General features: G+C 50.9%; 54 protein-coding genes, 1 tRNA gene and 2 pseudogenes (1 of these 57 running past the window's edge). 43 read left to right on the top strand and 14 right to left on the bottom strand.

Features of this window, described 5'->3' with window-relative positions; all coding sequences use genetic code 11:
- The 8 genes from OXH16_22215 to OXH16_22180 form a co-directional block, all read left to right on the top strand.
- A protein-coding gene (locus OXH16_22215; protein MCY3684120.1) for a hypothetical protein crosses the window boundary here: on the top strand, window positions 1-503 show its 3' portion. 376 nt of this gene lie to the left of the window's left edge; 503 of the gene's 879 nt are visible here — the last part of the coding sequence; the start codon falls outside the window, past its left edge; the stop codon is at window positions 501-503.
- A 46-nt stretch (window positions 504-549) separates the two neighbouring features.
- Window positions 550-1425, top strand: a complete 876-nt coding sequence (locus tag OXH16_22210) for a hypothetical protein (GenBank protein ID MCY3684119.1) — start codon at window positions 550-552, stop codon at window positions 1423-1425.
- Window positions 1426-1467: 42 nt separating this feature from the next.
- A complete protein-coding gene (locus OXH16_22205) occupies window positions 1468-2349 on the top strand; it encodes a hypothetical protein (GenBank protein MCY3684118.1) in 882 nt (293 codons plus the stop codon).
- A complete protein-coding gene (locus OXH16_22200; GenBank protein ID MCY3684117.1) occupies window positions 2346-3272 on the top strand; it encodes an HNH endonuclease in 927 nt (308 codons plus the stop codon). The genes OXH16_22205 and OXH16_22200 overlap by 4 nt, the downstream gene beginning before the upstream one ends.
- Window positions 3273-3435: 163 nt before the next feature.
- Window positions 3436-4482, top strand: a complete 1047-nt coding sequence (locus OXH16_22195) for an AAA family ATPase (protein ID MCY3684116.1) — start codon at window positions 3436-3438, stop codon at window positions 4480-4482.
- Between the two features lie 2 nt (window positions 4483-4484).
- Complete coding sequence (locus OXH16_22190; protein ID MCY3684115.1) at window positions 4485-5099, top strand: hypothetical protein; 615 nt, start codon at window positions 4485-4487, stop codon at window positions 5097-5099.
- Window positions 5100-5206: 107 nt separating this feature from the next.
- A complete protein-coding gene (locus OXH16_22185) occupies window positions 5207-5473 on the top strand; it encodes a DUF2442 domain-containing protein (protein MCY3684114.1) in 267 nt (88 codons plus the stop codon).
- A gap of 20 nt (window positions 5474-5493) precedes the next feature.
- Window positions 5494-5904, top strand: a complete 411-nt coding sequence (locus OXH16_22180) for a hypothetical protein (protein ID MCY3684113.1) — start codon at window positions 5494-5496, stop codon at window positions 5902-5904.
- Between the two features lie 69 nt (window positions 5905-5973).
- On the opposite strand, the pseudogene OXH16_22175 reads toward OXH16_22180, so the two are convergent.
- Window positions 5974-6219: pseudogene (locus OXH16_22175) on the bottom strand (HigA family addiction module antitoxin).
- 177 nt (window positions 6220-6396) lie between these two features.
- Here OXH16_22175 and OXH16_22170 point away from each other — a divergent pair.
- Window positions 6397-7152 (top strand): phage Gp37/Gp68 family protein, encoded by a 756-nt coding sequence (locus OXH16_22170; protein ID MCY3684112.1) that lies wholly within the window; start codon window positions 6397-6399, stop codon window positions 7150-7152.
- On the opposite strand, the pseudogene OXH16_22165 reads toward OXH16_22170, so the two are convergent.
- Window positions 7125-7415 (bottom strand): annotated as a pseudogene (locus tag OXH16_22165) (HigA family addiction module antitoxin). The gene OXH16_22170 and the pseudogene OXH16_22165 sit on opposite strands and share 28 nt — an antisense overlap.
- 237 nt (window positions 7416-7652) lie before the next feature.
- Here OXH16_22165 and OXH16_22160 point away from each other — a divergent pair.
- Window positions 7653-8537 carry a Fic family protein gene (locus tag OXH16_22160; GenBank protein MCY3684111.1) on the top strand — a complete coding sequence of 295 codons (885 nt, stop codon included), beginning with the start codon at window positions 7653-7655 and terminating at the stop codon, window positions 8535-8537.
- A gap of 8 nt (window positions 8538-8545) precedes the next feature.
- On the opposite strand, the gene OXH16_22155 is transcribed toward OXH16_22160, so the two are convergent.
- The gene (locus OXH16_22155; GenBank protein MCY3684110.1) at window positions 8546-10252 is read right to left on the bottom strand and encodes a thiamine pyrophosphate-requiring protein; all 1707 of its coding nucleotides are present in this window, start codon (window positions 10250-10252) and stop codon (window positions 8546-8548) included.
- A gap of 145 nt (window positions 10253-10397) precedes the next feature.
- On the opposite strand from OXH16_22155, the gene OXH16_22150 reads away from it, so the two are divergent.
- From OXH16_22150 to OXH16_22120, 7 genes are read left to right on the top strand one after another with little or no spacing between them, the layout of a single operon-like run.
- Window positions 10398-10970: a class I SAM-dependent methyltransferase gene (locus OXH16_22150; protein ID MCY3684109.1), complete on the top strand. Its 573-nt coding sequence runs from the start codon at window positions 10398-10400 to the stop codon at window positions 10968-10970.
- Window positions 10967-11959, top strand: coding sequence for a hypothetical protein (locus tag OXH16_22145; protein ID MCY3684108.1), 993 nt, complete (start codon window positions 10967-10969; stop codon window positions 11957-11959). The genes OXH16_22150 and OXH16_22145 overlap by 4 nt, the downstream gene beginning before the upstream one ends.
- Window positions 11960-11976: 17 nt before the next feature.
- Window positions 11977-12945: a hypothetical protein gene (locus OXH16_22140; protein MCY3684107.1), complete on the top strand. Its 969-nt coding sequence runs from the start codon at window positions 11977-11979 to the stop codon at window positions 12943-12945.
- Window positions 12946-12975: 30 nt separating this feature from the next.
- Complete coding sequence (locus OXH16_22135) at window positions 12976-14091, top strand: aminotransferase class V-fold PLP-dependent enzyme (GenBank protein ID MCY3684106.1); 1116 nt, start codon at window positions 12976-12978, stop codon at window positions 14089-14091.
- Window positions 14092-14103: 12 nt separating this feature from the next.
- A complete protein-coding gene (locus OXH16_22130) occupies window positions 14104-15084 on the top strand; it encodes a mannonate dehydratase (protein ID MCY3684105.1) in 981 nt (326 codons plus the stop codon).
- Window positions 15085-15098: 14 nt separating this feature from the next.
- On the top strand, window positions 15099-15836 hold the full coding sequence (locus OXH16_22125; GenBank protein MCY3684104.1) for a hypothetical protein: 738 nt from the start codon (window positions 15099-15101) through the stop codon (window positions 15834-15836).
- Entirely contained in the window at window positions 15833-16291 is a 459-nt protein-coding gene (locus tag OXH16_22120; protein ID MCY3684103.1) for a GNAT family N-acetyltransferase, read from the top strand. Before OXH16_22125 ends, OXH16_22120 begins: the two co-directional genes overlap by 4 nt.
- A gap of 18 nt (window positions 16292-16309) precedes the next feature.
- Here the strand turns inward: OXH16_22120 and OXH16_22115 are convergent, their stop codons facing one another.
- The 4 genes from OXH16_22115 to OXH16_22100 form a co-directional block, all read right to left on the bottom strand.
- Window positions 16310-17026: a hypothetical protein gene (locus tag OXH16_22115; protein MCY3684102.1), complete on the bottom strand. Its 717-nt coding sequence runs from the start codon at window positions 17024-17026 to the stop codon at window positions 16310-16312.
- A 111-nt stretch (window positions 17027-17137) separates the two neighbouring features.
- Window positions 17138-17581 (bottom strand): tRNA (adenosine(37)-N6)-threonylcarbamoyltransferase complex ATPase subunit type 1 TsaE, encoded by a 444-nt coding sequence (gene tsaE, locus OXH16_22110; GenBank protein MCY3684101.1) that lies wholly within the window; start codon window positions 17579-17581, stop codon window positions 17138-17140.
- 9 nt (window positions 17582-17590) lie between these two features.
- A complete protein-coding gene (locus OXH16_22105; GenBank protein MCY3684100.1) occupies window positions 17591-19159 on the bottom strand; it encodes a bifunctional response regulator/alkaline phosphatase family protein in 1569 nt (522 codons plus the stop codon).
- Window positions 19160-19194: 35 nt separating this feature from the next.
- Window positions 19195-20469 carry a HAMP domain-containing sensor histidine kinase gene (locus OXH16_22100; GenBank protein ID MCY3684099.1) on the bottom strand — a complete coding sequence of 425 codons (1275 nt, stop codon included), beginning with the start codon at window positions 20467-20469 and terminating at the stop codon, window positions 19195-19197.
- A 277-nt stretch (window positions 20470-20746) separates the two neighbouring features.
- Here OXH16_22100 and rpsU point away from each other — a divergent pair, with 277 nt between their 5' ends.
- The 6 genes from rpsU to OXH16_22070 all read left to right on the top strand — a co-directional run bounded on the left by rpsU (window position 20747) and on the right by OXH16_22070 (window position 26177).
- Complete coding sequence (gene rpsU, locus OXH16_22095; GenBank protein ID MCY3684098.1) at window positions 20747-20944, top strand: 30S ribosomal protein S21; 198 nt, start codon at window positions 20747-20749, stop codon at window positions 20942-20944.
- A gap of 83 nt (window positions 20945-21027) precedes the next feature.
- Complete coding sequence (locus tag OXH16_22090; GenBank protein ID MCY3684097.1) at window positions 21028-21636, top strand: CvpA family protein; 609 nt, start codon at window positions 21028-21030, stop codon at window positions 21634-21636.
- Window positions 21637-21680: 44 nt separating this feature from the next.
- Window positions 21681-23651, top strand: coding sequence for a (E)-4-hydroxy-3-methylbut-2-enyl-diphosphate synthase (gene ispG, locus OXH16_22085; GenBank protein ID MCY3684096.1), 1971 nt, complete (start codon window positions 21681-21683; stop codon window positions 23649-23651).
- A gap of 152 nt (window positions 23652-23803) precedes the next feature.
- Window positions 23804-25576: a DNA primase gene (gene dnaG / locus OXH16_22080; protein ID MCY3684095.1), complete on the top strand. Its 1773-nt coding sequence runs from the start codon at window positions 23804-23806 to the stop codon at window positions 25574-25576.
- 87 nt (window positions 25577-25663) lie between these two features.
- Window positions 25664-25740, top strand: a tRNA-Ile gene (locus OXH16_22075).
- A 131-nt stretch (window positions 25741-25871) separates the two neighbouring features.
- Window positions 25872-26177 carry an HU family DNA-binding protein gene (locus OXH16_22070; protein MCY3684094.1) on the top strand — a complete coding sequence of 102 codons (306 nt, stop codon included), beginning with the start codon at window positions 25872-25874 and terminating at the stop codon, window positions 26175-26177.
- Window positions 26178-26249: 72 nt separating this feature from the next.
- On the opposite strand, the gene OXH16_22065 is transcribed toward OXH16_22070, so the two are convergent.
- The 6 genes from OXH16_22065 to OXH16_22040 form a co-directional block, all read right to left on the bottom strand.
- Complete coding sequence (locus OXH16_22065; protein ID MCY3684093.1) at window positions 26250-28043, bottom strand: ABC-F family ATP-binding cassette domain-containing protein; 1794 nt, start codon at window positions 28041-28043, stop codon at window positions 26250-26252.
- 6 nt (window positions 28044-28049) lie between these two features.
- A complete protein-coding gene (lpdA, locus tag OXH16_22060) occupies window positions 28050-29435 on the bottom strand; it encodes a dihydrolipoyl dehydrogenase (protein ID MCY3684092.1) in 1386 nt (461 codons plus the stop codon).
- 97 nt (window positions 29436-29532) lie between these two features.
- Window positions 29533-30705 carry a 2-oxoglutarate dehydrogenase complex dihydrolipoyllysine-residue succinyltransferase gene (gene odhB, locus OXH16_22055; GenBank protein MCY3684091.1) on the bottom strand — a complete coding sequence of 391 codons (1173 nt, stop codon included), beginning with the start codon at window positions 30703-30705 and terminating at the stop codon, window positions 29533-29535.
- 12 nt (window positions 30706-30717) lie between these two features.
- A complete protein-coding gene (locus OXH16_22050) occupies window positions 30718-33510 on the bottom strand; it encodes a 2-oxoglutarate dehydrogenase E1 component (GenBank protein MCY3684090.1) in 2793 nt (930 codons plus the stop codon).
- Window positions 33511-33624: 114 nt separating this feature from the next.
- Window positions 33625-34374 carry a glycosyltransferase family 2 protein gene (locus OXH16_22045; GenBank protein MCY3684089.1) on the bottom strand — a complete coding sequence of 250 codons (750 nt, stop codon included), beginning with the start codon at window positions 34372-34374 and terminating at the stop codon, window positions 33625-33627.
- Window positions 34371-35348, bottom strand: a complete 978-nt coding sequence (locus tag OXH16_22040) for a Gfo/Idh/MocA family oxidoreductase (GenBank protein ID MCY3684088.1) — start codon at window positions 35346-35348, stop codon at window positions 34371-34373. The genes OXH16_22045 and OXH16_22040 overlap by 4 nt, the downstream gene beginning before the upstream one ends.
- A gap of 289 nt (window positions 35349-35637) precedes the next feature.
- Between OXH16_22040 and OXH16_22035 the strand changes: the two genes are divergently transcribed.
- From OXH16_22035 to OXH16_21945, 19 genes are all read left to right on the top strand, one after another.
- Window positions 35638-36207, top strand: a complete 570-nt coding sequence (locus tag OXH16_22035; GenBank protein ID MCY3684087.1) for a nitroreductase — start codon at window positions 35638-35640, stop codon at window positions 36205-36207.
- Between the two features lie 139 nt (window positions 36208-36346).
- On the top strand, window positions 36347-37048 hold the full coding sequence (locus tag OXH16_22030; GenBank protein ID MCY3684086.1) for a hypothetical protein: 702 nt from the start codon (window positions 36347-36349) through the stop codon (window positions 37046-37048).
- 38 nt (window positions 37049-37086) lie between these two features.
- The gene (locus tag OXH16_22025; protein ID MCY3684085.1) at window positions 37087-37701 is read left to right on the top strand and encodes a GNAT family N-acetyltransferase; all 615 of its coding nucleotides are present in this window, start codon (window positions 37087-37089) and stop codon (window positions 37699-37701) included.
- Between the two features lie 26 nt (window positions 37702-37727).
- The gene (locus OXH16_22020; GenBank protein ID MCY3684084.1) at window positions 37728-37949 is read left to right on the top strand and encodes a sterol carrier protein domain-containing protein; all 222 of its coding nucleotides are present in this window, start codon (window positions 37728-37730) and stop codon (window positions 37947-37949) included.
- Window positions 37950-38219: 270 nt separating this feature from the next.
- Complete coding sequence (locus OXH16_22015) at window positions 38220-39338, top strand: hypothetical protein (protein MCY3684083.1); 1119 nt, start codon at window positions 38220-38222, stop codon at window positions 39336-39338.
- Between the two features lie 21 nt (window positions 39339-39359).
- Window positions 39360-39935, top strand: coding sequence for an FMN-binding protein (locus tag OXH16_22010; protein MCY3684082.1), 576 nt, complete (start codon window positions 39360-39362; stop codon window positions 39933-39935).
- Entirely contained in the window at window positions 39932-40693 is a 762-nt protein-coding gene (locus OXH16_22005) for a PepSY-associated TM helix domain-containing protein (protein MCY3684081.1), read from the top strand. The genes OXH16_22010 and OXH16_22005 overlap by 4 nt, the downstream gene beginning before the upstream one ends.
- Window positions 40694-40830: 137 nt before the next feature.
- Window positions 40831-42072 carry an outer membrane beta-barrel protein gene (locus tag OXH16_22000; protein MCY3684080.1) on the top strand — a complete coding sequence of 414 codons (1242 nt, stop codon included), beginning with the start codon at window positions 40831-40833 and terminating at the stop codon, window positions 42070-42072.
- A 20-nt stretch (window positions 42073-42092) separates the two neighbouring features.
- Complete coding sequence (locus tag OXH16_21995; GenBank protein ID MCY3684079.1) at window positions 42093-43163, top strand: peptidase M75; 1071 nt, start codon at window positions 42093-42095, stop codon at window positions 43161-43163.
- Window positions 43164-43262: 99 nt separating this feature from the next.
- Window positions 43263-44654: a c-type cytochrome gene (locus OXH16_21990; protein ID MCY3684078.1), complete on the top strand. Its 1392-nt coding sequence runs from the start codon at window positions 43263-43265 to the stop codon at window positions 44652-44654.
- Window positions 44655-44851: 197 nt separating this feature from the next.
- Window positions 44852-47242 carry a TonB-dependent receptor gene (locus OXH16_21985; protein ID MCY3684077.1) on the top strand — a complete coding sequence of 797 codons (2391 nt, stop codon included), beginning with the start codon at window positions 44852-44854 and terminating at the stop codon, window positions 47240-47242.
- A gap of 48 nt (window positions 47243-47290) precedes the next feature.
- Window positions 47291-48952, top strand: coding sequence for a PepSY-associated TM helix domain-containing protein (locus OXH16_21980; GenBank protein ID MCY3684076.1), 1662 nt, complete (start codon window positions 47291-47293; stop codon window positions 48950-48952).
- Complete coding sequence (locus OXH16_21975) at window positions 48949-49578, top strand: hypothetical protein (protein MCY3684075.1); 630 nt, start codon at window positions 48949-48951, stop codon at window positions 49576-49578. Before OXH16_21980 ends, OXH16_21975 begins: the two co-directional genes overlap by 4 nt.
- A 43-nt stretch (window positions 49579-49621) precedes the next feature.
- Entirely contained in the window at window positions 49622-51952 is a 2331-nt protein-coding gene (locus OXH16_21970; GenBank protein ID MCY3684074.1) for a TonB-dependent receptor, read from the top strand.
- A 30-nt stretch (window positions 51953-51982) separates the two neighbouring features.
- The gene (locus tag OXH16_21965; GenBank protein ID MCY3684073.1) at window positions 51983-52747 is read left to right on the top strand and encodes a hypothetical protein; all 765 of its coding nucleotides are present in this window, start codon (window positions 51983-51985) and stop codon (window positions 52745-52747) included.
- Window positions 52748-52773: 26 nt separating this feature from the next.
- The gene (locus OXH16_21960) at window positions 52774-53097 is read left to right on the top strand and encodes an antibiotic biosynthesis monooxygenase (GenBank protein ID MCY3684072.1); all 324 of its coding nucleotides are present in this window, start codon (window positions 52774-52776) and stop codon (window positions 53095-53097) included.
- Complete coding sequence (locus tag OXH16_21955; GenBank protein ID MCY3684071.1) at window positions 53097-53954, top strand: hemin ABC transporter substrate-binding protein; 858 nt, start codon at window positions 53097-53099, stop codon at window positions 53952-53954. The genes OXH16_21960 and OXH16_21955 overlap by 1 nt, the downstream gene beginning before the upstream one ends.
- Window positions 53951-55051: an iron ABC transporter permease gene (locus OXH16_21950; GenBank protein ID MCY3684070.1), complete on the top strand. Its 1101-nt coding sequence runs from the start codon at window positions 53951-53953 to the stop codon at window positions 55049-55051. The genes OXH16_21955 and OXH16_21950 overlap by 4 nt, the downstream gene beginning before the upstream one ends.
- Window positions 55051-55830 carry a heme ABC transporter ATP-binding protein gene (locus OXH16_21945; protein ID MCY3684069.1) on the top strand — a complete coding sequence of 260 codons (780 nt, stop codon included), beginning with the start codon at window positions 55051-55053 and terminating at the stop codon, window positions 55828-55830. Before OXH16_21950 ends, OXH16_21945 begins: the two co-directional genes overlap by 1 nt.
- A 70-nt stretch (window positions 55831-55900) precedes the next feature.
- Here the strand turns inward: OXH16_21945 and OXH16_21940 are convergent, their stop codons facing one another.
- Window positions 55901-56383: a ferritin gene (locus tag OXH16_21940; protein ID MCY3684068.1), complete on the bottom strand. Its 483-nt coding sequence runs from the start codon at window positions 56381-56383 to the stop codon at window positions 55901-55903.
- Window positions 56384-56645: 262 nt separating this feature from the next.
- Between OXH16_21940 and OXH16_21935 the strand changes: the two genes are divergently transcribed.
- Complete coding sequence (locus OXH16_21935) at window positions 56646-57164, top strand: ferritin (protein MCY3684067.1); 519 nt, start codon at window positions 56646-56648, stop codon at window positions 57162-57164.
- Window positions 57165-57671 lie beyond the last annotated feature (507 nt).

The following is a 57671-nucleotide window of genomic DNA, read 5'->3' as shown; positions in this document are numbered from 1 at the left end:
TAGATTATCGGGTAGATCGCGTCATCCGAGAGGTAAAAGAAGCCCCAACGCCAGAACTGGCAACAAATGTGAGAGTTTGGTGGGAGGACCAGCCCGGCAAGCTGGATCGGTATTCGTACAGGGATACGCTTTCGTCGCCAAAATTGAGATTAACCAATTACCAGGTGATATCCTATCGGTTGCTGGATTTTGGAAATTGGATTGTCTATGATGAGTTCGACGGCGTTACAGCGCGCCCAACATCCGGCGTACTGGGTTTTCTTTTTCGGTTTATCGGCGAAAGCCACATTTTACAGACTCGCATAGCAATTTCAAAAGACGGCCTCCAGATCTTGCGAGCCACAGCAAAAAAGGGATTCATAGAAAAGACGACCACCGTGACGGTGTATCCCGATGGAACAATGGAGAAAGATATCCCACCCGACCGACCCGATCTCATAGAACTGGAAAAGCGGATCATGCAGCCACTGGAAATTGATTATGTGAAAGTTACCTGGCGATAGATGATGGCTATCTCGGCTGTGACAAACTGATGGATTAAGGGATAACATGACGGGCTTTCACTATATTGGAGGGTTGAGAATCGCAACCCTCCTTTGTTTTTTCTTTACACTGGATCGGCCAGAATGTGCAGACGATGTGCGTCCGGGGTATCAGGTGGTGAGTCGGGCAGAGATCGTAGAAGCGATGCGGCAATATGATAATTACGATCCGACAGCGACGACCAATGGTGCGCGGTTTCAGGGAGAAATGGTACTTTATCTCGCACAGAAAGCAAGCGCGCGCAATCCTCAAGGACTGCCGCTATTTATCGGGTATGAGGACTGGTTTCAGGCATTTATGGAAGTGACCGCACGCGCGGAAGACGCGATGCCTCAGTACGCGCAACTACTCTATCAATATGAACAGAATATAGAAATAGAATATCGAATAGATCGCGTCATTCGAGAGGTAAAAGAAGCCCCAGCGCCAGAACTGGCAGTGACTGTACGAATCTGGTGGAAGGACCAGCCCGGCAAGCCGGATCGGTATTCGTACATGGATACGCTCTCGACGCCGAATCTCAAAGTAACCAATCAGCGGGTGATGGCCTGTCGATTGCTGGATTTTGGAAATTGGGTTGCTTTTGACGAAATGGAAGGGTTTACAGGCCGTCCAACATCCGGCATCCTGGGTTTTCTTTTTCACATTATCGGCGAGGCACGCGTTTTACAGACTCGCATGGCAATTTCAAAAGATGGCCTCCAGATCTCTCGAGTAACAGCCAGAAAGGGATTCCTGGAAAGGATAGTCACAGTGACCGTGTATCCCGATGGAAAGATGGAGATAGATGTCCCACCCGACCGGCCCGATCTCATAGAATTAGAAAAACGAATCACCCAGCCACTGGAAATTGAGTATGCGGAGTTATCGGGCGATAGATGATGGCTATCTCGGCTGTGACAAACTGATGGATTAAGGGATAATATGACGGGCTTTCACTACATTGGAGGGCTGAGAATCGCAACCCTCCTTTGTTTTTTCTTTACGCTGGATCAACCAGCGTATATCGAAGCAGACGGCGTGCGTCCAGAATATCAGGTCGTAAGCCGAACAGAGATCGTAGAGGCGATGCGGCAATGTGACAATTACGACCCGACAGCGACGACCAATGGTGCGCGATTTCAGGGAGAGATGATACTTTATCTCGCACAGAAGGCAAGGGCGCGCGATCCGCAGGGGCTGCCGCTATTTATTGGGTACGAAAACTGGTTTCAGGCATTTATGGAAGTGACCGCACGCGCAGAAGACGCGATGCCTCAGTACGCGCAGTTATCCTATCAATACAAACAGAATACGGAAGTAGATTATCGGGTAGATCGGGTCATCCGCGAGATCGTAGAAGCCCCAACGCCAGAACTGGCAGTAAATGTGCGAATCTGGTGGGAATACCAGCCCGGCAAGCCGGACCGGTATTCGTACATGGATACGCTCTCGACCCCACATCTCAAAGTAACCAATCGGCGGGTGATGACCTATCGCCTGCTGGATTTTGGAAATTGGGTTGCCTATGACGAGATCAAAGGGCTTACAGGCCGCCCAACATCCGGCATCCTGGGCTTTCTTTTTCGCATTATCGGCGAAGGACACATTTTACAGACTCGCATGGCAATTTCAAAAGACGGCCTCCAGTTCAATCGCGCGACAGCCAAAAAGGGATTCATCAAAAGGATAGACACAGTAACCGTGTATCCCGATGGAAAGATGGAAAAAGATATCCCACCCGACCGACCCGACCTCCTGGAAATTGCTAAACGAATCACCCAGCCACTGGAAATTGAGTATGCGAAGTTATCGGGTGAGAGATGACCGATCCAGATAAACATATTCGTGCTGCAGCATTCGTCGCCATTGAAAAAATTTCGCGGCAGTGGGGCGGACAAGTTCCCTGGGACGCAATCAGGACAGGTTTCCAGGTGGGCGGCGAAGGTGTGCTGTTCGCCAACAAGGTGACAGGTATCTTCAAGCCGAAGCAGATGAGTGCCGCTCTCAGCATCAAGACGACAGTCCCTCGCACCGGAAGGTCGCGATGGTACCGCGATCAGGATCTCGATTCGAACCTGGACCACGATACCGGCCTGATTCGTTATGACCTCGCACGCGGCGGATCGAATAACCTGACCAACCAAGCACTGTTAGCCGCAAGGCGGCGAGGCGCACCGCTTATCTACTTTATGGGGCTTGCGCCAGCCACGTATCTACCAATATTTCCGATCTGGATCAAAGAGTTCAAGCAGGAAGAAGGATACGTGCTATTGACGACAGACGACTTTGAGATTCCCGGAGTCAGATCATCTAACATAATCCGAGATAGTATTGTAGCTTCCTATTCCCCGACAACAACACGCACCAGAATCCACCAGGCTAAGTTTAGCTTTCGCACCAAAACGGCATACGAATGGAGATGCGCTTTCAGCGGATTACCGGTACGCGAACTGCTGGTCGGTGCCCATATTGTACCCGATGCCGAAGGTGGTCCTCCTTCGATTCAGAATGGGATCTGCATGTCTGCACTGCACCATATCGCCTTCGATTCTCATTTGATCAGTGTTGATCCCGATTTTCGGGTCCATGTGTCGTCGCAGTTGCACAATCAAGAAGATGGCGATCTGTTGGTAGCTCTCAAAGACCTCGATGGAACTGAACTCCGGCTTCCGAGAGAACGGGAAGACTGGCCAAATCGCGATTTTCTGGAGCGTCGATTCGAGTCCTTTCGAAATTCATCCCCATAACCCTACACAGTCTTAGCGATAAGTAGGTGATACTGCATAAGAGATGAATAATTTGATCTTTACACCGAATTTGGATATTATATTTTGAACCGCCCTGCTGGAACAACCGCAAATTAGTACGAAGGAAATCTGGAAAATCAGATATAAGCGAGGAGTGAAAGCGATGTTGAAACGCTTGCAGATACGAAATTTTCGCGGCTTCAACGCACTCAAAATTGACCAATTGAGCGGCATTAACCTCATTGCCGGAAAAAATAATTCCGGCAAGACCAGTTTACTCGAAGCAATCTTTCTGCTGGCTGGAGCCGGAAACGCACAAATGGCAATAAATAACAATATTATTAGAGGCCTAAAACCAAGCGAAATTTCGACTGGTAATCCTTTCTGGAAACAACTCTTTTCCAATCTGGACATGGGACGTGCTATTGAGATCAAAGGAGCTCGACCATCACGCGCTCAATTAACATTGAAGATCTCCTCAGAACCACAGCCTACTGCTGAAATTCCAGTTGATAGTACGAATGGAACTTCAGCCACAAACCTTTTTGATGAACGTTCACTCGTATTTCGATATCGCGGTTCTGCTGCAAGTAAACAGGTTGAAAGCCATATACGTATGAATGAACAAGGGTTTGAGGTCAATCAGCCTGTTATAGATGTCCCCTTTATTGCAATAATTCTCTTGTCTCGAATCAGGAATATCCAAGAAGATGCCATAAGGCTGGGAAAATTGAGACAGCAGAAAAAGGGAGATATGCTCTTAAAAGCACTACAAGTTGTCGAGCCGAGGCTGCAAAGCATCGAGGACAATTCCTCCAGCGGTATACCCTTAATCTGGGGAGACATCGGATTGTCCGAACTGGTACCGCTATCCGTAATGGGCGAAGGCATGACCCAAATTGCCCGCCTTGTTTTGGCCATAGCTTCTGCACCGGATGGTGCCGTTCTGGTAGATGAAGTGGAGAATGGGATTCACCACTCCGTATTACCCGATGTCTGGCGGGTCATTGATGAAGCGGCTAAACAGTCCAGCACACAGATATTTGCGACTACGCATAGTTTTGAATGTATAGAAGCGGCGCATCAAGCCCTTGGCTCTAACGGCTTTCTCCTACACCGCCTCGAAGTCAGTGATGCGGAGAGTAGCTGTGTCACCGTTAAGCCAAATGGAATCAGTGCTGCGATTCGACACGGGCTTGAGGTACGCTAAATATGCCAAAACCAACAGGAATCAAATCGGCAATCCAACTTCTCGTTGAGGGTAATGACCAGCGCAATTTCTTTGAAGCATTTATCGACCATCTATCTCTTGAGAATATCCAGATCCAAAACTTCGGCGGCGTCAGCGAACTACGCGATTTTCTGGAGGGACTTGTAAGCGCGACTGGATTTCGTCAGATCGTCCAGAGTATCGGTATTGTTAGGGATGCAGAAAATTCCGCTGGAAGCGCGTTCCAAAGCGTACAGTCCTCACTGAAGAATGCCGAACTACCTATGCCGGATAGCCCTGCAAAACGTACAGGTATCAGCCCAGCGGTGACGGTGCTAATACTGCCTGGTGATAATCGCTCGGGTATGCTCGAGACGCTACTTTGTGAGAGCTTTTCGGACACTCCAGTGAATCACTGCATTGATGATTTTTTTGTGTGTGTCGAAAATTTGCTAGATGTGTCCATCAAAAACCCACACAAAGCCCGTGCCCATGCTTATTTGACAACGAAACCCGATCCGCATTTTTCTGTAGGCGTAGCAGCAAAGAATGACTATTGGGATTTAGATCACGACGTTTTCGGAAATGTTCGTGATTTTTTACAAAAAATACTATAACGCAGCCCACCTACCCGATCTCCTAAAACTGAAAAAACAAATCACCAGTTACTGGAAATTGATTACGCGAAGTTATCGGGTGATAGATGATGGCTTGAGAGATTGAAATGAATCCCTATGTCAAGCAAGTACGCCCACTCGAAGATTATCAACTGGAATTAATATTTGAGAATGGCGAACAGCGTATATTCGATGTGAAGCCCTATCTAAAACGCGGCGTCTTTGTGCGCCTTCAGAATCGCGCCACCTTCCAGGCGGTTCGTGTAGTAGCAGGTTCCGTGGAGTGGTCAGGCGAGTTAGACCTGAGTTATGACACACTCTATCTGGAGAGCCAGCCAACTGCTATTGCGCCCGAAGTTCTCCAAAGACAATAAGATCAAAGATAAGGAACAGGTTGAGAATTTATCATACAGATACGACCGGCGAATATCCGAATGAGGAGCGCACATCACTCAAGCGCGAAGTTCACAGTCTGCTTGAAGATGCTGGAACCGAAGACTGGGATGGCGAAGGTGCTCTTGCCCTTGCTCTGGAGACAGCAGATCTTGCCCAGAAACTGATTGACGAATTTCCGCCTCATGTCAGTAGGCCGGATGTGAACGCCACACCACACGGCGAAGTGGATTTCGATTGGGTCATTGACCGGGATGTGATGCTTACTGTCAGCGTTGATCCCGCAAAGAAAATTGCATTCGCCGGGTTGTTTCATGGCGCACGCATGAACGGTTGCGAACCGTGGGAAGGCATGCTGCCGCAAGTTGTGAATTACTGCTTTGAGCGGCTGCGCGAGGCTCAGGATTTATGACAGCAAAGAGATTAATCAGTCGGATGGTGCAGTAATTACGACGCGCTCAACTTGAATCTCATCGGCCTTCTACAGGGCTTGGGCCAAGTCGTAGGCCGCCTGCATTCGATACCAGGTGATCGCGCTTCCACCAAAGGCTTTGTCCAAGCGAATCGCCATTTCGGGCGATATGCCAGCCTAGCCATTCACTATATTCGATAGTTCCTCGTAGTCAACGCCGAGTTTTCGCGCGGCTTCAGCCACACTCAGCCTGAGTGGCTCCAGGCAATCGTAACGTACTGACAGTCCTGGATGGGGCGGATTCTTCATCGGCATTCTTCTCTTCCTTAGTAGTAGTCAATCATATCCCACTTACAAGTATTCTCTCCTCAAAATATACTCTATCTTCTTCCAGAATCAAAATACCACATACTTGATCGTTGGCCCAAAATATACTATACTTATGTTCAGTGTTTATTTTTTGTTATTCCAAATGGCACACAGGAGAATTGCATGTCGCGCAAAAGCACCATTGAGTGGACCAATAGCACCTGGAACCCGGTCACTGGCTGCACAAAAGTGAGTGCAGGTTGTGATCATTGTTATGCCGAGCGATTATCGGAGCGTTTCCGCGGCGTCAAGGAAAACCCTTTTGAAACGGGTTTTGACCTCACGCTTCGTCCCGAACGCCTTGAGCAACCCAAGCACTGGCGGCGTCCACAACTCATCTTTGTCAATTCGATGAGCGATCTATTCCATAAGGACATACCAACTCAGTACATCCATCGCGTATTTGATACGATGGAGTATGCGGATTGGCACATCTATCAAGTGCTGACCAAACGCAGTTCGCTGATGCGCGATTTTGTCCATCAACGCTATGAGAGCCTATCCGCCCCACCACATATCTGGCTCGGTGTCTCTATCGAAGACGCTGCGGCCATGACACGCCTGCGGCACTTAAAACAAACCAACGCCTCAACGCGCTTTGTTTCATTCGAACCGTTGCTCGGTGCACTTGGTTCGTTGGACCTTACAGATATTCATTGGGTAATCGCTGGAGGTGAGAGCGGACCAGGAGCGCGTCCGGTTAAAGTAGAGTGGCTACGTGAATTACGCGATAAATGTCAGGCGCAACACGTCGCTTTCTTCTTCAAGCAGTGGGGAGGGCGCACGCCCAAGGCTGGTGGCAACACGCTGGACGGGCGACAATGGCAGGAATATCCCGATATAGAGTACGATCAATCCGATGAGACGCGCTCAACCTGAATCTCGTCGGCTTTCTGCATGACTTGGGCTAAGTCATAAGCTGCTTGCATTCGGTACCATGTGATAGCGCTTCCACCAAAGGCTTTATCCAGGCGAATCGCCATCTCGGGCGAAATGCCAGTCCGGCCATTCACGATATCTGATAGTTCTTCATAGTCAACGCCGAGTTTTTGAGCGGCTTCGGCCACACTCAGCCCGAGTGGCTCCAGGCAATCGCAGCGTACTGACAGCCCCGGATGGGGCGGATTCTTCATCGGCATTCTTCTCTTCCTTAGTAGTGGTCAATCAGGTCCACGTTACAAGCATTCTCTCCTTAAAATATACCCTATCTTCTTCTAAAATAAAATACTCCCCCTGCTCGATCTGAAAAAACCGTGAATACTACCCATTTTAACCTATTTATTCACTAAAATTTAGCAATTTATCGTGAATAGATCCCATTTTTACCCATCTATTCACTAAAATTTGACAATTTATCGTGAATAGGGTATTCTAATGATATGGCAAGCACACAACCGATAAAAAACCGCATCCAGGCTCTGAAACGAGAGTACGATATCTTGCGTCAGGGTAAAGAATCGCTACTGTCGATGATTGACGAAGTAGAGGTACCTGAGAGCGTGTACAACTCAAACGCCATTGAAAACTCCACCCTCACCCTCAATGAAACAGAAAAAATCCTGTTGGAGCAGATGTTATCTCGGAATGTATCTGTGCGGGAAGTCTTTGAAGCGAAAAACCTGGCTCGTGTCACAGAATATAAGCGCAACAGAGCGAAAGATAGCGAACTGAATAAAGACCTGATGCTACTTTTGCATCAGATGCTTATCGGCGGCATCAACGATGACATTGCAGGACGCTTTCGACAGCAGGGAGAGTACGTACGAGTGGGCACCCATATTGCGCCAGCACCCGAGCAGGCGGAACGCATGATAGACAACATCCTCGTCGAGTATTCCAGTGATCTCGACACCTATTTCCTGGATAAAATTGCCCGATTTCATCTGGATTTCGAGACCACCCATCCCTTTTGCGACGGCAATGGCCGCATGGGGCGGGTCATTATCAATTTTCAACTCCTTCAACTCGGTCTGCCGCGCCTTATCATCCGCAACTCGGAAAAAGAGACGTACTATAGGGCATTCAGAGACTACGGAGATAGCAGAATGACCAGGACGATGGAAGGGATTCTATCACTGGCCCTCACAGAGTCATTGCACAAACGACTGAGCTATTTGAAGGGAGAGGCAATCATCAAGCTATCGGATTACATCAGACAGAATGGGCTTTCGGCACCCGCTGTCACCAACGCCGCCCGCCGCCAGACCATTCCCGCTTTTCGCGAGAAGGGAGTATGGAAAATCGGCCAAGAATTCATCTACTGAATGCACACTTACGTCGGAACATTTGGCTCTGCCTTGGTCATAACCTCCAGCACAGCGGTTTTGCCCTCTCTATTCGCGGCGAGTGCGCGGTGGATCGCGGGGGCGAGTTCGTCGGGCGTATCCACGCGCTCTGCCTGTGCGCCCAACCCCGCGCTTACCTGCGTGTAATTCCCGCTCAACTCATTGCTCCCAAAACGATCTGAAGCATAGGGCATATGCGAATCGTACTTCGTCATCACCCCATTATTGAGCACAACCGTAAAAATCGGAATCTCTGCTCGAACAGCCGTCTCCAGATCCAGCCCCGCCATCCCAAACGCGGCATCACCCATCAAATTGATCACCTGCTTCTCTGGCGCAGCCAACTTCGCGCCCACTGCCAGGCCCAGACCATATCCGAGTTGCGTTGACTTGCCCCAGCCCAGGTACCCGCGCGGCGACACGGGTTTCCACGTCGGAACGAGTTGATCCCGCGGATAACCTGAATCGTGGGTAATAATCGTATTGCCCACATCCACCGCATTCTCCAACTCTCGAATCACGCGATACGGACTGATCGGAATCTCATCCGACGTAAAATGCGGCTCCCACTGAGCGGCAAACTCCCGGGTCACAGCGGCAACCCGATCCTCGGCATCGTTCTCGCGCCCATTCTCCCCAACCTGTCGCTTAACCTCCTCAATCATCTGCCGCAACACCAGCTTCGCATCCCCCAATGCACCCACAGCAACCTCGAAATCCTTACCCATATCCTCGGCGCAATTCGTCACCTGCCCCAGAGGAACCCCCTCTGGCATCGGCGTGGTAAATGTATTGCGCGTAAAACTCGTACCGATCCCCAGCCCAAAATCCATCGACGCCAAAAACCGCTTAACCATCAACGTATATGTATGTCCCCCAGTACCCAGCGACAGTGGATGCGTCTCTGGAAAAACACTCTTGCCCGCAAGCGTCGTCATCACCGGGACACTGGCCAACTCGGCAAACTCGATCAACTCCTCCGTCGCCTCGGCATACAACACCCCCTGCCCCGCAATAATAACCGGACGAGAAGCTCTGAGAAGATCTGTAATCATATCGCGCACATCTTCAGACGCAGCGGCAGAACGGCGCACCTGAACCGGCGTATAAGCGACATCCTCACCGGGATATTCGGCAGCCATAGCCTCCCTGTGCATCTCCAACAACACGGGACCCAAACGCCCGCTCTTCAACTGCACAACCGCGCGACGCACCATAAGCGGAATATCCTCCACCGCGTATATTTGCGCCGTCCACTTCGTAATATGACGGTAGTTCCGCGCCGCTTCAAACGTGGGATGAATCCCCTGACGCGACAGCGCTTCCCCGCCGGGCAAATGCAACACAGGCACCGAATCTGCAAACGCCTGTGCCACGCCCGCAAATGCATTCTCCGCGCCGGGACCTTGTTGCATCGTAAAAACGCCAAACCTCTTTCCATTGGACACGCGACTAAAACCATCGGCCATATTGACACCCGCGCGCTCCTGACGACAAATAATAGGGGTAATCCCCGCCTTCGCCGACGCTTCAATCAGTGTCTGATGGGGAAATGCCACCAGAAATTCAACACCTTCTGCCTTGAGCACACGCGCCATAGCATCGTAACCAGTCATGGACTTCTCCGTTTTGTGTATTGTGAAAAATAGATAAATTGTTACCTTATGCAGGGTCGGAGCCAAAGATATTCTCATTACGCGAATAATACAATGGGATTTTGAGACGCCACATCATTTAATCTACACCATGCACAACTCTTCAGCGGACATCTGCCCGCTTTGCAAAAGCCAGAACACAACCCACTATCTCCGCGACGCATTCAGAGAATATCTGATCTGTATGAATTGCTCCCTCGTCTTTGTACCCAAAATTTTTCACCTATCGGAAAAAGAGGAAAAACAACGCTACGACCTGCACAGAAATAATCCAGAAGACCCAAAATACAGGGCATTTTTATCGCGAATTTGCAACCCCCTGAAAGCGCGCCTACCCAAACGCGCGCACGGCCTGGATTTTGGATGCGGTCCCGGACCGACATTATCCCTCATGCTTCAAGCAGGCGGACATACCGTCGATATATACGACAAATTTTACGCGCACAACCCCGAAGTCTTACAGCGCGAATACGACTTTGTAACCGCAACAGAAGTCGTCGAACACCTGAGAAATCCCCAACGTGAATTGCAAAGACTATATCGCCTTATCAAACCTGGCGGCATACTCGGCATCATGACCAAACTCGCAATCGACAAACCCGCATTTGAAAACTGGCATTACAAAAGAGACCCAACACACATCTGTTTCTTTTCAAAAACGACATTTGAATGGTTGGGAAACACCTATAAAACAGAAATCGAATTCATCGGAGCCGATGTAATTTTAATTCACAAAACAGGAAAAGGACACAAATGAAAAAATCATTAGACACAAAACTCGCCGACATACGCAGCAACCCCAACAGCGATGCATTCATCATCGCGTATGCCGCTGATCCCGACATGTCAAAAGGGATTGCAACACTCACAGATGCCACACCATCTATACAAGCCTATTACGATGACCTTGTGGATATCACTGAACAGGCAAAAATCGATGTTCTGCTAACCTCTGTCTCCACTATGGACGTCCTGGCACATGAGAAACGGCTCTTTGACACATCACCCGTAACACCTGCCGTGCGCGCCAATGACACAACCGACCTGTGGGATGCAACAGGTGCAGGATACACCTCCCTGCCATCTCGTCCCTTTGCCTCGCCCACAATAGAAGAAGCGCAATACGGCACACTATTGCCCAAACCCGACCAGAAACCAGACATCGACCTCGGCCTGTACTCCATCACATTCAACAACAATCTGGATACAGACTGGCTTTCACTGATGCAGTTCAAAGCCTTCAGAACCGAAGCCACACGCAAAGGCTTCCGGTATTTCCTCGAAGTCTTTAATCCCAATGTAGCGGACTGCGGGCTGAGCGCAGAAGACATCCCCAAATACGTCAATGATCAGATCGCCCGAATGCTCGCTGGCATACCCCGGGCATCGCGACCCGAATTTTTGAAAATCGCCTACAATGGCCCAGAAGCCATGGAAGCCCTCGTCAACTACGATTCCACAGTCGTCGTCGGCATCCTCGGCGGACCAACGAGCACCACTTACGACTCATTCAAACTCATATCCGAAGCCAAAAAACACGGCGCGCGCGTCGCCCTCTTTGGCCGCCGCATCAAAGGTGCCGAAAATCCCAGAGCATTTGTCGAAGTCCTGCGCGACATCGCAGACGGCCTTATCAGCCCGGAAGAAGGGGTCAAAATCTATCACAACGCACTCAACAAACTCGGCATAGCGCCATTGAGAAATTTCGAAGAAGACATGGTACTCTTCACATCAGGACTGGTATAATCACAAGGAAAAATAACATGCGCGTCACGCGGCTACTCGATGCCCCCATCATCACCCCGGATCTGCACCCGAGCATCGGACACAACATCCAGGGACCCTCGCTAATCCGCGTACCCGACTGGGTACCCAAACCACTCGGATCGTACTACCTCTATTTTGCCGACCACAAAGGCAGGTACATCCGCCTCGCATACGCAGATAACCTGCGCGGACCATGGAAAATACATCCACCGGGAACCCTGCAACTCGCCGACTCTCATTTTCCCACGCAACCACTCGCCGCATCAGAAAAAGACATAGCACAAATCAAAGCCCTCTGGCACGAAGAAAAAGGGCCTCAAAAATTGTCTCACGACCTGTTGACAGAAGCCACCACACCGCATATCGCATCGCCAGATGTACACGTCAACCACGCCGACCAAACCATTGTCATGTACTATCACGGCCTTGAAAAACTCGCACATCAAATCAGCCGCGTCGCCACATCCCCCGACGGAATCAACTTCACAGCGCGCCCAGAAACCTTTGCCAAAAGCTATCTCAGAATCTTTCGACACGCGGGTTATGTCTATGGCATGGCAATGCCGGGCCAATTTTATCGCTCAGCTAACGGACTCGCGCACTTTGAAGAAGGCCCATTGCTATTCAACAAAAACATGCGCCACGCAGCGCTATTAAAACGCGAAAATACCCTGTACATATTCTGGACACAGGTAGGAGACGTACCCGAAAGCATATTACTCAGCACCATTGACATATCGGTTGACTGGCAAAACTGGTGTGAAACAGAAAGCGTAGAAATCCTGCGCCCGGAACACCCCTATGAAGGCGCAGACGCACCACTGGAACCCTCTATTCGCAGCGTGGCCTATGGACACGTCAACCAGTTGCGCGACCCGGCAATCTTTGAAGAAAATGGCCACATCTATTTATTATATGCCATCGCAGGAGAAAGCGGCATAGCCATCGCCGAAGTTTCACTATAAATCAAATTATTCATTCACGAGAGGACAATAATGTCAGATTTACGCCCCGATAAACTCCTGGAATACTCCGTCGTCTATACAGACCGCGCACTCAACCACATGTCGCAATCCTTCCAGAGCGTCATGAGAGATATCTCCACCACACTCAAAAAAGTGTATCGCGCCAGCGCGGTCATCGTCGTACCCGGCAGTGGCACATTCGGCATGGAAGCCGTAGCGCGACAATTTGCCACAGACAAAAAATGCCTGGTCATTCGCAATGGATGGTTCAGCTATCGCTGGAGCCAAATCTTCGAAATGGGCGACATCCCATCCCAATCCACAGTCCTCAAAGCGCGGCGCACAGGCGAAGACAAACACGCCCCATTTGCACCGCCACCTATTGAAGAAGTCACAGAAACAATCGCATCGGAAAAACCGGACTTTGTCTTCGCGCCACACGTCGAAACCGCATCCGGGATCATTTTGCCCGACGAATACATCCGTTCCGTAGCAGATGCCATACACGCTGTTGGCGGCCTGCTAATATTGGACTGCATCGCCTCGGGAACAATCTGGGTCGATATGAAAACCTGCGGTGTCGATATCCTGATCAGCGCCCCGCAAAAAGGCTGGAGTGCCGCTGCGTGTTGTGGCCTCGTCATGCTGTCTTCCCCTGCACTGGAAAGAATCGAATCCACAACCAGCACCAGTTTTGCCTGCGACCTGCACAAATGGCTTCAAATTATGGAAGCCTATGAAGGTGGTGGCCATGCGTATCACGCAACCATGCCCACAGACGCCCTCACAGTCTTTCGCAACACAATGAAAGAAACCGAAAATTACGGCTTTGAAAAAATTTGCGCGCAACAACGTGAACTCGGCGACAAAGTGCGGGCACTCCTGACCAGCAAAGGCATAAAAAGCGTAGCCGCAGAGGGATTCCAGGCGCCGGGAGTAGTAGTCAGCTACACCGAAGACCCCGACATACACACCGGCAAAAAATTCATGGACGCGGGCCTTCAAATCGCCGCTGGCGTACCCTTGCAATGCGACGAACCAGAAGATTTTCAAACCTTCCGCCTGGGCCTATTCGGCCTGGACAAACTCCAGAACATCAACCGCACCGTCCAGAAACTCGACGACGCCCTATCCCAAATTCTTTGAAAGGACACCATCATGTACGTAGGCACACAGTACTTCGGCACATCAAAAATAGAAATGGAATTTCTATCCCGCCATGGCGTCACCCATTTTGACGCCACAGTTGATGGCATGGATACCGACACCCTCACGCGGCACAGAGAAGAAGCCGCCGCTTACGGAGTCGAACTCGAAATGATTCACGTCCCCCCAATGGACAGCATCCCCATGGCAAAAGACCCGCAACGCGACCAGGACATCGACCTGTTCTGTCAATACATCGAAAACGCGCACAAAGCCGGACTGCGCGGTCTGAACTACAACTTCTGCGTCTTGCGCGCACCTTCCGGCGGCCTTGTACAGCGCACCGGACGCAGGCCGGGTCGCGGCGGCACAACGTACAGCTCCTTTGTCCTATCCGAATACGACAACGACACCCTCACCGAAGTAGGACGCGTAAGCCGAGAAGAAGCTTTTGAACGAGCCGCGTACTTCCTCGAACGCATCATGCCCGTAGCCGAAGAATACAAAATCCAACTGGCGTGCCACCTCAACGATCCGCCGGCACCTGTCCTAAACGGCGTGGAAAAGTGGAATTATCCCGTATTTGAAGGCCTGAAGCGATTCAGCGAACTGGTTGACAGCTCCTATCACGGATTCAATTTCTGCTGTGGCGTAGCCGCCGAAGGACTGGAAAACCCGGCCGAAGAACTCCCGCCCATCATCAAATATTTCGCAGAAAGAAAAAAAATCTTCAACGTACACTTCAGAAACATCCGCGGAGGCCTGCACGACTTTTGCGAAACCTGGCCAGATGAAGGCGACGTCAACATGTACGAAATCGTAAAAGCTTTACACCAGGCAGGCTATCCCTACATGCTCATGCCCGACCACGCCCCCCGCCACCCCGACGACACAGCTCCCGAAGGCGTCTCGAGCCGCGTAACCCAGGCGTGGGCATTCCAATTTGGGTACATCATCGCATTGATACAGGCAGTCGAAAACGAGAGTAAATAAAAACAGGAGAATACATGGCAATTGTACAACCCACCCCCGATCACGTATTGGACAACGCAACGCGAGAAGCACTCAAGCGCGTGAACACAACCGCTGTAGTCGATGTACTCGCTCGCAATGGGTATGACGCGCGATACACCTACATGCCCAATCTGCAAACCATGAACCCCGGGGAACGACTGGTCGCCAGAGCCATCACCGTGCGCTTTGTGCCCTCGCGTCCCGATGCAGACGAAGAAAAACCAGACGGCGAAGAATCCCCTGAATACGCCGCCTTTGAACTCGCCGGTCCGGGCGACGTCATCGTCATGGAATCCATGCGCACCAAACTGATGTCCATTGGCGGAGACATCAAATTTCTTCGCTTAAAACAGCGGGGCGTAGATGGACTGATATGCGATGGCGGCATCCGCGACATGCACACCGTCAAAGACTACGGCGTCATGTTGTGGGGATATGGCAAAACATCAAACCTCGGCACCCGCGTTGGAACGCCATATTCGACCAATGACTGGGTACAGGTCGATGGCGTCCTCGTCAGACCGGGAGACTACATCGTAGCCGACGACGACGGCGTAGTCGTCATCCCGCGCAAAGTCGCGCCAGAAATGGCTCAAAAAGCGATAGAATACGACGACCTCGAAGAATGGATCAGAAGACGTCTGGACACGGAAAACCTCTCCCCTGGCAAATACTATCCGCCAGATGAAGAAACATTCGAACTATATCGCAAATGGAAGCAGGGATTATGATCGAGATTCGTCGGGGGCGACGACAGGATGCCCCCTACATCGTGGATTTTCAAATCCGAATGGCAAAAGAAGCGGAAGATCTTACACTGGATCAACCAACCGTTGAAAAAGGCGTACAGGCCATCTTTGACGACCCGCACAAAGGGGCGTATTGGATTGCAGAATTAGACGGAGAAGTAGCTGGCTGCCTGCTCACCGTCCCCGAATGGAGTGACTGGCGCAACGGAACCGTATTGTGGATCCATTCGGTCTATGTAATCCCCAGCGCACGGCGGCGCGGCGTTTTCAGGATGATGTATGAAAACTTAAAAACCAGAGTCGAACAATCCGCCGACCTGCGTGGACTCCGGCTTTATGTCGAACGGGAAAACGAAAGGGCGCAAAAAACTTATAACGCAATGGGGATGGACGGCAACCACTACAAAATGTTTGAGTGGATGAAAGAGGGATGGTAAAACTCACGCTTAAAAAAATCAAAACTTTCCAAAATACGCAATGCGAAGCTCCCGATCGGGGTGTGGATTTTGCATGCCATTGCGGAAAATATTCTTCAAATCAAATTCCAGAGCAAATGTCTCAGACAGCGTCCATCTGATACCGGCGTTAAAAAATCCCTTTCCAGAACCCAGGCTATTGTCCGAATTATCGTTCAATCCAAAATCGTATTCCGCCAGCACCATCACATATTTCCCAAGCCCTGTATCTACCCCGACATAACCCGTAAAATCATCATCGCCATCGCCATCTTCAAAACTTCGGTTCGCCCCAGCGTGAAGACCCGTATGCCCCAAAGGCAACTTGAAATTTTTGCTGGCAACGGCATAAATCCCCTTGGACTTGCGGGTATAGCGCTTCAACTCATCATCGAACATCCCGTATCCCTGCGATGTATAACCCACTGCCAGAGCCGGAATTGTATATCCCTCTTCAATCACCCGCACGCGGCCTGAAAATTCGATCCTCGGATTTAAATTCACCGCCTCATTGCCCAAAAGATCACTACCGCCAAAAGACACCCCAACCATACCCCGACTGAACAAACCGACCCATACGCCGCCCAAAATCCCATCGCCTCCATAAAACCGAAGATCCAGGCCCAAACTGCGGCCGGGCAACAAACCTGCCGTAGGGGCTTCGACCAATTGCCGAGGCTGTAAGTCTTGCTGTCCCCAGACCGGTACAAATACCATAACGCAAACACACATAGCAAGCGTACAGTGCGTAAACCAACACACCCAAATGGGCCTGCGATTATATTTTTTTTGGAACACGTCACTCCCTCCCGGTCTGACCGAATGACGCTACGATTCAATCGTCAGATTCCGAACCATCTCCCCCGCATGGGCAAAATGCACATCAATGGCATGGTCGGGAATCAAATCACCCCCCAAATCTGCCCACTCAATCAAACACACACCCTCGCCGTAAAACAAATCGTCACACCCAATCTCATAGAGTTCATCGGGACTGCCCAACCGATAGAGATCAAAGTGATACACCGGCATCGGCTTTCCATCGGGCGAAAACCCCGCGTATTCATTGACGATGACAAAAGTCGGACTCGTCACATAATCGGTCACATTCAAGCCCGCGCAAACACCCTGTACAAAACAGGTCTTCCCGCTACCCAAATCTCCTGTAAGCGCAACGCAGTCGCCTGGCTCGAGCCTCGCTGCGAGATCGCGTCCAAACCCATGTGTTTGATCGGGTGACGAAGATACCTGTGTAATCGTCCTATCTGACATAGTACCCAATCATTTCCCGCGCATAATGGCAACCGGCAAAATACACTCTTCGAGAGAAATCCCCCCGTGTTGAAAACTATTCGCGTATTTGGCCTGATACTCGTTGAAATTGGTGGGATACACAAAAAAGTAATCTTCTCGACACATAATGTAATTAGTCCCCTGTCCTATACTTGGCAAACCAAAAGCCTCGGGATCTCGAATATGCATCGCGTGGCGGTTATCGCATCGCAAATTTTTGCCGTATTTAAAGCGAATCCCAGTCGAAGTATCCCGATTGCCATAAGCCAGAGAAGCCCGCGTACTCAGCATACAGCCGTGGTCTGTCGTCAGCACCACTGTCGAGTCGGTCTCGGACAGCTTGCGCAACATCTCAAAAAGAGAAGAATGCGAGAACCACGACCGCGTCAAAGACCGATAAGCAGACTCATTGGGCGCCATTTCCTGTAACAATTCGGATTCGGAACGGCCGTGCGTGAGCATATCCAGAAAATTGACCACAACTGCCATAAGCGGAAAAGACCGATAAGAATGCACCTTCTTCGCCAGCCGGTTGCCCTCTGTAATATCCAGTATTTTGACGTAGCGCGTATCCAGATCCAATTCGGGGTCAATTTCTGCGAGTTGTTGATCGAGCAATTGGTGCTCGTGTCGGTTGCGACTCATGTCGTCGTCACGCGCGACTTGCCACTCATCGGGATACATCCCCGCGAGATCAATGGGAAAAAGGCCGCTGAAAATAGCATTGCGGGAATACGGCGTCGCAGTGGGCAAAATAGAATAGTGGTAGTGTTGCTCAATATCAAAAATATCGGACAACAACGGCAAAATGGCAAACCAGTGATCCAATCGCATACAATCGACCACCACAAAAAACACCTGTTGCCCATCTTGCATACAGGGCGCGACAAATTCGGATACAATATCTACAGAAAGCGTGGGCGAATCCTCTTCGTCTTGCACCCACTGGCTATAATTATCCTCGACAAACTTGCCAAACGCCAAATTGCAGGCGCGGCGCAAATCGTCGTGCATCGTGCGCAAGCCCGGATCGTAAAAGCGATCCAATTCCAAATCCCACTCAGACAGGCGAACGTGAAGATTGATCCAATCTCGCCATGAATCGGCCAGTACGAGGGCTTCGCGCAATCTGTTGGATGCAGCGGCATAGTCCAGCCCCATGCGGTCTTTTTGAATTTGACGTGCATCGAGCAATTTTTTACACGCCAGCAAAATCTGACTCGGATTCACGGGCTTGGTCAAATAGTCGTCAATCCGCTGTCCAATAGCCTGTTCCATCAACCGTTCTTCTTCGTTTTTCGTAATCATAATAACCGGAATATGCGGATTGATATCCTTAATCGCCGCCAGGGTTGACAACCCATCTCGTCCAGCCATCATCTCATCGAGCAATACCGCATCAAATCCGCGTCTCTGTACCATGGCAATAGCATCGTCGCCATTGGTCACAGGGGTTATATCATACCCTCGATCCTTGAGAAAAATTTGATGGGGTCGCAACAAATCAATCTCGTCATCTGCCCACAAAATCTGCTTGGCTTCTTGCGTTTGATTCACATGCACCTCTACTTTTGATGATTGATAAAGGATTATTAGTCATCTATATCCGCCGGAGGCAAAGGCAGCAAAATGACAAATGTCGTGCCCTGATCTGGCACACTTTCTTTGATATACACTTTTCCACTGTGATAGTCTTCCACAATGCGTTTCACAAATGCAAGACCGAGTCCCCACCCGCGTTTCTTGGTACTGGTACCCGGCAAAAAAACCTGCTTAAACATATGCGAAGGCATGCCTTTTCCCGTATCGCGCACTTCAATAACCACCCGGCGTTCCTCCACGCGCGACGACACTTCAATGCGACCTCCTCGGCCTTCCATCGCATCGGCGGCATTTCTGAAAAGATTTTCAAACGCCCATCCCAAAAGCTCCCGATTGATCGGAACAACCGGCACATCGTTCAGTTCCTCTAAAATTTGCACATTCTCTGGCAAGCGCGCGCGCAAATAACCCGCAGTTTCAGCCACCACATCGCGCACCTGACCCAATCGCAATTCGGGTGTAGAACCAATCAAACTAAAGCGAGAAGCGATCTTATCCAATCGGCTCGTATCCCGATCCATCTCTCCCAGGATATCTTTCAGCCTCTGGCTACTCTCTTTATCACCCTCTGCATCCAACTCGTCCTTCAACAGCGCCAACCAACCGTACAGCGAAGACAGCGGCGTACCCAACTGATGGGCTGTTTCCCGGGCCATCCCCACCCATAAAGACCGCTGTTCTCTATTCTTAATATACCGAAAACCGAGATATCCACCTCCAGTAAATAAGATCGTCACCCCAAAAGCGACCCAAGGCAACCAGTTCAAACGCTTCTCCAGCGCGGACGCACCCCAGTGCAATTCCCAGATTTCCGGTTCCTTCTTAATGGGCCATTCAAACCGCAATGGATCTTTTTCTCGATCGAGCGCGTAAGCCTTATCCATCACCTTGCCCAGAGTTTCCGGACTGTGGTCGTCAAAGGGAATGCCAACCGCTTTCCAGTGTCTGGGAACACCCTGTTCGTCTGTGATTACGACCGGAAAATTGGGATTCAAAATGGTATCAAAAATGACATCCTTATAAAATCCCTCGACCTTAATTGTATCCAGGGTAACCACACTGTGCATAAAAGCGTAGAACTCTCCCATACGCCTCGCTTCTTGCCGCATGGGTTGCACCACATAAAGCTGAGTATAAATGAGGAACGCGATGACAATAATAACCGCCAAAAGAAAAAAATAAGCCGTCAAAAAACTTTGACTGGACAGGCGTAAGTGTAAATCCTTGAGCTTGTCCTCGATCTTATTTGCATTTGTGAACTGCATGCGTCCCTCCATTCAGTGGTCCTTTCTCCCAACCAAAAACGCCCGACACTTTTTTGAGTTCCCAATCAAAACCAAAGTCCGAAAATTTCCGCATTAAAAATAAAAAACGCCTTCAAATGAACAAAGACGTTTTTTAGGGCGGACCAATTCAAGGCGTATAGACAAGGGAGGACGAAGGGGAAAAACGAGTTGCAAAAGTGCGGGACATTTTATATGTTATATTGAAATTCGTTTTGATTATTCATCACATTCACAAAAGAAAGGGGTGAGTCCAGGCATGCCTGGTGTCCTCGTACGCGACGACGAACCGTTCGAAAGAGCACTCAAGCGGTTCAAAAAAGCCTGCGAAAAAGCCGGTGTTATTTCCGACATGAAAAAAAATCAACACTTTGAAAAACCGAGTGAACGTCGGAAACGAAAAATTGCCGCTGCAAAACGCAAGCGGATCAAATTGGACCAGCAATACACCCGCTAAGTCTTTCGCAATTATTTGAATTAAGCGATAATCACTCAGGGTGGCTATCGCTTTTTTTTATCCAATCCCATCTTGCTCATCAAATGAACATCGTCGATCTCATTCTTGCCCTCGGCCTCTTCTGGTTCGCTCGAAAAGGATGGCAAATTGGGCTGGTACAAAGCCTCATCATGCTACTCAGCGTGATACTGGCTTATGGTTTTGCCCTCACTTATGGCGAAACAACAGCGCGCGCTTTGTTCGATACAACGGAAGACCTCGGCACAGGCACCGCGCTATTCGGGTTCTTCGTGGTATTTGTAGCCGTCCTGGCCGCCTGCTATTTTCTCGGGCGCGCCCTTCACGGAATGCTGCGTGCCTCACCTCTCGGCGCGATTGACGCATTTGGCGGCATTGCTCTGGGGCTGGTTCAAGGCGCATTGATTTTAGGCCTGATCGCCATATTTTTTCGCGCCCATCCCATCCATAGCCGCGCGCCCGAATTCATCGACAATTCCACCTTAGGCGCACCACTTCAAAAATCCGCCCGGATGATTGCCGAGGGTGTACAGGCCATGTTTCCCAACGTAAAAACCCTGCTCGAAGCACTGGGCATTCAAATCGAAAAAACGCCTCCTCTAATTGAAAAGCTGAACAAAGAAGCCGGTGAAGCGCGAAAAAAAATCAACGAAATACTTGAGGAATCCAAATAGGGACGGGTTTTAAACCCGTCCCTACTGTCACACAGAGACGACCAATGTCCATAACCAGTGACCTGCTCATCTCTCCGGGCAAATACTGCAATTCGCTCACGGAATATGCCCGCTTCAAAACCCGTGAAGTCGATATCGGGGGTGTACCACTCGGCGGCGACAATCCCATTCGCGTGCAGTCAATGACCACAACCGATACCATGGATACCGAAGGCACGGTCGCCCAATCCATCCGCATGATCCGCGCTGGATGTGAATACGTGCGTATAACAGCACCCAGCCAGAACGAAGCCCGCAACCTCGAAAACATCCAAAAAAAAATCAGAGCCGCGGGCTATAACACCCCACTGATAGCCGACATTCACTACACCCCCAACGCCGCTGAAATCGCCGCCCGAATCGTGGAAAAAGTGCGCGTGAACCCCGGCAATTACGCCGACAAAAAAAAATTCCAGATCATCGAATACACCGATGAACAATACGCCGAAGAACTGCACCGCATCCGCGACAGATTTTCACCACTGGTCAAAATCTGCAAAGAATACGGCACAGCCATGCGGATTGGTACCAACCACGGATCGCTCTCAGACCGCATTATGAGCCGGTTTGGCGACACCCCACTCGGCATGGTCGAATCCGCCCTCGAATTTGCGCGAATATGCATTGACCTCGACTATCACGACATCGTATTTTCCATGAAAGCCAGCAATCCGCAAATCATGGTTCAAGCCTACCGCCTGCTGGTACACAAAATGATGGCCGAAGGCATGAACTATCCGCTCCATCTGGGCGTCACGGAAGCTGGTGATGGCGAAGACGGACGCATCAAATCGGCCGTGGGCATAGGCGCACTACTCGAAGACGGCCTGGGCGATACCATTCGCGTCTCCCTCACCGAAGAACCCGAAGCCGAAATCCCCGTAGCGCAAACACTGGTCGCCCGCTATCGCAACCGAAGCGATCACGCGCCAATACCGGACATTCAAACATCTCATATCGATCCGTTTTCTTACACCCGCCGCGCAACGCGACAGATCGAAAAAATCGGCAAACCGAGTGCCCCAATCGTCATTGCCACCCCACAGGGCACCATCACCCCCAAAACCCTGCAACCCTTTGGCTATTTGTACGACGCGGCACTCGACAAATGGCATATCGCCGACATGGCCGTTGACTTTATCGACATCGGCGACCGCACCCTGGACTTTGAACTGCCAGGCACGCTGGGCGTCATCCAAAATGCCCGGACCTGGTCGCCCGCATCCACGGCATATCCAATTTTTTCTGCGGCTGCATACTTGCAAACCAATCACACATCCGAGCGCATCACCTTTGTTTGTGCCGAACTCGAAGAACTCGACGCACCGCTTATCCATGCGCTCAAGACCGATCCCTGTACAGTGCTCGTCCTGCAAACGCACAACACCCACGCCATGCCCGAACTGCGCCGCGCATTCTGCATGCTTGCGGATTGGCATTGCGACATACCCGTAGTCATCCGCCGAACGTATAGCGCAACAATGTACTCAGACAATGACGCCTTCATGCTCCACGCTGCCACAGACTGCGGAGGACTACTCGTCGATGGCCTCGGCGATGGCCTGTGGCTTGAGGCATCCGATCCAATAGACGATCACGTCCTCACCCGCACAGCCTTTGGCATCTTGCAAGCCACGCGCACCCGCATCTCCAAAACCGAATACATATCCTGCCCATCGTGCGGGCGCACCCTGTTCGACCTGCAGGAAACCACCGCCCTGATTCGAAGCCACACAAACCACCTCAAAGGCGTCAAAATTGGCATTATGGGCTGCATTGTCAACGGCCCGGGCGAAATGGCCGACGCCGATTACGGCTATGTAGGCAGTGGTCCCGGCAAAATCACGCTCTACAAGGGTAAAGACATCGTCAAACGCAATATCCCCACAGAAGGTGCGGTTGACGAACTCATTGACCTGATACGGGCTGGCGGCGATTGGATTGAGCCAGAGACGAATAGACGAATAGACGAATAGACGAATAGACGAATAGACGAACCCCGCCCAACCACCCAAAACCTCTGGATTGCGGCTAAAATCATGCCGCAATGACGGCTTTCATGTACATTACCTGTTTCATCGATTCGCCGATTCGTTGATTCGCTGATTCGTCCCAGGGAGTTCCTCACATGCCGCGCATTCCAGAAACCACCATCGATCAAGTGCGCCTGTCCATCGACATAGTCGATGTGGTAAGCGATCACGTTGCACTGACCCGCCGGGGCAAAAATTTTGTCGGCCTGTGTCCTTTCCACGACGACTCCACCCCCTCCCTGAACGTCTCACAAGAAAAACAGATCTACAAGTGTTTCGCCTGCGGCGCAGGCGGCAACAGCTTTACATTTCTGCGCGAAATAGAAAACATCAGCTTTATCGAAGCCGTTCGCCAACTCGCCGACCGCGCGGGCATAGTCCTGCCCGATGCAAAACCCGCAGACCCGGACCAGCAGGAAGTCTTTGACCAACTCTACCGCGCCAATGAACTCGCGGTCAAATATTTTCACCACCTGCTCACACAAGACGAAAAAGCCGCCGATGCAATGGCCTACCTCAAAAATCGCGGCATAAACCGCGACGTCATCGATGCCTTTTCTCTCGGTTACGCGCCCGATCAATGGGATGGCTTCTTGCAAGTCGCCACCCGCCGGGGATTCTCTCTGCAAATACTCGAACGCGCCGGCCTGGTCACACCAAGACAAACAGGAGACGGTTTTTACGACCGCTTTCGCAATCGCATCACTTTCCCCATTCACGCCGCCACAGGACGCCCGGTAGCTTTTGGTGCACGCGCCCTCGACCCCAACGAACAGGCAAAATACATCAACTCTCCGGAAACCCCTGTGTACAACAAAAGTGCCACCCTGTACGGCTTGTGGCGCAATAGAGACTCCATCCGCGATGCGGGTGTAGCACTCGTTGTAGAAGGGTACATGGACCTCATTGCCCTCGCGCAATACGACATTGAAAACGCAGTCGCATCCTCTGGCACAGCACTTACCACCGACCACGCGCGCCTGCTCAGGCGTTACGCGCCCAAAACCATACTCATCTTCGACGGCGACACCGCCGGAGCAACCGCGGCAATGCGGGGGATCGGATCGCTCTTTGAAGTGGGCCTTGAAGTGCGCGTTGTCACCCTGCCCGAAGACCACGACCCCGACAGCTATGTGCGCGCCCAGGGACCCGACGGCCTTCTGCGCCTCACCGAAAACGCCGCACCCGCCATCGACTTCCTCATAGAACAACTTGCGCAACAAAACGACCTTTCCACCGTAGATGGCAAAACCCGAACAGCACACGCATTGGCCGAACTCGTTGGGCGCATCACAGACAAGGCACTCAAACAATTTCTCATCAAAGACATCGCCGAAAAAATCGGAATAGATGAAGAAATCCTCATCGGCATTGCCCAAACACAACGCCGCTCTACAAGACCGCAAAACGGACAACCAGAACCCGAAACTTATGATACGCGGCCCCGTTCCGAGCGCGAACTGCTCACCTACCTGATGCAACATCCCGAAACCGCCGATAGCGTCTTCAATCAAATTTCTCCCGACAACTTTACAAACAGTGCTTACCGGCAAATCGCCGCCCTGATTGCTCGCAACCGACAGCAAAAACAATCCATTGAAGCCGCGCACCTCATCGATCAGTGCAACGATGCTCGCTTGTGCCGCATATTAACCGATCTATCTCTGGAAATTGGAATTGAGAATCCCAACATTGATGTTCCCATTCAAGATTATATTCACAAGTTCCAGCTCAAAAGTCTCGAAAGCGAAATCGAACGGCTCGAAAAGCAATTGCGCCAACCGCTTTCTTCCGACGACCTGCGCGCCACACTGGAAAAACACCGCCACCTCACTGCCCAGCGCAAAGCGATAGCTGAGCCAAAATAAATTTCACGAGGTATCCAATTTTCAGTTGACAACTTATCTATGTTCCTTATCTTTCCTTTTTGGGTTAAATTAGCAAAACTGAATTTGGGGCGCATAGCTCAGTTGGTTAGAGCGACGGACTCATAATCCGTTGGTCCGGGGTTCGAGTCCCTGTGCGCCCACCATAAATCATCGCGGTGACCATCCAGCGAGGTCGCCGTTTTTTTGTGAACAGTCATTTCATTATTTTCTGGATAATCGCCTGAAACGCTTTATTCTATACAATGCGTTTGGCACTTTTTGCGGGGGGTAACGAGTGCAAACCATCACCAAAGCAGACCTGGCAAAAATACTTGCAGATGAAATTGATTGCAAAAACACAATGGCAAAACAAGCCGTAGATGTACTCTTTGAAACCCTTGCAGAAGCCATCATCGAAGGTGAACGGATCGAAATTAGAGGCTTTGGAAGTTGGGAAGTCAAACGCACCAACGCCCGTCCTCGCGCACGCAATCCCCGAACGGGCGAAGAAGTCTATGTACCTGCGCGACGCAAAGTGGGGTTCAAACCCGGCAAAATACTTCGAGATGCCCTTTCAACCCCTCTCAAAGATCTGGAATAAACGGGGTAAGGAGATCTAAAAACACCGCAGCAAATCTGCTGCGGTGTTTTCTTGTAACGCTGACAATGTAACTTACAAAGCCTCATAAAGATTTTCAATCTGCTGCTCCACCAGACGCAACCGACGGCTGAGGCGGTCTCCTCGCTTGAAATCTCTTTTTTCAAAAGCCGATGCCATTCCCCGTTCCAATCGCAATTTCTCACCTTCCAATGCCTCAATTTGTTTTTCAACCTCAGAATCGAACTCTCCATCTAGCGTCTTATCTGATCTCCATTTTGCCCAAAAATCTGAGAAATTGCCCACATGGGATTCCAAATTCAGATCGCGCACTTCAATCACGCGCTCGGCAATTTTATCGAGGAAATAGCGATCGTGTGAAATCACTATCAGTGTGCCGTCAAAATCTTCAAGAGCATCTTCCACCTGCTCGCGGGATGCGATATCCAGATGATTGGTTGGCTCATCTAATAGCAACATATTGGCCCCAGACACCATCAAACAGGCCAACTGAACGCGGCTTTTTTCCCCACCACTTAAATTGCCGACTTTTTTGTCCAGATCACGCCATGAAAATAAAAACCTGGACAACACCCCACCTCCCTGATCGCGGTTCAACTCACCCGACAAACAGATCTCTTCGAGAATGGTTCGGTCGTCATTTAAGGTCTCGTGTTCTTGTGCGTAATATCCCAATTGAATGCGTGGACCAATTCGCATTGTGGGGTGTTCCCAGGCAGCCTCGGCAACAATATCCTTAAAGAGCATGGATTTACCCGTCCCATTACCCCCAACCAATCCGACGCGCTCGCCCGATTGCACCAGCAAATCAACATCTCGAAACAGCGTGCGCTTACCTGCTTTGCGCCCGTACTTTCGCAACTCCAAAGCAATTTTTCCACTGCCTTGAATCGCGCCAAATGCAGGATCAATGCGCTGGCGATCCATGACTGGCCGATGGATCCGATCTATGCGGTCCAGCATTTTTCCCTTGTTTCTCGCACGCCGTATATTTTTTTCTCCACCCCACAATTCAAAACGCTTGATCATCTCCTCCAGCCGTTGAATTTCCTTCTGCTGGTTGTCGTATGCCGCTTTCTGCAAGAGCAATTGACGCATTTTTTCTGCGCGGTAGGCCGAATAATTGCCCATATATGTGCTGGCTTTTCCATCTTCAACTTCCACGATCCGATTCACAACCCGGTCCAGCATATAGCGGTCGTGCGATACCAGAATCACCGTTCGGTCCAAATTTTGCAAAAATGTCTCTAACCAGGCTAATCCTTCAAAATCGAGATGATTGCCCGGTTCGTCCAGCAACAGCAGATCGGGCTCGCCCAGCAGAATTTTTGCCAAGCCCACCAGATTCTTTTCACCGCCACTCAATACATCGACAGATTGGTCCCGCCAGGCATCTATACCCAGTCCATCTATGACCGCATCAATTTTTGCCTGACAAGCATAGCCATCTGCCCGCTCAAAAGCCTCCTGTAAGCGCCCGTACTGTTCCATCACCGCATTGATCTGATCGGACACACCGTTTGCCATCTGATCTTCCAGTTTGCGCATTTTGCGCTGCATCTGATTGACTGCTTCAAATACCGAGGCGATTTCTTCTTCAACACGCCTTCCCGCCTGAAATTTCAGGTGCTGCTCGAGATACCCCGTAGATATGCCTTTTACCTTACTCACTGTGCCAGAAACGGGTCTTTCAATACCCGCAATCAATTTTAAAATGGTAGTCTTTCCGCAGCCATTGTCACCAATCAAACCCACCTTTTCGCCCTTATTGATCTTAAAAGACACATCAACCAGCACATCCTGAGCACCGTAATCCATTGCAATATGATGTAATTCCAAAATAGTCATTTTTTTTCAAATATGAATCGCCTCATCCTCCACATTCAACGCGGCCTCCTTCAGTGCCTCTGGCAGCGTGGGATGCGCGTGCATTGTTCGCGCAATATCCTCTGCACTCGCGGAAAATTCCATTGCCAGAACCCCCTCGGCGAGCATATCGGACGCGCGTGCGGCCAAAATGTGGATACCCAACACGCGGTCCGTCTTTTCATGTGCAATAATCTTCACCTCTCCATCCACCGCCTGTAGCGTATGTGCGCGACCATTGGCAGCTATTGGAAACTTGCCCACCTTGTAGGGAATGCCATCCGCCACAACCTGCTCCTCTGTCAAGCCCACCGATGCCAGTTCTGGATGCGTGTAAACCACATTGGGAATCGCGCCATAATTCACATGCCCCGCCCTTCCCGCCATACATTCCACCGCAGCCACACCTTCTTCCTCTGCCTTGTGCGCCAACATCGGACCGGGAATCACATCGCCAATCGCATAGACACCCGGCAAATTTGTCTCAAATACGTCATCAACCAGAATGCGCCCCTGGCCATCCATCTCCAACCCCACATCTTCGCCACCCAGCCCATCGGTATTTGGCCTTCGCCCAACAGCGACCAACAACCGGTCACACGTCTCTGAAGTCGTCTCCCCGCCCTGTGCGAGCGTCACAATCACCTTCCCATCGCAAACCTCAGCCGACTTCGCGCGCGTTTCAAACGAAAACCTCAGCCCCTGCTTCTCCAGCACCTTCTGCAAACCGAGGGACAATTCGCGGTCCATCGTCGGCGTCACCCCATCCAAAAATTCCACCACATGCACCTCTGCACCCAGGCGACGCCACACCGACCCCAACTCGAGACCAATCGCACCTGCGCCAATAACAATCATCTTCCCGGGCACCTCATCCAGTGCCAACGCCTCGGTAGAACTGATCACATACTCGCCGTCATAAGGCAAATTGGGCAACTCAACAGCAGAACTACCCGTAGCAATCAAAATGCGCTCTGCCGAATAAATATCCCCATCAACATCGACCTTTCCATCGCCAGCCAGCCGCCCCAGCCCCGAAATATGCGTCACATTATTCTTCCGAAACAGACCGCGAATACCGCCCGTCATCCTCCGCACAATACCGGACTTGCGCTTCATCATACCCTTCAAATCCAGTTCCACACCACCGGTCTTTACACCGTGAATATCCAGCGAAGACGCCGCCTGATGAAACAATTCACTCGACTCCAAAAGGGCTTTACTCGGAATACAGCCCACATTCAGACATGTACCCCCCAATGCCTGTTTCTCAACACACGCCACGCGCATGCCCAATTGCGCCGCGCGAATCGCCGCGACATACCCCCCCGGACCAGCACCAATAACAATGAGATCGAATGTATTATCTGCCACGAGAGGCTCCTCAAAATCGGTAAAAAATTCGGGCACCCACGAGGGATCGCCCCTACGGTTTATCCGTCATCTGCGTCCATCTGCGTCCATCTGCGGATCACACCTCCAGCATCATACGTGCGGGATCTTCGAGCAAGTCTTTTACGCGAACCAGAAATGTGACCGAAGTCTGGCCGTCAATCAGGCGGTGATCATAAGTCAATGCCAGATACATCATCGGGCGAACAACCACCTCATCCCCCACGGCGATGGGCCGATTCTGAATCGCGTGCATGCCCAAAATCCCCGTCTGAGGCGGATTGAGAATAGGCGTTGACAACAGCGATCCAAACACCCCGCCATTGGTAATTGTAAACGTGCCCCCGCTCAACTCATCCAACCCCAGCTTGCCTTCTCGCGCAGAGAGCGCCACGCGCTTAATTTCAGACTCAATAGTGGCAAAAGACATGCGCTCTGCCGACTTCAAAATCGGCACGACAAGACCGCGATCAGTACCCACTGCAATGCCCATATTGACATAATCGCGATAGACAATATCAGAACCATCGATACTGGCATTTACATCGGGATATTCCTGCAAAGCAATAACACTGGCGCGAACAAAAAAAGACATCAAACCCAGGGATATGCCGTGTACCTCTGCGAACATCTCTTTGTATTTGGCGCGCAGATCAAAAATACCGCTCATATCTACTTCATTAAACGTCGTCAACATCGCCGCGGTCTGCTGTGCAGAAACCAGACGCTCGGCAATACGCGTGCGAATCTGGCTCATGGGTTCGCGCCGCTCGCCATCGCCCGTAACAGCGGGAGCAGGAGGTGGCGCAGGCGTTTCGGGTTCAGAAACGGGCGAATCGGGCACTTCAGACCCTTCTGAATCGAGATACGCCAGCACATCTCCTTTGGTCAATCGGCCGTCCTTTCCCGTCCCTGTAATCGCCGCGGGATCGAGATCGTGCTCTGTCACCAATCGGCGCACTGCCGGACTCAAACCATCGGCCTCCTCCGGTACTTCAGCCTTTAAAACAGCTTTACCATCCTCATCTATTGTAGCAATAGTCTCACCGACCTCAATCGTATCACCATCGGCCTTCAGTGTATGCAACACACCCGCCGAAGGCGCGGGCAATTCGACATCGGCTTTATCCGTTTCAATAACCGCAAGGGGTTCATCTACCGCCACGGCCTCGCCATCCGATTTCAACCACTCGACCAGAATGGCATCGGTCACTGACTCTCCCAATTCGGGCAAAACCACATCAACAGGCATGTACGCGCCTCCCTAAGAAAAATCCAGAGCCGTCTCCACGATCTCTTGCTGTTCGGCCAAATGCACCGACTGAATACCCGTGGCCGTTGCAGCCGTGGGCTTTCGTCCCAGATAGCGCACTGGCTTTTTGTTATCGAGCAACCTGCGGAGTTTTGGCTCCATAAAATCCCAACTACCCATATTTTGCGGCTCTTCTTGTCCCCAAAAAATATCCGCATCGCCGTATTTTTCAAGTATAGCCCCCACCTCATCCCACGGAAAGGGATAGTGTTCCTCAATCCGCACCAGTGCGACCCGTTCCTCGCCCTTTTTGTCCCGCCCCTCTTTTAAATCAAAAAAGACCTTACCCGTACAGAAAACAACGCGCTTCACACCGCCGGGATCGGGCTGTGCGGGATCGTCTAAAACGGGATAAAACGCCCCCTCGGACAAATCCTCGAGCGTTGAAAACGATTCTTTGTGCCGCAACAAACTCTTTGGCATCATCAAAACGAGAGGCTTGCGAAATGCGCGCAGCATCTGGCGGCGCAGCAAATGAAAATACTGCGCGGGCAGCGTGGGGCAACCCACCTGCATATTGTCTTCGGCACACAACGCCTGAAACCGCTCTAACCGCGCACTCGAATGCTCTGGTCCCTGGCCTTCAAACCCGTGCGGCAACAGCATCACCAGCCCGCTCATCTTTTGCCATTTGGCCTCAGAACTGGAAATAAACTGATCGATAATCATCTGCGCGCCATTGGCAAAATCGCCAAACTGGGCTTCCCAGATCGTCAATTTATTGGGATTGGCATAGCTCACGCCAAACTCAAAGCCCAGCACTGCCAACTCCGAAAGCATCGTATTATAGACCCTGAAACCACCCTGACCATCCGATAGATGGTTCAACGGTGAATAAATCGAGCCATTTTTGACGTCGTGCCACACCGCTTGCCGATGACTAAATGTACCCCGCTGAGAATCTTGCCCCGCCAATCGCACCGGGAACCCATCCACCAACAAACTGCCAAATGCGAGCATCTCCGCACAACCCCAGTCTATACCCACCTTACCGTGGACCATTTGCATGCGGTAATCGAGTTGGCGCATCAATTTGCGATAAGCGTTAAATCCCTCGGGCACAGTCGTCGCCTTTTCGGCAATATCAATCAATGTTTCTCTGCTCACCGCGGTTTTTGCCGTGCGATCTGCGCCCGCCTTCCCAAATCCCTTCCACGCGCCCCCAAATGCAGGCTCACGCGGTTTTGTCTTTTGATTTTTCGCATCGACAAATGCCGCCTCAAGCTTCTCGCGCACACCCTGCTTCATCGCATCGACATCATCCTCTGTTGCGATATTTTGCTCAATCAAACGCCTCGAATACAAATCGACAACCGTTGGATGCTCGGCGATTTCAGCAGATTGCAGGGGCTGTGTAAAAGCCGGATCGTCGGATTCATTGTGACCGTATCGGCGATAACACCACAGATCGATAATCACATCGTTCTTCACCGCCTGGCGATAAGCCATAGCCATACGCGCCGTGTGTACCACAGCTTCGGGATCATCCGCATTGACGTGAAAAATGGGCATCTTAACGATCTTTGCCACATCTGTTGGATACGCCGTAAAACGGGACTCCCGGGGCAGTGCTGTAAAACCAATCTGGTTATTCACAACAATATGAATCGTACCCCCATTATCATAGCCATCCAGATGGGACAGGCAAATCGTCTCAGGCACAATGCCCTGCCCGGCAAAAGCGGCATCGCCGTGAATGATCAGCGGTACGATATGCTCGTGCTGAACATCGCCTTTTGTCTCTTGCTTCGTACAAACAATGCCCTCAATCACGGGATTGACCAATTCGAGGTGACTCGGATTTGGCGTCAATCCCAAATGCACTGTATGCCCATCGCGCGTGACATACTCATGGGCGAACCCCATGTGGTATTTTACATCGCCCGACCCCTCTCCCAACTCAACACCCTCAAATTCACTGAATATCTCCGGATAGGGCTTTTGCATGATATGCGAAAGCACATTGAGCCTACCTCGATGCGCCATCCCCATCACCATTTCTTCGACATTTAGCGCAGCCCCAGTTTCAATAAGCGCGTGCAACATCGGGATCAGCGCTTCGCCACCTTCAATAGAAAATCGCTTTTTCCCGATATATTTAACATGCAAAAATTGTTCAAACTCCTGTGCTTCGATCAATAGCCTCAACAGATCCCGGCATTGTTCCGCACTGAATTTCGGCGAATTTAAGATCGGTTCCATGTGCTGCTCCAGCCACTCGTGCTGGCTCTTATACGGAATATCGGTGTATTCTACCGCCACAGAACCGCAGTATGTTTGCCTGAGCTTTGCAACGAGGTCGCGCAACGTCCCGTCCGTGGGACCGAGGAACCCGCCATCGCCGACAATTTGATCCAGGTCCTCTTCTGTAAAGCCGTATTCGGACAACTCCAACAGCGGATATGGTGGGCGCGTATAACTCATCGGCGCGATATCGGCGACCAGGTGCCCCCATGTGCGATAGGCATTGACCAGAGCCAGAGCCCCCTGCTGCCTATTCGCATCCATGCGGGTATATTCCTCCAATGTGTCATAAGCATCGAGAAACGCCATGACATTTTCCTCCGCCTGGCTTTCATCTGACGCATCTGGAGTCAAGTCGGCACCATCGCGCTGCATCCCCAAATCAAACCCCGCAAAAAATATATGCCATCTTTCATCCACCAGATCTGGGTCTTGTTTGTACTTCTCATACATCGCGTCGATATAATCGGCATTGGCAATCGCAGCAATATCGAATGACATAACAATCCCCACCTTTCTATAGCCTTTACAAGAGGTGTATCGTACACACCCGAAAAAGTAACGCCTACACCGCATCATGTCAAGATAGCACTGGTCAGCGAGCGCCTCAACCGCTCACCCCGTCCAAAACGACTTCGTCTTCCGCGCGAGTTGATAGAGCTTAAAAGAATGGCGCAGCAGGGGTAGCGCGCCCCAGCCGAGATGGTATTTTCTGCGGATACGCCACATAGCCCTATCTCGATCTTCCCGCTGGCTTACACTTTGAGCATGCACCCGATAATAATATAATGTCTCGGACACATAATGCCCAATCCCCCCCTGTTTAAGCGCGATATTTAGCCACAAATCCCAATCCTGATATCGACGCACAGCGGGATCGAATCCGGGAAAGCTATCAGCTCGAATCAACGCAGCGAGATCGATATAATTTCCCGCGCGCAATCGCCGCACGTCAAACGGACCAGACACCTCGCGATCGCCCTGCTGTAAATCGTCATCTACAAACACAATGCGATCGCCATAAGCATAAGCCGCGTGGGAAACTTCTCCCAATGCACCGTAGAGCACCTCTAAAAAGCGCGGCATCATCACATTGTCCGCATCAAAAAACGCGACATAAGAAGTCGAAACCTTCAAAAACCCAAAATTCCGAGCGCGATTGCCATTGCGAAAATCCACGCGACAGTACTGCACATCGGAAAATGATGCCACAACATCTGCCGCATTGTCTTCACTCGCATCGTCAACCACCAGCACCTGACGGGGCAAAAGCGTCTGTGACAAAACCGATTCCAAACACGCGGCGAGATAATGACCGTAATTGTGCGCGGTAATCACTACCCCAATGTCTGATCGCGCACTCATACAGACCAATCCGCCAGCTTTAACAGGGCAATTTGATACTGCAAATTCTTCAAAGCATCCGCACCAGAAACCACAATCCGCCCACCTTCGCCGCGTACATCCTTGCCAAATTCATCGATTAAAATATGCATAAAATCATCGCAAATCACAGCCTCGTCTCCGTGGACTAATCGCGCGCGATAAATACCCTCCTCATCGGCAAACCCCTCCCAATTCACCAAAAAGCCATTAACGCCAAATTGCCGCACGGGAACCCCCGCGTCGATATCGCGCAAAACAAACCGCACATCGCACCGTCCATTGGGCGTAACCACCTCGAAACCCACGCGATTCTCCCGCTCGCCTATTGCACACGAGGCCGTAGCCCAATCGATTTCCCCCCCTGGCAAAAACCCCAGAACCAAACTCAATGGATGGGAAGCCACATCAATCCAGATATCTTCCCGCGCCTTTGATCCCCCGCGCCCCTTCACCTCCATCTCCATCTCAAGTGAATCAATCGCATCCCACGCCCCCCGCACACGCGTGTAAAAATCGCGATAAACTGAAATCCCCGCAGGATATTGTGCAGACATCACCAGCGACTTACCCACCTGCTCCGCCGAATGCACCACAGCCCGTCCATCTGCCAAAATATCATCCAGACTCCTATCCACATCCCAGCACAGGGGCTTTTCGCACACCACATGGCACCCACTCTCCAGAGCCATAATTGCATGGTCTCTGTGCAGATTAAAAGGACTTGAAACATCGACCACATCGGGCTGTTCAGCCGCCAGCATCTGCGCCACATCTGTATAAGCGCGCCCATCAAATCCAAAATACGCCTGCAATTGCGCCCGGGTCTTTGCACACGACGCTTCCGAAGTACCCACAAATGCCACCACCTGAGACCCCGACAAATGGTGCCATCGCGCGTGGTGCTGCCCAATGCCACTCGCGCCAATAACAGCGACCTTTAATCTATCAGGCATTTTGCTCTCCTCGCATTGAGATCGAAAAAACACTGCGCTATAATAGGTACTTGCTCCGAAAATTCAACCCTTTTCAGTTAATCGCCAAGCTAAATTAATCTAACTTATCATAATTTGAGAAAAAAATAAAAAAACTTGTTGACATAAGCCCAACATTTGTTTTGCTTGTTGTGCGAGTGTTTTACTAATAAAACAATTTTATAGATCACAAAACAAAAAAGACTACTACCAAACCAAATTTTAAGACTTTTTTGGTCATTTTTTATAGAAATCCAACAGGAGGAAAGCAATGGACGTTTTGGAAGCTATTCACACGCGGCGCACAATTTTTAAGTTCAAACCGGGTGGTGTGCCCAAAGATGTGATTGAAAAAACTTTTGAGGCCGGTCTTTGGGCACCCAATCACCATTTGACAGAACCGTGGCGATTTGTAGTCCTGGGAGAAGAAACCAAAGAAATACTGGCGCAACGCTACAGCGAAATTCAGGAAGAAAAAGCGGCTGAAGGTGCCAGCGACGAGGCCAGGCGCATATTAAAAGAAGCCGGTTATGCCAAGTTCATGTCAAAGCCCACAATTATTGCAGTGGCCTGTTTGCAAGATGGCGATGAAATCAAGAACAGAGAAGACTATGCAGCCGCGTGTTGCGCCATGCAAAATGTACAGTTGGCTGCTTGGGCAGAAGGGATTGGCATGCAGTGGAGCACGGGGCCGATCACCCTGGAAGAAAACACCTGCAAATTGCTGGATGTAGATACCGAGAACGAATACATCATCGGATTTTTCTATACTGGATATCCGGATGAAATACCAGAACCGAGGCGCAAACCCCTCGAAGAGGTGCTGAGCTGGACGGATTGATTCCGCTAACGATGAATGGCTTTGAATTCTTTGTTCTATATCGCCTACCTACCCTATGCAACAGTGCTGCCGGAGACATGGGTGGAACTTGATACGGAAGATGTGCAAACAACTGTATCCACATAAAAGGAGTATCATTATGAAAGAATCAGCGCATCCATCAACTTCGGACGAGGAGATAGTTGATCGGCCACAGGATTCCAACGCTCGTAAAGGTGGGCTGTCTCTGATATTGACTGCATTAGCAACAGGTGTTGCCGTTATTGGACGAGTCGCCGCCGACGCGGATCGGCCCACGTTTGCTGAATCGCTCGTCGCGATCTCAGAGAGTGGTGGCCTTTACGCTACGGGAGGTGCTGGCAGGCTGCTCTCGGGGGTTGCACTGGTTGCAGGTGCGTGGTTTTTGACGAGAACCTGGATTATCAAGGAGCGGCTGGGTACGCCTCTGGTACCGGTGCTGTTCGCTGTGTCTGGTCTTTTTACGATCATTTCCGGGGTGTGTACAATCGCGCTTGTTGCCATTGCACCAGAAGTGACCGCCACGGCAGAGACGACCGAATACCTTCGATGGTTCACCGGCAAAATCGGTTTCTCGGCAGCTGGATTGGCGCTCATCCTCGCGGCGCGGTACCAGTGGAAGGTCGGCGGTCAGCTCAGATATGTCGCACCCGCATCTGCGGTTATCGGCATCGCTATGCAATTTATATGGACAGACGCAACGATCAGCCTGCATCATTTCAGTGGTCCAGCCTTCGTTCTATGGTTACTGCTCATCGGTACGATGCTGGCGACAGGCCGGGTGGAACGCCACTTCGTGGCGATGCAAAACCGAGAAATGTAATGTGTGAGAATAACAGTTGCAGCAATAGAGGTGTTTCGATGAAAATTGACCGCTATGATATTACGCATAGGGTGTCTCGACCGGCTTTAAAAAACTGGGCATTCTGGCTTTCAACTGAAGACGAGGAAAAAGTGAGCTCAGTCGGGCTCCGTGAATACCACATGCGATTCGGGTCTGCACAACTCAAGATGGGTGGCATCTGCGGGGTCGGCACGAAGGAGGAACATCGCAACAAGGGATACTCTCGGCGCGTCATGGAGCATACCATGGCGTACATGACCGAGAACGGATTCGATGTCTCCATGCTCTTTGGTATTCCAAACTTCTACTATAAATTTGGCTATGCGACAGTTCTGCCGGAAACATACGTGGAATTTGATACAGAAGAAGTGCAAGCAGCTACATCTACATATCAGATCCGAAAATTTGAGACAGAGGACGCGCCGAAAATATTGGATCTCTACGCAGTAAACAACGCTGAACGAACAGGGACGCTGTTAAAAAAAGAAATCGGTTGGAAAGAATTCGCGACGACGGGTGACTTTGGGGTTGTCGCTGACCCTTTTGTTGTCCTGAGCGAAGCCGGTGAGGTGATTGGGTATTTCGTCTTCGGCGCTCTGCCCATCTCTCACAGTGGCGTGGAGAGATTCTAATCTCGACAGATCTGGGACAGGATTGTTTGGAAATTGATCGGGGCTGCGTTGCACACACCAACAGCCGGGCTAACACCTTCCACCTTGAGACGCCGCAGGACAAGCTGATCCAACTGATGATGGGGCGGCGAAGCATTGAAGATCTTGCCATTGAACCCGATATTTCGGTAACTGAGGAAATTATTCCTGTACTGGAAGCCCTCTTTCCACTCGGTCATCCACACGTTTGGTGGCCCGACCGATTTTAGTGAACGGGTGGGTTCACCCATTCATTTAAATTAGTAAAAAAATATTGACATAAACCCAACACTTGTTTTATTTGTTGGGCGAGTGTTTTATTAGTAAAACATTTTTATAGACCGCCAAACAAAAAAGACCACCTGTCGTTTCGAGAGCCAGCCAGCTCACGACAGATGGTCTGAGTCACGCCATAAGCACGACTCGCGTTCAAAGTAGGGTTTTTCGCGCATCATGTCAACCCACTTTGAATGGCATTGTGTTTCACACAGGAGAAAAGCATGCGCTTCAAACTGCTCGCTTCGTTTCTATCTCTGGCATTTGCACTACCCACCATAGCCGAAGAAGACAAACGACCCGAATTGCCCGGCAGCATATACGACAAACCCTATATCAAACGCATGGGCAGAAATGTGGCTATCGGCGGATATATTGACCACGAATTTGAGTGGACAGAAGGAAAAGACAGCACCTTTGACCAGCACCGTTTCATCCCCTTCATCTTTTCGGAAATCACCGACCGAATTCACGTTTCGTGCGAAATCGAATTTGAACACGGCGGTCTCGTCAAAGGCAGCAGCAACACCGATGGCGAAATCAAACTCGAATTCGCCATCATGGACTTCACCTTTACAGAAGCCTTCAACTATCGGGGTGGTGTCATACTCTCCCCGCTCGGGCGCTTCAACCTCCTGCACGACAGCCCGCTCAACGACCTTACCGAACGCCCCACCGTGAACCGTCAGATCATGCCATCCACCCTCTCAGAGGCAGGAATGGGCTTCTTTGGCACCTTTTATCCCTCCGAACTCTCTGTGGCAACTTATGAACTCTACCTCGTCAACGGGTTCAATGAAAAAGTCAACTCCGGCGGCAATCTCCGCATTCGAAGCGGACGGGGCAGCCAAAAAACGGACAACAACCACGACAAAGCACTCGTCGGACGGTTCGGCTTCAGTCCGCGCCTGGGTATTGACCTCGGCGCATCTTTCCACACGGGCAAATACGACGATGCGAACAACAACCGCCTCTCCATCTTCGGAGCCGACGCGCAATTTACACAGGGACCCTTTGAACTTCAGGGCGAATACGGACAGGCCACCGCCGATGGATTTAACGGCGACCAGCGCGGTGCTTATGCACAGACCAACTTTCATTTTGGGCACGATCATTTCTTATCAGAATCCGTGTTCACAGCCATCGCGCGCTGGGACTGGGTCGATTTTGATACCTCGATAACTGGCGATTCGGAATACGGGATCACCTTGGGCGTGAACTTCCGTCCCGTTGAAGATACAGCTTTCAAGCTGGACTACAACACCACCTATAAAACGCCGGCAAATGGCGACAGAGGCGACGGCATTGGACGCCTCTTCTTTTCGATTGCATCGTATTTTTAAAAAAAGAAGTTAGAGAAAACAGTGATAAAAAATAAGTATGTATTCTGTATCATGGTCTGCCTCCTGTCGGGACTCGGATTCGCGCAAGGTCCCGATGGCCCAGAGGCTATCACTGTTTACCTCACAGAAGAACAGGCTCTAAAAAAAGCCTTCCCAGATGCAGACACGCTCTGGAGCGAAGTCTGGACCCCAACCCCACAAGAACGCCAGCGCATTGAACGGCGGTTGGGATGGCGCCTCGAAGAACCCGATTTCACGATTTTTCAGGCAAAAAAAAATGACCGACATCAGGGATATGCGATCATCGCGAATCAAATAGGCCTCTACAAACCCATCACCTTCATCGTCAAAGTCAAGCCCGACCACCGCGTTGGCGGTGTATGGATCATGGTCTATCGCGAATCGCGAGGCGGTCAGGTCAAACGCCAGCGATTCTTGACCCAATATACAAACAAAAACATCGATCATCACATTCGCCTCAACCGCGACATTATCGGCATCAGTGGCGCAACCCTATCCGTACGCGCCTTAAATGCGGGCGTGAAGAGAGTTCTCACCGTCCTCGATGTCATTTACACGGAAAAAGAACCCCAATGAGTGCTACACCTCAAGCCTCCGCGCGCAGGAGCAAAACCATCCCGCTTCACAAAGAACAGCCCAAAACGCGAAAAAAACGCGCCGAATTTTTCCGCAAACTCCATCGCTATGTCGGCATCGGCGCACTCATATTTTTATCTCTTCTCGCCGTCTCGGGTTTTTTGCTCAATCACCCCGGCCTACTCGGCGCACCCTCAGAACGCACCCTCTCATTCGCAGTTGACCCCCGCGATCCCCAACACCTCTATCGCGGCACGCGCTCGGCTCTTTATTCCTCTGAAAACGGCGGCAAAACCTGGACCGAAGTCCCCATGCTCTTCGCGGCAGAACGCGCCGTTGACATCGCCTATGCACCCGACAACCCAGACCACATTTACGTCGTCCTCGAAGACCTGGGCCTCATCCGCTCAACCGATGGCGGCATCGTCTGGGAGCAAGTCGGCCTCGGATTTATGCCCCTTGCCGAAGGCATCCGCCTCCAGCGCATTGGCATAGGCTCCACCCAAAACTTGAACCTGTGGACCTCAGGCGGTCTGCTCACCAGTTCCAACGGCGGAAAAACCTGGGCCTCCGTCGGTCAATCTACAAAACCCGGACGCGACCTCTACACGATCATGCACCAGATTCACACGGGTTATTTCTTCGCCGACTGGTTTGTCTATCTCTACGACATCGCCGCCTGGGGCCTGATCGGCCTGTCCATCTCTGGCCTGGTCATCTGGTGGCGCACCCGAAAGCGCCGCATACATCGCACATAAAAAAAGGGCGATCGGTTCTGACTTGGCGGTCCATCACCGATCACCCACACGCGACAGAGAGATCAAACCCTCTGCGCTTGCAAGATACAATATAACAGCACGCCTTTTCAGCGTCAATATTCACACAGGGGAGGTTTATGAACCGACGTTTTTTATTTAGCATCTGTCTAACGCTCGCGCTGCCCATAAGCATCATGGCAGAAGACCAGAAGTCAGCGCCCAAAATCAAATTCACGGGATACGGTGAACTCATCTACTCCCACTTCGATTACGGTCCCGACCAGAAAAGCGGCCCAGCGGGTTCGCCGCCAGATAGCCGCGCCACCATTGATATCGCGCGTTTGGCACTCGAAATGGAGTTGCGTCTGCTGCGCGGTGTCGAACTGGAAACCGAAGTGGAAATCGAACACGGCGGTACGGGCGGTGCCCTCGAAATCGAATACGAGGAATTTGGCGAATACGAAACCGAAGTGGAAAAAGGCGGGGAAGTCATCCTCGAAGAACTCTACATCAAACGCAGATTTAGCGACGCCTTCAACATCCGCCTGGGCCACTTCTACGTCGCGGTGGGCCTCACCACAGAGCAATACCATCCCACGGACTTTTTTGGCACCCGCCGCCCCGAATCGGAAACCGCGGTTATTCCGGCAATATGGCACGAAACAGGTATTGAAATCAGTGGTCATACCAATCGCCTGACCTATCAACTCCAACTCGTCAACGGCTTAGACGCCACGGGCTTCGATTCGCAAAACTGGATTGTGGGCGGGCATCAAACGCGCTTTGAAGAAGTCCGCGCAACCAACATGGCCCTTGTGGGTCGGTTGGACTATCGCCTCTTTGATGGCCTCACCTTTGGCGTATCGGGCTATCGCGGCAACAGCGCCGACAACCGCCCCAAACCCGACATGAAAGATACGGACGCCTACGTATCCATTTTTGATGTCCACGCTGTGCTGCGATACAACCGCTTCCGCGCACAGGGCATGTACCTCTACGGAAACCTGCAAAATGCGGACATTGTCAGCGAGCGCAACCGCACATTGTCCAACAACCTCGATGTCTTGAGAACGCCCGTTGCCAGTGCCGCGTATGCGTTTTACGCCGAAGCCGGTTATGACATCATGCCCTTTTTCTCCTCGCATAAGGAGGACCAATGCCATCTGTTCTTTCGATTTGACAGCTACGACACAATGGCCGAAATGCCACAGAACTTTTTTGACAACCCACGCTTCCAACGCCGCGTTTACACGCTCGGCATCAACTACACCATGGGCAACGCCGTCGTCCTGAAAGGCGACTATGCCATGCGCCGGGTGGGAACGGGTAACTTCAACGGCGAAAACACCGCTAGTTTTGCACTCGGTTTTCAATTCTAACTTTTTAAAGGAGAATCACCATGAAATGCATTAAACCCTTACTCGGTATTATCCTCATCCTATCCCTCGCGGCCTGCAGCAGCGAGGGCGAAAATCCGGTCGCGCCAGAACCAGAACCCGGATATGATTTTTCACCCATCTTGACCGACTTTGCCGACAAAACAGTTATCCCGACCTACAAACACCTTGCCGACGTCTCCACAGACCTCCTCACCGCAGTGACGAATCTCAAAAACAATCCCTCGTCAGCTACGCTGGGAACAGCCCGAGCAAAATGGGTGGCCGCGCGTACGCCCTGGGAACAAAGCGAGGGTTTTTTGTTCGGACCCGTTGATTTCAGCGGCTATGACCCCGCGCTGGATTCCTGGCCCGTCAACCGCACGGACCTCGAAGCCGTCCTGGGCAGCAGCGATCCTTTGACTAAAGCATCCGTAAACAACCTCGCCAACGAACTCAAGGGATTTCACACCATTGAATTTTTGCTCTTTGACGAAGGCGGCAGCAAAACCATTGACGATTTCACTCCGCGCCAATACGATTATTTGATCGCAGCAACAGAATTGCTCGAAGACGCGGCAACAGACTTGCACACGAGTTGGATCGCATCCGGCGAAAACTTCCGCGCACAGGTGGCCAATGCCGGCGCGGGAAGCAGTGCCTACACCACGCAAAAAGCCGCTGTCCAGGAAATGGTCAACGGCATGGTCGGTATTGCCGACGAAGTTGGAAACGGCAAAATTGCCGATCCCTTTACCGAGCAAGACACACGCCTGGTGGAATCGCAATTTAGCTTTAACTCCCTCCTCGATTTTCAAGACAACATGCGCAGCATTCGAAATGTTTATGAAGGAGGCTACAATGTTGAAGCAATGGGCCTCGATGAATTTATCAAAAGCAAAGACCCTGCCCTCGACCAGCGTGTCAAAGCGGAAATTCAGGCGACCATTACAGAAATTGGCAAAATCTCCTTCCCATTCCGCGATGCCCTCGCCTCCGACGCCGCGCAAATAACAGCGGCGCAACAGGCCATTGCAACTTTGCAACAAACGCTCGAAGGGGATGTTATGGATCTGGTACGGGCAGAACAGTAGCCAGACCCCACACCGCCCAACTCCACCGTCCTGAGGTGGGGATGGGCAGGCTATGCTTAGCGTCGTGAACTGTTCCGTGTCCTTAGTGAATCATGAAATATGAAAATAGATCGCCAAATTTTATACACCATTACCGCAATCCTGTTCTTTTTGGCCTGCGGCAGTGACAAGCCTGCTGGTCCCGATATCGTTCCTTCGCCTGACAGTGCCCTATCTGGCGGGGAGGCGGCAACCGTCTTCGACGCATCCAGCCAGGCTTTTGAAATGCCCATACCGACACTTTCACCCGACGAACTCGACAAATTTTTTGCGGGTGATCTCGCCTTTGAACAAGTCTTTGTCACGGCTCCTGCAGACGTCAACCCCGGATTGGGTCCCGTATTTAGCCACACCTCTTGCGTGGGATGTCATCTGCGCGACGGGCGAGGACGCGGTGCATTCGGCTCTGAACCACCCTTTGTCGGCTCCATGCTCATGCGCGTCAGCCTGCCCGGATTCACCCCGCACGGCGGTCCTGTACCCGTTCCCGGCTTTGGCGGACAGCTCGGCGACCGCTCAAACTATGGCGTCGCACTCGAAGCGCGTGTTCAAGTCAGCTTTTATGAAACAACAGAAACCCTATCCGATGGCGAACAGGTTTACTTAAAACACCCCATCTACACCATTGTTGACGCATATCAACCACTGCCCGCGGGTGTACTCCTGTCAGCACGCATGGCCCCGCCCGTATTTGGACGTGGCCTCCTGGAAGCCATCCCCGAGTCCGATATCCTCGCCCTAGCAGATCCCGGAGATGCCAATCGAGACGGCATATCGGGCCGCCCCAATTACGTGTACAATTTTCGAACAGGCCAAAGAGAACTGGGGCGTTTTGGCCTGAAAGCCAACAACCCCGATCTTTTGCAACAAACTGCCGGCGCGTACAACGAGGACATGGGCGTTACAAACCCCTATTTCCCTCAGGAATCCGTAGCCGGACAACCCCAGCACGATGGCCGCAACGACGATCCGGAAATCTCAGAGGAAATACTGGACGTCACCACATTTTACTTACAAACCCTCGCCGTGCCCGCGCGGCGTCTGTGGGATGATCCACAGGCATTGCGAGGCGAAGCACTCTTTGAATCAACCGGTTGTGCAAATTGCCATACAACCACATTTAAAACAGGCAACCACAGCATCTCGTCGCTATCGAATCAAACCATTCACCCCTACACTGATTTGTTGCTCCACGACATGGGCGAAGCCCTCGCCGATAATCGTCCGGACTACGAAGCCGATGGCCGCGAGTGGAAAACGCCCCCACTGTGGGGCATTGGACTCACGGAAACCGTCAGCGGAGTTCCAGCCTTCTTACACGATGGTAGAGCCAGAACCCTGCTCGAAGCCATTATGTTTCACGGCGGCGAAGCCGAACAATCGCGCGAAGCCGTGCGAAACTTGTCCAAAACAGACCGCGACGCATTGCTCGCCTTTCTGCAATCATTGTAGCGTTCTGCACAAAAAACAAAAATGCCACCGGTTATCGCCCGTCAAAGCAGAAAACCGATGGCAGAGAGCCACACCTCAAAGGAGGCGCAGCATGTTTTAAACATAAAATTTATGCACCATAGATGCAAAAAGAAAATGGAGTTGTACAGATTTTTAAAATTCTCAACCCCAATATCTCATCAATGCGGAGAATCAACATGTCAAATTTTTATCGGTTACTATTGCTCGTTGTTTTCGCGATCTATTCAACACCGGTCCTCGCACAAACAAATACCATTCGCGGACAAGTTTTAGATCAAAAAAATAAGCCACTTCCCGGTGCGAGCATTGTGCTCAAAAACACGCGCCTGGGTGCTGTGGCAGATAACCAGGGGTATTTTGTGATTCCCAATGTGCCGCACGGAGACCATGTCCTGATCGCGAGTTATCTCGGTTATAAAACCATTGAACAAACCATATCTGTCACCCCAAAACAAGTCCCCAAAATCGCAATCACCCTCATTGAAGACACGCCATACATCCTCAATGAAATCACAGTTGTCGAAGAAGGGTATGCCTCAGACCGCACCACTGCAACGCGCACCAACACCGCTTTGCGCGACTTGCCCCAGTCCGTCCAAATCATCAATGGCGATCTCGTCGAAGACCAGGGGCTGACCTATCTCACCGACGTGCTGCAAAACGTTAGTGGTGTCAATCCCTTCAGCGAATACCTCGACTTTAACATGCGCGGCTTTCGCACCACAGGAGACGGCGCAGTCAAGCAAAACGGTCTCAATCAGGTACACGGCTTCTTCAACCGAATGCGCTTAGACGACGTAGAACGCGTCGAAGTGGTCAAAGGTCCTGCTGGCGCGCTCTATGGGCAATCGCGACCCGGTGGATTTATTAACGTCATTACCAAACAACCAAGTGCGCGACAAAAAAACGAACTCAAGCTTACGCTCGGATCCTATTCAAAATCTCAGGCAAACTTTTCTTCAACAGGACCCGTACCCGTAACCCCTGGTTTTGGTAAACTGCTCTACAAAGTCAACGTCAACCATGCCAATGATGATGGATACCGCCAACACGAACAATTCATTTACTCGTCCTTCAACGGCGGTTTCATATGGCTGCCTACAGACCGCACATCTATTTCAATAAACGGCGAATGGTTTGACGAACTCAATAAAGGCCATCGCAATAGAGGCGTCCCCTTTTTCAACCACGAACTCGTCGAGCTTCCCCTCGATTATACAGTCAACGAACCCGACGATTTTATCAGCATCGAAGCCTATGTCTATCGCCTCCGCGCAGACCACCGCTTTTCAGACCACCTCAAATTTGACGTTTCGGCCAGTTACCTGACCAACCAACGGCGGCAAGAATATCACGAACCCCGCGGCCTGCTCGCCGACGGCGAAACCATGCTGCGAGAATTCCGAGATCAGTATCGCGAAAAACAGCAGCGAGCCGTCAACGCAAACCTGATCTACGATATCAACGCCGCATCAATCAACCACACGGTACTCTCGGGCGTGGAATACACCCTCACAGAAGGTCTTTACCGCTTTGCAACCGCTCGAGACGCCAGCCGGGGCGGGCCGGTGCCCAATATCAATATCTTTAATCCCGTTTTCGCGCAAGCAAACAACCCACTCAAATATTCCTATTACGGGGTAGATATTCCGCGGGGCATTTCCCAATTGACCACGCGCCTCAACAACCGCATCTCGGCCTTCGGTTTTTATCTTCAAGACCAGATCGCCCTCGGTAATAAGCTCAACGTGCTGATAGGTGCCCGCTACGACTCATTCGAAGACAAAGCCGAAGAAGGATCGAACAACCGGGCCAGCGACTCTCAGTGGTCTTTGCGCGGCGGTGCTGTGTTCAAGCTCATCCCGTCAATCTCGACCTATCTGAGTTATAGCCAGGGATTTGAACCCGTCCGTTCCAGCTACACATTTGACCCCGACCGATATGGCGGCCCCTTTGATCCTGAAAATAGCTGGACAATAGAAGGCGGCGCGAAATCGTCATTCTTAGACAACCGTTTTAATACCACCCTCGCGCTTTATCACATCACCAAGGAAAATGTCATTCTCAGAGATCCAAACCCGCCCGAAGACATGCCAGATCGCAGAGTTCAGGTCGGCGAAATTCAAAGCCAGGGTTTCGAACTCGACATGGCCGGTATTATCACCGACCGCTGGAGTGTACACGGCAGTTTTGCGCGCAGCCTCAAAGCCGAAATTACCAAAGACACCAACCCGGACAATGTCGGAAAAAAGAACCCAAATAACCCAAAAAACACCATCGGATTCTGGTCTCGCTATGATATGCCACTTTCTCCAGCTTCTCAAATCGGTTTCGCCCTGGGCGGCAGTTATCTCAGCGAGCGCACGACGTTCCAAACAGACGACAACCTGCCTTCTTACTTTGTCGTCAACGGTGGCATATTCATCCGCTACGACCGATTCAAAATCGCCGTCAATTTGCACAACCTCACAGGCAAAGAATATTTCCCAGGCGGTTATGGCGGTCGCATCGGTGGGTTTAGAGGCACGCCCAGAAGCTTTGACACGACCGTCCGCTATCAATTCTGATTAAAGAAGGCCTGAACAACACGGCATCTAACGGGATAGAACGGCAAAATGAATTGGCGCAAGATACTTTTTCGCCTGCACGGCTGGTTGGGGCTAAACACTGGCTTGCTGCTTTTTGTGGTCTGCTTTTCCGGATCATTTGCCACTCTATCCCATGAAATAGATTGGTTGTTCAATCCCGCAATGCGCGTCGAAACCCGCAACGCGCCTTATGATTGGAGTGCAATGTACAAAACATTGGGCGATGAGTTTCCCGACGGAATCGCGTCGGGCATTTATGCACCCGAAGGCAATGGTTTTTCTGCCCTGGCGTATGTATCCCTAAACGGACAAACGCGAAAAGTCTATCTCGATCCATATACCGGCGTGCTGAAAGGCCATACCAGTTTTTTTAATGTGCAGCGTTTTTTTCGCACTTTTCACCGGCGTTTTTTCGACGGCACGCGAGGCATCGTCCTCGTCACGCTCACCGCATTTACATTGCTCGTATCAAGTCTATCTGGATTCTTTTTTTACAAAGGCTGGCTCAAACAATTGTTCTCACTACGCGCGGATAGAGGACCGCGCAGGCTCTGGTCAGACCTGCACAAAACCACGGGAATATGGGTGCTCATATTCGTCTTCCTGAGTGCGGCTACAGGCGTGTTCTACTTTGTTGAAGTGTGTTTTCAAGCCGCAGACAACTACAAAGCACTGCTGCCACCGCCTCTTCCTCAGGTCGATAAAACATCACTCGACAATTACGGTCCACAGCCCGCGTTGCACGCGCCCAACGAATACGCAAAACGCGCCCTGGCGGCGTTTCCCGGCCTGACAATCCGATCTCTGCGCCTGCCAACTCGTATTGGCGCACCGGTCTATTTGGACGGACAAGCGGGCAATCCACTCGTCAGAGACCGAGCCAACAAAATACTGTTGCATCCATTTAGCGGCGAAGTTATTGCCATACAACACAGCGCAGACCTCGCAGCCATACCTTTCATTACAGATCTGGTAGATCCCCTTCACTTTGGCTATTTCGGCGGTCTCGCAACCAAAATCATCTGGTGCATTTTTGGATTGGTGCTGTCGTTTTCAATTTTAGCAGGTACGTACCTATGGGTAGTGCGCAAGAAATCTATTCCCTCGCAAGCATTTCCGTGGTTGCGCGGTGCAACCGTGTCCTTCATTCTCACACTGGCATATTTTATTGTTGCAGTGTTCTCCACAATTGAAGGCATTTACAATTACGGCGCACAAACCGCCCCACCATTTGTCATCACCGAGCAACCCGTTGGCCCCTATCAAATAAGAATGACCTGTGCAGTTCCTTGCAATCCATCAGAAGGCATGCGACTCACCGCAAAGTTTTTGGGCAAAGGTTTTCCAAATTACAAAGGAGTTTCTATAGGCGAATTGGAGGGCGAATCCGTCAATTTGAAAGGAATGGCATCTGCACCAACGGTCACCCTCACCACTAAACCCAATACCCCGCTTCAATTGCAAATCGCAATGTGGGACAATACCACTTACAAAACCGTATTTGAGGGACCGGGCGCAATACCCGGCCCACCTGTTGCATCTTCTCTGCCCGATACACCAACGGGCGTCTGGGCTACTATCGCAATTTTCGCGGCCCTCACTTTCGGGGCCATCATCGGTTGGTTCTATTTGTTGTGGCGCAGTGCAATGTGGCCTTCGTCCAGAGTCAAAGAGGAGCCTGTGACTTGACAACCAAAACGCTCATTCTATGGAGCAGTGGGGCATCCGTATTGCTGTGCATCCCCTCTGGCGTTTTCATCTGGACACTCTTGATGGCATTCATTCTGGCGCACAACCTGGGCAGCGAGTGCAAAAAAAGATCGCCCACCCCATCCAACCATAACCAACTCACAAACTATTTGGAGGAACACGCAATGGACAATTCACAAATCCTGGCGAACAACACCGAAGGCACACACCCAATCTGTGTTTATCGCTACAAAGAGGACCACATTTGCCTCTTTTACGGCTATGTCAATATCTGCATGTGCATGAATTGCTTTGCAAAATTGTGCCAATCAATATTTGCAATACACAGTCAGGTCGAACAGGGAACGATTGAGGCATCGCATATTACGGTCAATTATGGATCGACAACACTGGTGCTTCCCACAGATGAATTTTGCCTTATGAGCGACAGTCTCGCCAGCGCCCAAGAACGCCTGGAATTTATCGAAGACTGCGAGGTCGCAGGCATTTTGCCCAAACAAAAAGAATGCGACGACTTCCCAAAAGAATGCGATGATCTCTCAGATACAATACTACCACCCTTGCCTCAAATACATTATAACCCGCAACATATTCATCTCAACTAAACCAATACTGTTTCCAGCAGCAATATCTGGAAAAGAGGCCCTTATGAGATACGTACTGGATGGAATGAAATGGATTGGATTGCTCCTCTTCCTGATCTGGCAATGCAATGCCGTTGCGGCAAAAGATGAAACAGGTCGGATTCAAGGCGTGGTGCAAACATCTGAAAGAACGCCGCTACCCAATGTGAATATCACCATTGCAAATACATCATTGGGAACTGCGAGCTCATCGACAGGGCGGTTTTCTTTCAACAATGTGCAGGCTGGTGATTACGTCCTAATAGCGCGTCTGGTAGGATATCATCCCATACAAAAAGAAATAAAAATCTCGACAAACACCACCGCGCGAATGACCATCGTGTTGACACCCGAAACCATTGCATTGCCACCGATTGTTGTCACAGGCACCAAATCGTCTCGCAAAGTCGAAAATGCGCCCATCCAAACCCAGGTCATTACCAAACGAGAAATCGATGCATCTGGCGTAATAAATCTGGGAGCTTTACTGGCCGAACAAACCGGGCTGTCCGTCATATCCGATCACGGCATGGGCGTTCAGATGCAGGGATTTGACCCCGATTATACGCTTATTCTCCTGGATGGCGAACCCATCATCGGACGCACAGCGGGAACGCTCGACCTGGATCGCTTTTTGGTGAACAATCTCGAGCAAGTAGAAATCGTCAAAGGACCTACATCGTCGCTCTATGGCAGTGAGGCACTCGCCGGGGTGATTAACCTCATCACGCGAATGCCTGAAAAACCATTCTCCATATCTGTGCGTCCGCGCTATGGGAGCTTCGGTTCTTTGAATATCACCGGCGAATTAGAAACCCACCAACGCGAGATTGGAACCTCATTCTTTATCGACAGAAGCCAAAGTGACGGATATGACCACACCCCCGAAACGATTTCTCCAACCACGCCAGAATATGTCACCTACACGTTAAATCCCAAAATCGTTTACCACCCCAATCAACGAACCACGCTATCGCTTGCGGCGCGGGTATTTGTAGAAGACCAGTACAGCCTGGATGAGATCTACGCAAACGGTGCGATAGAGGCCATCCACAGTGATGCGCGACTGACGGATTGGAATATCAATCCCAAAATCGTCTTTCAATGGACACCCGGTCTCCAAATAACGGGAAAATTTTACACCACCAGATACCACACCAAAAGCGAACTCACCTATCGCAACAGCGGCGAGACCTACTCTGCCTCAACTTTTGCCCAAACCTATCACAAAGCCGAAGTACAGGCCCAAAAGCTCATAGGAAAAACAAATCTGATCACAGTGGGCGCAGGAGGCATTTGGGAATCGGTCAAAGCAGACCGCATCACAGGTGGGCGACAAACCTCGCAAAACACCTTTGCTTTTTTGCAAGAAGAATGGTTGCCCACCACCTATCTCAACATCGTCCTCAGCGGACGCATTGATGCACACAGCGATTACGCAACCCGTCTGAGTCCCAAAGCAGCACTCCTCATCAAACCGATACCCTCTCTGCGTCTCCGCGCCTCCATCGGCAGTGGTTTCAAAGCACCCACCTTTCAGCAATTGTATCTGGATTTTACAAATCCCTCCGTGGGTTATTCCGTGTTGGGATCAACATTCATGCGCGAAGGCCTGGCATTACTACAGCGCGAAGGCCGTATTGCCGCCATCTTGCAAGATGTTGAATCCCTGGAACAGATTCGCGCCGAAAGTGCGGTTTCATATAACGGAGGCATTGAAATCGCCCCGCGCCCCAGTATATCCGCCAAAATCAATTTCTTCCGCAATAACGTACAGGACCTCATCGAAGCCTCGCCCATCGCGCGCAAAATGAGCGGCCAGAGTGTCTATACCTATTTCAACCTCAATCGCGTCTTTACAAAAGGCATAGAAAGCGACCTCACACTAAACCCATTCCCAGGCGTGACCTTATCTGCGGGCTATCAGTATTTGGAAACCGGAGACGAAGAAGTCCTAGACAAAATCGAAGCCGATCAAATTGTAAAAATTGACACAGAAACCAACAAGCTGCGCCACGTTGAAATATCCGAATACGGCGGTTTGTACAACCGCTCAAAACACATGGCCACTATGCGATTCTTTTTTCACAATGAGAAACTCGGATTTAGCGGGAGTTTGCGCGGTATTTATCGGGGGCGGTACGGTTATCGCGACCGCAACTTAAATACCATCTTAGACGCACCAGAAGAATATGCACCCGGTTATGACCTCTGGCACATCTCCATATCCCAACACATCCGCAAAGTAGCGACAGTTCAATTGGGCATCGACAACATATTCGATGAAAAACGACTGGACTACACCCCTTCACTACCCGGGCGAACACTCTATGCGGGATTGACAAAGAGCTTCTAATCACTTCAAATTTTCAGGGAGGATACCGTCGTGAAAACTCTAAACCTGTTATTCTTTTGTATTCTTGTTTTAGCAACAGCGCCAGCCCTGGCACAAACACCGTCCAATGCCGATTTTGACGGCAGTGGCAAAGTCGATTTTCCCGACTTTCTCCAGTTTGCCCAGGCTTTTGGCACAACAGAGGCCTTATACGACCTCGACAACAGTGGAATGGTTGATTTTGCAGACTTCTTACTCTTCGTCCAGGTATTCGGCAGTGAAGCCGCGCCAGCCCCTGCGCCAATCACAACACTAACAGAAGTGAACGCACGCGATATTCCCGCCGATCCGGATCGCAAGGACGCCTTCACGTATTACAGCCTTCGAGACAGCGCCATTGTATCGCCGGCAGATTCCAACTCCACAAAATGGGACCTCGCGTTTAAATCCACGACCGTCTTAACCAACAGCGGTATCAGTGGTCCCGGTCAAGGTGGTGCAATCATTTTCACAGCAACAGATTACGATACCCTATCAACAGCCCCCGAATCGGGATACGTACAGGATCAGGCCGGTCTTCCCGCTATCGGCAGAGCATGGTACACATATACCGGGCCTGAGGGTTTTCCACCCCATGCTATCCTGATGAACCCGGGGGTCGTACTGGTTATCCGCACCGCAGATGGACGCTATGCCAAGCTCAAATTTACGAGCTATTACAAAGGCGGTGACGCAGTACCATCTACCGGTGCACAATCGCGTTTTTACAATTTCACTTACACGTTTCAACCCGACGGGACGCGCTCGCTTCGGTAATTGAAACACGAGACAGGAGGTCTGTTATGATAGCTGTTGCCAATCGCATCTTTGTAAATCCAGAATACGCCGAGCAATTTGAAGAGCGTTTTCGCAATCGAGCACACCTGGTGGATGGCATGCCGGGTTTTATCTCCAACAAAGTATTACGCCCGAAAAAAAAGGATCATCCCTATATCGTGCTCACCTTTTGGGAATCGCACGAACATTTCAAAAACTGGGTCAATTCCGAAGCATTTCAAAAAGGCCACGCCAGATCGGGATCGTTGCCCAAAGAGGCGTTTACAGGTTCAAACCAATTGGAGATTCACGAGGTTTTTCTGGGCTCTGAACGTAAGGAGACGGTCTAATGCGTCGCGTAATCATTCTTCTAATCCTGTGTTGCGGATTATTCGCACAAGCCCATGCCGATGAACACGCACAGCGCGTCGTATCGGTAGGTGGCGACATCACAGAGATTGTGTACGCACTCGCCGCCGATTCACTCCTGGTAGGTGTAGATACATCCAGCCAATATCCCGAAGCCGCGACATCCCTGCCCAAAGTGGGATACCAGCGCCGGCTCTCAGCCGAAGGCGTATTGTCTCTAAACCCAACCCTGGTATTGGCCAGTGCAGATGCGGGGCCACCCGCGGCTCTGGAACAAATTCGCCAGGCCGACGTACGGGTAGTGGTACTGCCCGACTCACATACCGTAGATGTAGCTTTAAAAAAGATCCGTGTGATTGCCAGCGCAATAAAAAAGACGGAAAAAGGGGAGGCTCTCGCACAAAAATTATCTGACGATATGCAGCAAACGCGCCAATTGCTCGCAAAAGTCTCTCGTCATCCCCGCGTATTATTTATCTATGCACGGGGGCAGGGCACAATGTTAGTATCGGGAAAAAATACATCTGCCGATGCCGTGATCAATTTGGCAGGCGGCGTGAATGCCGTGACCGAATACGACGGATATAAACCTTTAACGTCTGAGGCAGTAGTCGCTGCGGCACCCGATGTCATTTTGATGCTCGAAAGCGGACTGGAAAGCCTGGGTGATATAGATGATCTGCTCAAAGTACCCGGCGTAGCATTGACACCGGCGGGGCAGAAACGGCGCATTGTGACGATGAATGGCATTTATCTGTTGGGATTCGGTCCCCGATTGGCCGATGCAGTGCGCGACCTGTCTCATCTATTACACCCACAATTGAAAGATGGGTCATGAGCGCGGCACCAACAGTTTTACAACGGGATGGTATTCGCATTTCGCGCTTACAAATAAAACGAACCTCTCTGATATTGCTGGCACTGTGCGCCTTGCTATGCGTACTGGTGGTGGCCTCGGTGGGCATTGGCGCAGTATCTGTTACACCCGCACAGGTTTTGTCGATTTTTGCAAAACGAATGGGATTTTCTGTTGAGCAAACATTTCAATCGCACCAGGAAGCTGTTGTCGTCGCCATTCGGCTACCGAGAGTCCTGTTGAACGTGCTCGTCGGAGCCGGATTGGCTGTATCTGGCGCTGCCATGCAGGGGCTTTTCCGCAACCCATTGGCCGACCCCGGTTTGATTGGCGTGTCAAGTGGCGCCGCATTAGCTGCGGTATCGGTGATTGTCCTGGGTGCGACTGTATTGAAGGGCCTGTCGGAGATTTTGGGCATCTTTACACTGCCCATTGCCGCATTTATCGGAGGGGTCGCTGCAACACTACTGGTCTATCAATTGTCCGCGACAAGTGGACGCGTAGCTGTTGCAACAATGCTGTTGGCCGGCATTGCCATCAATGCGTTGAGCGGTGCATTAACGGGTTTATTGACATTTGTGGCAACAGATGCCCAGTTGCGCAATATCACATTCTGGAGCATGGGCAACATGGGTGGCGCGACCTGGACCTCGGTGAGCGTAGTAACGCCTTTTATTATTATATCAGTCTGTTTGCTCGGTCTCTATGGACGCGCGCTCAACATCTTTTTATTGGGCGAAGCCGAAGCCAGACATCTGGGCGTATCTGTCGAACGCATGAAGCGCGAAGTGGTGACACTGGCCGCGCTCGCTGTGGGTGCATCGGTTTCTGTGGTGGGCATAATCGGATTTGTCGGCCTGGTGGTGCCGCACCTTCTGCGGTTGTCAATTGGGCCAGATCATCGCTACTTAATCCCGGGGGCAGCACTCCTGGGGGCTTCTCTATTGATGGCCGCTGATCTGGTAGCACGCACGCTTGTCGCACCTGCCGAATTGCCCATAGGCATTGTAACAGCAGTCATCGGCGTACCCTTTTTCCTGTTTTTATTACTACAAAATCGCAACCGACAGGTGTTTTGATGTTTGAAGCGCGCCAGGTTTCTGTTCTGATTGATGGGCACCATCTGCTCAAACGCGTTTCGATCCAGATCGCACCGGGCAAAGTTGTAGCCGTGCTCGGGCCAAATGGCGCGGGCAAATCCACATTGGTAAAAGTGATGTGTGGTGAGTGGGTCCCCTCTGAGGGAACGGTCAGGATAGATGGGTGTCCGATTGCCGATTTAACACCTGTTGAATGTGCGAAACAGCGCGCGATTTTACCACAACAGTCTTTTTTGACTTTCCCCTTCCGCGTTTTAGACGTGGTGCTCATGGGGCGCTTCCCACACGTAAAAGGCATAGAAAGCGCGCGGGATTATGAGATTGCACAGGAGGCTTTGAAATGGGTAGGCGTGGCGCACCTGGAACAGCGCGTTTATCCAACACTATCGGGAGGAGAGCAACAGCGGGTGCAATTTGCGCGCGTACTGGCCCAAATCTGGGACAAACATCTCACCGCAGGGCGATACCTGCTGCTGGACGAACCAACGACAAGCCTGGATTTATCGCATCAACATCAGGTATTGCAACTGGCACGGAAATGGGCCAGCAATGAAACAGGTGTGCTCTGCGTGTTGCACGACCTCAACCTGGCTTCCCAATATGCCGACGAGGTACATGTATTGAAAAATGGCGAACAAGTGGCCAGTGGTGCTCCCGATCAGGTATTGACGCCAGAAGTGATTTCAGATGCATTTGATATTCGCGTACAGCAAATTATCCATCCCGTCAAAAAATTTCCTCTCATTGTACCCACATAAAAAAGCACCCTCAGTGTATATCTCTGAGAGTGCTTCTGTATTCAGTCTGCCTGCAGACACGATCGCTTATCTATCCCCCCATATCCCGATCCAGTAAAAACAGACCATAAGCGTCATCGCCTACCAGCTTCAACTTTTGCACAATACTGCTGATTTGCGCCTCCTCTTCTACCTGTTTCTCGATAAACCACTTCAAGAAAATCTCCGTTGCATGGTCGCGCTCGTTCAGTGAGAGATCAACCAGATCATTGATCATCCCACTGGATTTCTGCTCTTGCTGATGCGCATCTTCAAAAACCTCCAGAGGGGATGCCCACTCAGAAGGTGGTTCGGCGATCTGCTTGAGCAGAACCCGACAGTTCCGCGCATTAATATAATCCACAATCTTGAGCGCGTGCTGCCGTTCTTCTTTGTATTGCTCGCGCATATAATGGGCAAACCCGTGCAGATTTACCTCGTGAAAATACGTCTCCATGGCGAGATAGTGAAATGCCGAATGGAACTCAAAATTGAGTTGCTCGTTCAAAGCCATGAGGACCTTTTCGGGAATCATAAGAAAAAACAAACCTCCTGTTGGGTGACTTATGGGCCACACTGGGGTAATCAAATGCTCCACATCCAAAAGTTACTAAAGGTTTACGCAATTTTGCAAAAAGAATCAATAGAAAAATTCACTACACCATTGGGAATTTCTTATATAACTAAAGTATAATCAATCAGTTATTTTAACAGGTTGACAAAACCCATATTTTTCTTATACTTATCCCCCCCTTTTGGATACTGTTTTTCTCCCCCTATCGCAACAGGAGGACACCATGATCAACACAAACATAAACGCCGCGCTCAATGAGCAACTCAATATGGAATATTACTCGGCTTATAGTTATCTGGCGATGTCCGCGTATTTTCTCACGCAAAATCTCAACGGCTTTGCCCATTGGATGCGCGTTCAAGCCCAGGAAGAACTCACCCATGGCATGAAAATATACGACTTCCTTGACGACCGCGAGGCCGATATACGCTTTAGCGCCATTGATACCCCCAAACAGTGTTGGGACAGCCCTCTGGAAGTATTTGAAGACAGCCTTGCCCAGGAACAAAGAGTCTCTCAAAGCATCTACAACATCGCCGATCTCGCCCTGTCCGAACGCGACCACGCCACCCATACCTTTCTCCAGTGGTTTATTGCTGAACAGGTCGAAGAAGAAGCCATTGTCAGGGAATTGATCGACACGATCAAGCTGGTCGGCATAGAGGGCAACGGCTTGTTCTTGCTCGACCGCGACCTCGCCCAGCGACAACTCAACGGCACAGACACTGCCGAGGGCCAATAGCAAGCCTGTAACTCGTTAAACAAGAGTTATTTATTGACAAATGAAACTCTATTTATTATTTTCTCTCAATATGCCAATAAGTATTTCATCTAAAAATATGGCTTTGCGTTGCAAAATATCAGGAGAATAGCATAGAAAAAGAGTTGCATTACAGAATTGAATCTGCTATCTTGTCTGCCCAAGTATTATTTTTCCCCTCAATACTTGCCCCGCACTATGATTTGGTCGAGCACACCGCTCCCCTGCGGCCCGTGATCGTTTCCCCATCCAGATCAACTCCCCAAAGCAACACTCCCCTTATCTAAGTTGTCATATAAGCGGGCCATTGGTATCCCCATGATCGATGCGCCATATATTCTGGCAACAACCGATTCTCTCCCATACAGGAGTCGGAAGGTGTCACAGTACTTATTGTGAACCTTTGACGAGTTGAAACACAAGACACTCGATCATGCGCGGCCCGCCGGCCGGTCATCTACTCCGGCGGGGGGATCCTCAAGTCACGCG

This window comes from Gemmatimonadota bacterium (assembly GCA_026705765.1).
GTDB lineage: Bacteria > Latescibacterota > UBA2968 > UBA2968 > UBA2968 > VXRD01.
This window is presented reverse-complemented; position numbering and strand designations above follow the sequence as displayed.

Bases quoted from the DNA above. Each gene is read 5' to 3' on its own strand.
- OXH16_21955 (MCY3684071.1), top strand. From the start codon at position 53,097: ATGCGTCGCGTAATCATTCTTCTAATCCTGTGTTGCGGATTATTCGCA.
- OXH16_22120 (MCY3684103.1), top strand. From the start codon at position 15,833: ATGATCGAGATTCGTCGGGGGCGACGACAGGATGCCCCCTACATCGTG.
- OXH16_22190 (MCY3684115.1), top strand. From the start codon at position 4,485: ATGCCAAAACCAACAGGAATCAAATCGGCAATCCAACTTCTCGTTGAG.
- OXH16_21940 (MCY3684068.1), bottom strand. From the start codon at position 56,383: ATGATTCCCGAAAAGGTCCTCATGGCTTTGAACGAGCAACTCAATTTT.
- OXH16_22040 (MCY3684088.1), bottom strand. From the start codon at position 35,348: ATGCCTGATAGATTAAAGGTCGCTGTTATTGGCGCGAGTGGCATTGGG.
- OXH16_22015 (MCY3684083.1), top strand. From the start codon at position 38,220: ATGCGCTTCAAACTGCTCGCTTCGTTTCTATCTCTGGCATTTGCACTA.
- OXH16_21990 (MCY3684078.1), top strand. From the start codon at position 43,263: ATGAAAATAGATCGCCAAATTTTATACACCATTACCGCAATCCTGTTC.
- OXH16_22205 (MCY3684118.1), top strand. From the start codon at position 1,468: ATGACGGGCTTTCACTACATTGGAGGGCTGAGAATCGCAACCCTCCTT.
- OXH16_22025 (MCY3684085.1), top strand. From the start codon at position 37,087: ATGAAAATTGACCGCTATGATATTACGCATAGGGTGTCTCGACCGGCT.
- ispG (MCY3684096.1), top strand. From the start codon at position 21,681: ATGTCCATAACCAGTGACCTGCTCATCTCTCCGGGCAAATACTGCAAT.
- OXH16_22005 (MCY3684081.1), top strand. From the start codon at position 39,932: ATGAGTGCTACACCTCAAGCCTCCGCGCGCAGGAGCAAAACCATCCCG.
- OXH16_21960 (MCY3684072.1), top strand. From the start codon at position 52,774: ATGATAGCTGTTGCCAATCGCATCTTTGTAAATCCAGAATACGCCGAG.
- OXH16_21995 (MCY3684079.1), top strand. From the start codon at position 42,093: ATGAAATGCATTAAACCCTTACTCGGTATTATCCTCATCCTATCCCTC.
- OXH16_21945 (MCY3684069.1), top strand. From the start codon at position 55,051: ATGTTTGAAGCGCGCCAGGTTTCTGTTCTGATTGATGGGCACCATCTG.
- OXH16_22125 (MCY3684104.1), top strand. From the start codon at position 15,099: ATGGCAATTGTACAACCCACCCCCGATCACGTATTGGACAACGCAACG.
- OXH16_22140 (MCY3684107.1), top strand. From the start codon at position 11,977: ATGCGCGTCACGCGGCTACTCGATGCCCCCATCATCACCCCGGATCTG.
- OXH16_22155 (MCY3684110.1), bottom strand. From the start codon at position 10,252: ATGAGAATATCTTTGGCTCCGACCCTGCATAAGGTAACAATTTATCTA.
- rpsU (MCY3684098.1), top strand. From the start codon at position 20,747: ATGCCTGGTGTCCTCGTACGCGACGACGAACCGTTCGAAAGAGCACTC.
- OXH16_22050 (MCY3684090.1), bottom strand. From the start codon at position 33,510: ATGTCATTCGATATTGCTGCGATTGCCAATGCCGATTATATCGACGCG.
- OXH16_22185 (MCY3684114.1), top strand. From the start codon at position 5,207: ATGAATCCCTATGTCAAGCAAGTACGCCCACTCGAAGATTATCAACTG.
- OXH16_22115 (MCY3684102.1), bottom strand. From the start codon at position 17,026: ATGGTATTTGTACCGGTCTGGGGACAGCAAGACTTACAGCCTCGGCAA.
- OXH16_22035 (MCY3684087.1), top strand. From the start codon at position 35,638: ATGGACGTTTTGGAAGCTATTCACACGCGGCGCACAATTTTTAAGTTC.
- OXH16_22065 (MCY3684093.1), bottom strand. From the start codon at position 28,043: ATGACTATTTTGGAATTACATCATATTGCAATGGATTACGGTGCTCAG.
- OXH16_22100 (MCY3684099.1), bottom strand. From the start codon at position 20,469: ATGCAGTTCACAAATGCAAATAAGATCGAGGACAAGCTCAAGGATTTA.
- OXH16_22170 (MCY3684112.1), top strand. From the start codon at position 6,397: ATGTCGCGCAAAAGCACCATTGAGTGGACCAATAGCACCTGGAACCCG.
- OXH16_22000 (MCY3684080.1), top strand. From the start codon at position 40,831: ATGAACCGACGTTTTTTATTTAGCATCTGTCTAACGCTCGCGCTGCCC.
- OXH16_22045 (MCY3684089.1), bottom strand. From the start codon at position 34,374: ATGAGTGCGCGATCAGACATTGGGGTAGTGATTACCGCGCACAATTAC.
- OXH16_22200 (MCY3684117.1), top strand. From the start codon at position 2,346: ATGACCGATCCAGATAAACATATTCGTGCTGCAGCATTCGTCGCCATT.
- dnaG (MCY3684095.1), top strand. From the start codon at position 23,804: ATGCCGCGCATTCCAGAAACCACCATCGATCAAGTGCGCCTGTCCATC.
- OXH16_22210 (MCY3684119.1), top strand. From the start codon at position 550: ATGACGGGCTTTCACTATATTGGAGGGTTGAGAATCGCAACCCTCCTT.
- OXH16_21950 (MCY3684070.1), top strand. From the start codon at position 53,951: ATGAGCGCGGCACCAACAGTTTTACAACGGGATGGTATTCGCATTTCG.
- OXH16_21970 (MCY3684074.1), top strand. From the start codon at position 49,622: ATGAGATACGTACTGGATGGAATGAAATGGATTGGATTGCTCCTCTTC.
- OXH16_21980 (MCY3684076.1), top strand. From the start codon at position 47,291: ATGAATTGGCGCAAGATACTTTTTCGCCTGCACGGCTGGTTGGGGCTA.
- OXH16_21985 (MCY3684077.1), top strand. From the start codon at position 44,852: ATGTCAAATTTTTATCGGTTACTATTGCTCGTTGTTTTCGCGATCTAT.
- OXH16_22160 (MCY3684111.1), top strand. From the start codon at position 7,653: ATGGCAAGCACACAACCGATAAAAAACCGCATCCAGGCTCTGAAACGA.
- OXH16_22130 (MCY3684105.1), top strand. From the start codon at position 14,104: ATGTACGTAGGCACACAGTACTTCGGCACATCAAAAATAGAAATGGAA.
- odhB (MCY3684091.1), bottom strand. From the start codon at position 30,705: ATGCCTGTTGATGTGGTTTTGCCCGAATTGGGAGAGTCAGTGACCGAT.
- OXH16_22090 (MCY3684097.1), top strand. From the start codon at position 21,028: ATGAACATCGTCGATCTCATTCTTGCCCTCGGCCTCTTCTGGTTCGCT.
- tsaE (MCY3684101.1), bottom strand. From the start codon at position 17,581: ATGTCAGATAGGACGATTACACAGGTATCTTCGTCACCCGATCAAACA.
- OXH16_22195 (MCY3684116.1), top strand. From the start codon at position 3,436: ATGTTGAAACGCTTGCAGATACGAAATTTTCGCGGCTTCAACGCACTC.
- OXH16_22030 (MCY3684086.1), top strand. From the start codon at position 36,347: ATGAAAGAATCAGCGCATCCATCAACTTCGGACGAGGAGATAGTTGAT.
- OXH16_22135 (MCY3684106.1), top strand. From the start codon at position 12,976: ATGTCAGATTTACGCCCCGATAAACTCCTGGAATACTCCGTCGTCTAT.
- OXH16_22150 (MCY3684109.1), top strand. From the start codon at position 10,398: ATGAATTGCTCCCTCGTCTTTGTACCCAAAATTTTTCACCTATCGGAA.
- OXH16_21935 (MCY3684067.1), top strand. From the start codon at position 56,646: ATGATCAACACAAACATAAACGCCGCGCTCAATGAGCAACTCAATATG.
- OXH16_22145 (MCY3684108.1), top strand. From the start codon at position 10,967: ATGAAAAAATCATTAGACACAAAACTCGCCGACATACGCAGCAACCCC.